Origin of the sequence: Pseudoxanthomonas sp. z9 (assembly GCF_006542425.1) — a bacterium.
In the GTDB taxonomy this organism is placed as follows: domain Bacteria; phylum Pseudomonadota; class Gammaproteobacteria; order Xanthomonadales; family Xanthomonadaceae; genus Pseudoxanthomonas_A.
In genome coordinates this window covers 790,113-846,795 of record NZ_VFID01000007.1, presented here as the reverse complement: position 1 = coordinate 846,795, position 56,683 = coordinate 790,113, and the positions used below count along the sequence as shown (strand labels likewise).

At 67.3% G+C, this 56,683-nt stretch carries 50 protein-coding genes and 1 pseudogene (2 of these 51 only partly in view); 28 read left to right on the top strand and 23 right to left on the bottom strand.

Translation table 11 applies throughout. From position 1 onward, the window contains the following. Positions 1-1,140, top strand: the 3' portion of a protein-coding gene (locus FG323_RS10955) for an acetyl-CoA C-acetyltransferase (RefSeq protein WP_141454565.1). 141 nt of this gene lie to the left of the window's left edge; only the last 1,140 of its 1,281 coding nucleotides appear in the window; its start codon lies off the left edge, out of view; it ends in the stop codon at positions 1,138-1,140. 176 nt (positions 1,141-1,316) lie between these two features. On the opposite strand, the gene FG323_RS10950 is transcribed toward FG323_RS10955, so the two are convergent. The 3 genes from FG323_RS10950 to FG323_RS10940 are packed head-to-tail and all read right to left on the bottom strand — an operon-like array spanning position 1,317 to position 4,432. Next, positions 1,317-2,579 (bottom strand): heme biosynthesis HemY N-terminal domain-containing protein, encoded by a 1,263-nt coding sequence (locus FG323_RS10950; RefSeq protein ID WP_141454564.1) that lies wholly within the window; start codon positions 2,577-2,579, stop codon positions 1,317-1,319. Further along, on the bottom strand, positions 2,576-3,616 hold the full coding sequence (locus FG323_RS10945; protein WP_255470137.1) for a uroporphyrinogen-III C-methyltransferase: 1,041 nt from the start codon (positions 3,614-3,616) through the stop codon (positions 2,576-2,578). Before FG323_RS10945 ends, FG323_RS10950 begins: the two co-directional genes overlap by 4 nt. A gap of 39 nt (positions 3,617-3,655) precedes the next feature. Further along, complete coding sequence (locus FG323_RS10940) at positions 3,656-4,432, bottom strand: uroporphyrinogen-III synthase (RefSeq protein WP_141454563.1); 777 nt, start codon at positions 4,430-4,432, stop codon at positions 3,656-3,658. A gap of 16 nt (positions 4,433-4,448) precedes the next feature. On the opposite strand from FG323_RS10940, the gene FG323_RS10935 reads away from it, so the two are divergent. From FG323_RS10935 to FG323_RS10915, 5 genes are all read left to right on the top strand, one after another. Further along, the gene (locus FG323_RS10935) at positions 4,449-4,907 is read left to right on the top strand and encodes a YiiD C-terminal domain-containing protein (RefSeq protein WP_141454562.1); all 459 of its coding nucleotides are present in this window, start codon (positions 4,449-4,451) and stop codon (positions 4,905-4,907) included. Positions 4,908-4,937: 30 nt separating this feature from the next. After that, positions 4,938-5,360, top strand: a complete 423-nt coding sequence (locus FG323_RS10930; protein ID WP_141454561.1) for a hypothetical protein — start codon at positions 4,938-4,940, stop codon at positions 5,358-5,360. A gap of 61 nt (positions 5,361-5,421) precedes the next feature. Beyond that, positions 5,422-5,856, top strand: coding sequence for a rhodanese-like domain-containing protein (locus FG323_RS10925; protein WP_141454560.1), 435 nt, complete (start codon positions 5,422-5,424; stop codon positions 5,854-5,856). A gap of 90 nt (positions 5,857-5,946) precedes the next feature. Next, positions 5,947-6,462, top strand: a complete 516-nt coding sequence (gene secB, locus FG323_RS10920; protein WP_141454559.1) for a protein-export chaperone SecB — start codon at positions 5,947-5,949, stop codon at positions 6,460-6,462. Between the two features lie 52 nt (positions 6,463-6,514). Beyond that, positions 6,515-7,537, top strand: coding sequence for an NAD(P)H-dependent glycerol-3-phosphate dehydrogenase (locus FG323_RS10915; RefSeq protein WP_141454558.1), 1,023 nt, complete (start codon positions 6,515-6,517; stop codon positions 7,535-7,537). 449 nt (positions 7,538-7,986) lie between these two features. Here FG323_RS10915 and FG323_RS10910 read toward each other — a convergent pair whose 3' ends face one another. Continuing rightward, positions 7,987-8,574, bottom strand: coding sequence for an Ax21 family protein (locus FG323_RS10910; RefSeq protein WP_141454557.1), 588 nt, complete (start codon positions 8,572-8,574; stop codon positions 7,987-7,989). 291 nt (positions 8,575-8,865) lie between these two features. Between FG323_RS10910 and FG323_RS10905 the strand changes: the two genes are divergently transcribed. Continuing rightward, entirely contained in the window at positions 8,866-9,348 is a 483-nt protein-coding gene (locus FG323_RS10905; RefSeq protein WP_220094152.1) for a DUF305 domain-containing protein, read from the top strand. A gap of 31 nt (positions 9,349-9,379) precedes the next feature. Here FG323_RS10905 and FG323_RS10900 read toward each other — a convergent pair whose 3' ends face one another. Genes FG323_RS10900 through FG323_RS10880 form a run of 5 tightly spaced genes read right to left on the bottom strand, consistent with a single transcriptional unit; the run spans position 9,380 to position 14,901 of the window. After that, a complete protein-coding gene (locus FG323_RS10900; RefSeq protein ID WP_141454556.1) occupies positions 9,380-10,678 on the bottom strand; it encodes an APC family permease in 1,299 nt (432 codons plus the stop codon). After that, positions 10,675-11,475: a hypothetical protein gene (locus FG323_RS10895; protein ID WP_141454555.1), complete on the bottom strand. Its 801-nt coding sequence runs from the start codon at positions 11,473-11,475 to the stop codon at positions 10,675-10,677. The genes FG323_RS10900 and FG323_RS10895 overlap by 4 nt, the downstream gene beginning before the upstream one ends. Positions 11,476-11,496: 21 nt before the next feature. Then, positions 11,497-12,360 (bottom strand): MurR/RpiR family transcriptional regulator, encoded by an 864-nt coding sequence (locus FG323_RS10890; RefSeq protein WP_141454554.1) that lies wholly within the window; start codon positions 12,358-12,360, stop codon positions 11,497-11,499. A 41-nt stretch (positions 12,361-12,401) separates the two neighbouring features. Further along, on the bottom strand, positions 12,402-13,499 hold the full coding sequence (locus FG323_RS10885; RefSeq protein ID WP_141454553.1) for a dipeptide epimerase: 1,098 nt from the start codon (positions 13,497-13,499) through the stop codon (positions 12,402-12,404). 7 nt (positions 13,500-13,506) lie between these two features. Next, the gene (locus FG323_RS10880) at positions 13,507-14,901 is read right to left on the bottom strand and encodes an SH3 domain-containing protein (RefSeq protein WP_255470136.1); all 1,395 of its coding nucleotides are present in this window, start codon (positions 14,899-14,901) and stop codon (positions 13,507-13,509) included. Positions 14,902-15,277: 376 nt separating this feature from the next. On the opposite strand from FG323_RS10880, the gene FG323_RS10875 reads away from it, so the two are divergent. From FG323_RS10875 to FG323_RS10855, 5 genes are all read left to right on the top strand, one after another. Further along, the gene (locus FG323_RS10875) at positions 15,278-16,708 is read left to right on the top strand and encodes a transglutaminase domain-containing protein (protein WP_141454551.1); all 1,431 of its coding nucleotides are present in this window, start codon (positions 15,278-15,280) and stop codon (positions 16,706-16,708) included. Positions 16,709-16,750: 42 nt separating this feature from the next. Continuing rightward, positions 16,751-19,747, top strand: coding sequence for a TonB-dependent receptor (locus FG323_RS10870; RefSeq protein ID WP_141454550.1), 2,997 nt, complete (start codon positions 16,751-16,753; stop codon positions 19,745-19,747). Between the two features lie 62 nt (positions 19,748-19,809). After that, on the top strand, positions 19,810-21,378 hold the full coding sequence (locus FG323_RS10865; RefSeq protein ID WP_141454549.1) for a serine hydrolase: 1,569 nt from the start codon (positions 19,810-19,812) through the stop codon (positions 21,376-21,378). A gap of 52 nt (positions 21,379-21,430) precedes the next feature. Further along, entirely contained in the window at positions 21,431-22,093 is a 663-nt protein-coding gene (locus FG323_RS10860) for a M15 family metallopeptidase (RefSeq protein ID WP_141454639.1), read from the top strand. Continuing rightward, complete coding sequence (locus FG323_RS10855; protein ID WP_181444170.1) at positions 22,090-23,370, top strand: FAD-dependent oxidoreductase; 1,281 nt, start codon at positions 22,090-22,092, stop codon at positions 23,368-23,370. The genes FG323_RS10860 and FG323_RS10855 overlap by 4 nt, the downstream gene beginning before the upstream one ends. A gap of 23 nt (positions 23,371-23,393) precedes the next feature. Here FG323_RS10855 and trmL read toward each other — a convergent pair whose 3' ends face one another. The 3 genes from trmL to FG323_RS10840 all read right to left on the bottom strand — a co-directional run bounded on the left by trmL (position 23,394) and on the right by FG323_RS10840 (position 25,717). Continuing rightward, positions 23,394-23,870, bottom strand: coding sequence for a tRNA (uridine(34)/cytosine(34)/5-carboxymethylaminomethyluridine(34)-2'-O)-methyltransferase TrmL (gene trmL / locus FG323_RS10850; RefSeq protein ID WP_141454547.1), 477 nt, complete (start codon positions 23,868-23,870; stop codon positions 23,394-23,396). A 329-nt stretch (positions 23,871-24,199) separates the two neighbouring features. Beyond that, positions 24,200-24,592, bottom strand: coding sequence for a hypothetical protein (locus FG323_RS10845; protein WP_141454546.1), 393 nt, complete (start codon positions 24,590-24,592; stop codon positions 24,200-24,202). 420 nt (positions 24,593-25,012) lie between these two features. Further along, positions 25,013-25,717, bottom strand: coding sequence for an SDR family oxidoreductase (locus tag FG323_RS10840; RefSeq protein WP_141454545.1), 705 nt, complete (start codon positions 25,715-25,717; stop codon positions 25,013-25,015). 114 nt (positions 25,718-25,831) lie between these two features. Between FG323_RS10840 and FG323_RS10835 the strand changes: the two genes are divergently transcribed. The 4 genes from FG323_RS10835 to FG323_RS10820 all read left to right on the top strand — a co-directional run bounded on the left by FG323_RS10835 (position 25,832) and on the right by FG323_RS10820 (position 31,456). Further along, complete coding sequence (locus tag FG323_RS10835; protein ID WP_141454544.1) at positions 25,832-28,711, top strand: pitrilysin family protein; 2,880 nt, start codon at positions 25,832-25,834, stop codon at positions 28,709-28,711. Between the two features lie 143 nt (positions 28,712-28,854). Beyond that, a complete protein-coding gene (locus FG323_RS10830) occupies positions 28,855-29,169 on the top strand; it encodes a DUF4156 domain-containing protein (RefSeq protein WP_141454543.1) in 315 nt (104 codons plus the stop codon). 308 nt (positions 29,170-29,477) lie between these two features. Beyond that, positions 29,478-30,494 (top strand): 3-oxoacyl-ACP synthase III, encoded by a 1,017-nt coding sequence (locus FG323_RS10825; protein WP_141454542.1) that lies wholly within the window; start codon positions 29,478-29,480, stop codon positions 30,492-30,494. A 65-nt stretch (positions 30,495-30,559) separates the two neighbouring features. Then, positions 30,560-31,456, top strand: coding sequence for an alpha/beta fold hydrolase (locus tag FG323_RS10820; RefSeq protein WP_141454541.1), 897 nt, complete (start codon positions 30,560-30,562; stop codon positions 31,454-31,456). A gap of 30 nt (positions 31,457-31,486) precedes the next feature. Here the strand turns inward: FG323_RS10820 and FG323_RS10815 are convergent, their stop codons facing one another. After that, positions 31,487-31,918 (bottom strand): YkgJ family cysteine cluster protein, encoded by a 432-nt coding sequence (locus FG323_RS10815; protein ID WP_141454540.1) that lies wholly within the window; start codon positions 31,916-31,918, stop codon positions 31,487-31,489. 100 nt (positions 31,919-32,018) lie between these two features. Between FG323_RS10815 and oleC the strand changes: the two genes are divergently transcribed. The 6 genes from oleC (at position 32,019) to FG323_RS10785 (ending at position 38,120) form a co-directional block, all read left to right on the top strand. Beyond that, positions 32,019-33,665, top strand: coding sequence for an olefin beta-lactone synthetase (gene oleC / locus FG323_RS10810; protein WP_141454539.1), 1,647 nt, complete (start codon positions 32,019-32,021; stop codon positions 33,663-33,665). After that, positions 33,662-34,675, top strand: coding sequence for a 2-alkyl-3-oxoalkanoate reductase (oleD, locus tag FG323_RS10805; RefSeq protein ID WP_141454538.1), 1,014 nt, complete (start codon positions 33,662-33,664; stop codon positions 34,673-34,675). Before oleC ends, oleD begins: the two co-directional genes overlap by 4 nt. Before the next feature lie 61 nt (positions 34,676-34,736). Further along, positions 34,737-34,895, top strand: coding sequence for a DUF1328 domain-containing protein (locus tag FG323_RS10800; protein WP_141454537.1), 159 nt, complete (start codon positions 34,737-34,739; stop codon positions 34,893-34,895). Positions 34,896-34,946: 51 nt separating this feature from the next. Then, positions 34,947-35,588, top strand: a complete 642-nt coding sequence (locus FG323_RS10795; RefSeq protein WP_141454536.1) for an SCP2 sterol-binding domain-containing protein — start codon at positions 34,947-34,949, stop codon at positions 35,586-35,588. Then, a complete protein-coding gene (ubiB, locus tag FG323_RS10790) occupies positions 35,585-37,243 on the top strand; it encodes a ubiquinone biosynthesis regulatory protein kinase UbiB (RefSeq protein ID WP_141454535.1) in 1,659 nt (552 codons plus the stop codon). The genes FG323_RS10795 and ubiB overlap by 4 nt, the downstream gene beginning before the upstream one ends. A gap of 124 nt (positions 37,244-37,367) precedes the next feature. Then, positions 37,368-38,120 carry an N-acetylmuramoyl-L-alanine amidase gene (locus FG323_RS10785; RefSeq protein WP_141454534.1) on the top strand — a complete coding sequence of 251 codons (753 nt, stop codon included), beginning with the start codon at positions 37,368-37,370 and terminating at the stop codon, positions 38,118-38,120. A 22-nt stretch (positions 38,121-38,142) separates the two neighbouring features. On the opposite strand, the gene FG323_RS10780 is transcribed toward FG323_RS10785, so the two are convergent. Then, positions 38,143-39,303: a lactonase family protein gene (locus FG323_RS10780; protein WP_141454533.1), complete on the bottom strand. Its 1,161-nt coding sequence runs from the start codon at positions 39,301-39,303 to the stop codon at positions 38,143-38,145. A gap of 186 nt (positions 39,304-39,489) precedes the next feature. On the opposite strand from FG323_RS10780, the gene FG323_RS10775 reads away from it, so the two are divergent. Both FG323_RS10775 and FG323_RS10770 read left to right on the top strand, forming a co-directional pair. Then, positions 39,490-40,020: a GNAT family N-acetyltransferase gene (locus FG323_RS10775; protein WP_181444169.1), complete on the top strand. Its 531-nt coding sequence runs from the start codon at positions 39,490-39,492 to the stop codon at positions 40,018-40,020. A gap of 89 nt (positions 40,021-40,109) precedes the next feature. Then, positions 40,110-41,129, top strand: coding sequence for an MBL fold metallo-hydrolase (locus FG323_RS10770; protein WP_141454531.1), 1,020 nt, complete (start codon positions 40,110-40,112; stop codon positions 41,127-41,129). Positions 41,130-41,138: 9 nt separating this feature from the next. Here the strand turns inward: FG323_RS10770 and FG323_RS10765 are convergent, their stop codons facing one another. The 3 genes from FG323_RS10765 to FG323_RS10755 all read right to left on the bottom strand — a co-directional run bounded on the left by FG323_RS10765 (position 41,139) and on the right by FG323_RS10755 (position 46,087). Continuing rightward, positions 41,139-42,518, bottom strand: a complete 1,380-nt coding sequence (locus FG323_RS10765) for an ATP-binding protein (protein ID WP_141454530.1) — start codon at positions 42,516-42,518, stop codon at positions 41,139-41,141. Between the two features lie 2 nt (positions 42,519-42,520). Further along, positions 42,521-43,186 (bottom strand): response regulator transcription factor, encoded by a 666-nt coding sequence (locus FG323_RS10760; protein WP_141454529.1) that lies wholly within the window; start codon positions 43,184-43,186, stop codon positions 42,521-42,523. A 126-nt stretch (positions 43,187-43,312) separates the two neighbouring features. Then, complete coding sequence (locus tag FG323_RS10755; RefSeq protein ID WP_141454528.1) at positions 43,313-46,087, bottom strand: pitrilysin family protein; 2,775 nt, start codon at positions 46,085-46,087, stop codon at positions 43,313-43,315. 60 nt (positions 46,088-46,147) lie between these two features. Between FG323_RS10755 and FG323_RS10750 the strand changes: the two genes are divergently transcribed. After that, positions 46,148-46,867 carry a pseudouridine synthase gene (locus FG323_RS10750; RefSeq protein ID WP_141454527.1) on the top strand — a complete coding sequence of 240 codons (720 nt, stop codon included), beginning with the start codon at positions 46,148-46,150 and terminating at the stop codon, positions 46,865-46,867. A 71-nt stretch (positions 46,868-46,938) separates the two neighbouring features. Here the strand turns inward: FG323_RS10750 and FG323_RS10745 are convergent, their stop codons facing one another. From FG323_RS10745 to FG323_RS10735, 3 genes are all read right to left on the bottom strand, one after another. Next, positions 46,939-47,328, bottom strand: coding sequence for an MAPEG family protein (locus FG323_RS10745; RefSeq protein ID WP_141454526.1), 390 nt, complete (start codon positions 47,326-47,328; stop codon positions 46,939-46,941). Between the two features lie 127 nt (positions 47,329-47,455). After that, a complete protein-coding gene (locus FG323_RS10740) occupies positions 47,456-49,162 on the bottom strand; it encodes a M28 family metallopeptidase (protein ID WP_141454525.1) in 1,707 nt (568 codons plus the stop codon). A gap of 63 nt (positions 49,163-49,225) precedes the next feature. Then, entirely contained in the window at positions 49,226-49,888 is a 663-nt protein-coding gene (locus FG323_RS10735; protein ID WP_141454524.1) for a hypothetical protein, read from the bottom strand. Positions 49,889-50,051: 163 nt separating this feature from the next. Here FG323_RS10735 and gpmI point away from each other — a divergent pair, with 163 nt between their 5' ends. From gpmI to FG323_RS10720, 3 genes and pseudogenes are all read left to right on the top strand, one after another. Continuing rightward, positions 50,052-51,605, top strand: coding sequence for a 2,3-bisphosphoglycerate-independent phosphoglycerate mutase (gene gpmI / locus FG323_RS10730; protein ID WP_141454523.1), 1,554 nt, complete (start codon positions 50,052-50,054; stop codon positions 51,603-51,605). Further along, positions 51,602-52,852, top strand: coding sequence for a peptidoglycan DD-metalloendopeptidase family protein (locus FG323_RS10725; RefSeq protein ID WP_141454522.1), 1,251 nt, complete (start codon positions 51,602-51,604; stop codon positions 52,850-52,852). Before gpmI ends, FG323_RS10725 begins: the two co-directional genes overlap by 4 nt. 95 nt (positions 52,853-52,947) lie before the next feature. Then, positions 52,948-54,267: pseudogene (locus FG323_RS10720) on the top strand (S41 family peptidase); the annotation flags it as partial. 16 nt (positions 54,268-54,283) lie between these two features. Here the strand turns inward: FG323_RS10720 and FG323_RS10715 are convergent. The 3 genes from FG323_RS10715 to FG323_RS10705 form a co-directional block, all read right to left on the bottom strand. Beyond that, entirely contained in the window at positions 54,284-55,141 is an 858-nt protein-coding gene (locus FG323_RS10715) for a class I SAM-dependent methyltransferase (protein ID WP_141454520.1), read from the bottom strand. 63 nt (positions 55,142-55,204) lie between these two features. Further along, positions 55,205-56,473: a cation:proton antiporter gene (locus tag FG323_RS10710; protein WP_141454519.1), complete on the bottom strand. Its 1,269-nt coding sequence runs from the start codon at positions 56,471-56,473 to the stop codon at positions 55,205-55,207. 84 nt (positions 56,474-56,557) lie between these two features. After that, a protein-coding gene (locus FG323_RS10705) for a DUF1820 family protein (protein ID WP_141454518.1) crosses the window boundary here: on the bottom strand, positions 56,558-56,683 show its 3' end. The gene runs 195 nt beyond the window's last position; the window shows 126 of its 321 coding nt (coding positions 196-321); its start codon lies off the right edge, out of view; its stop codon occupies positions 56,558-56,560.

Sequence of the window (56,683 nt, the reverse complement as noted above, 5' to 3'; positions counted from 1 at the left end):
GGCCAGCAGCTTGGCGAAGTCGCGATGGGCGCGGTGATCAAGCATTCCAGCGACTGGAACCTGGGCCGTGAAGCCACGCTGTCCTCCGGGCTTTCGCCGCTGACGCCGGGCATCACCCTGCAGCGCGCTTGCGGTACCAGCCTCGACAGCATCATCACCGTTGCCAACAAGATTTCGCTGGGCCAGATCGAATCGGGCATCGGCGGCGGTTCGGACACCACCTCCGACGTGCCGATTGTCTACGGCAGGAAGCTGCGCGCGCGCATCCTCGCCGCCAATCGCGCCAAGACCACGCAGGACAAGATCAAGACGCTGGTGAAGGGCTTCAAGTTCAGCGAGCTCAAGCCCGAGTTCCCCGGCGTGGCCGAGCCGCGCACCGGCAAGAGCATGGGCGATCACTGCGAGGACATGGCGAAGGAATGGAACATTTCCCGCGATTCGCAGGACGAGCTGGCGGTGGCCTCGCACAAGAAGCTGGCGGCGGCGTACGAGCGCGGTTTCTTCAGCGATCTGATCGCGCCGTTCCGCGGCCTGGAGCGCGACAACATCCTGCGGCCGGACACCTCGCTGGAAAAACTCGCCACGCTCAAGCCGGCGTTCGACAAGACGTCCGGACGCGGCACCCTGACCGCGGCCAATTCCACGCCGTTGACCGACGGCGCCGCCGCCGTGTTGCTGGCGAGCGAGGAATGGGCGCGCACGCACGGACACGAACCGCTGGCCTACCTGCGTGACGCGCAGGTGGCGGCGGTCGACTTCGTGCATGGCGAGGGCCTGCTAATGGCGCCGACCGTCGCGGTGCCGGAAATGCTCAAGCGCCACGGGCTGACGCTGCAGGATTTCGATTTCTATGAAATCCACGAAGCCTTCGCCGCGCAGGTGCTGTGCACGCTGCGCGCGTGGGAGAGCGAGGAGTACTGCCGCAACCGGTTGGGCCTGGACGCGCCGCTGGGCCGGATAGACCCGGAAAAGATGAATCCGAACGGCTCCTCGCTCGCCACCGGCCATCCGTTCGCCGCGACCGGTGCGCGCATCGTCGCCACCGCCGCCAAGGAACTGAAGCAGCGTGGTGGCGGCCGCTGCCTGGTATCGATCTGCACCGCCGGCGGCATGGGCGTGGTCGCGATCATCGAGCGCTGATTCGCGTACGCGCCTTCGGCATGAGCGCCGTCCCGGCGCGGGCTTTGCCGGTGGGCGTGTAGTTGATTTGCGACAGATTCCGCGAAGGATCTTGCGAGAAGAGCCCGTGAGAGGTTCGCGGAGAGGTTCGCGGCCGGAGGCCGCTTCTACCGTTTGTATGCGGGATGCGCGGTGTGTCAGCCGCGCAGGCGCGGCAGGCCGTGTTCGTCGCGTTCCTCGACCACCGCCGCATCGAAAATCTTCTGCTTCATGTCGCGCCCCGGCAATTCGATCGCTGGTTCGCCGCGCAGCGCACGCAACGCGTTCGCGAAACTGCGCCGCGCGCTGGCTTCGTCGCCCACGACGGTGAAACCTTCGCCCAGTTCCTCCCAGGCATCCGCGCCGGCTCCCTGCGCCAGCGCGCGGTGCAGGAACTCCTGCGCCTGCGGCCACTGTCCCTGCTGGCGGGCAAGCCGCGCCAGCGTGACCAGCAGCGCCGGGCTGGCCGGGTGTGCCTGCAGCCAGCGCTGCGCGCTGGCCCGGCGCGAATCGGCCTTGCCGACCGGCAGGCGTCCATACAGCGCGACCAGGGGCTCGTCCCAACGCGCGTCGATGGCCGACTCCAGGCTGCGGATGGCCGCATCTTCCCAGCGCATCGCGGCGGCGCGCTCGGCATAGGCGGCGACCACCGCGGGATCGTTGCGCAGCGGCTTGGGCAGGGTTTCCCAGCGTTCCGCCAGCACGTTGGCGTCGCCGGCCTCGCGCACCGCGCGGGCCGCCAGCTCCTTTTCCAGCGCATCGAGCCGGCCGCCCGACAGCGACTGCTGCTGCTTCATCGCGCCCAGCAGGCCATAGGCTTCACCGCTGCGGTTGAGCTGGGCGAGCGCCTGCGCACGCAGCGACAGTCCGCGCGGCGGCAGCGGCTGCGCGGCGGGGGATTCCAGCGCGGTCAGTGCTTCGATCGGGGATTGGCGCGCCAGTGCGCGATCGGCGGTGGTCAGCGCATGGGCCGCCGCGCTGCGCTGCGCGAGCGCTTCCAGATGACGGCGGGCGGCGGCCTCGTCCTCGCGGGCATCGGCCGCGCGCACCGCGGCGATCCGCGCGATCGCACCCACTTCGTCATCCTCGGCGGCGCGTTCCAGCATCTTTTCCGCGCGGCTCCAGTGGCCGCCATGCAGGTTGTCCAGGCCTTCGATCAGGCGCGCGCGCGCCTGCTTCCGGCGGTGTCGCGCCCAGGCGCGGAACGGCAGGGTCAGCAGTTTTAGCAGCAGCCAGACGACACCGGCCACCAGCAGCAGCGACAGCAGTGCGCGCGGCACGTCGGTTTCCCAGTCGTTGCCGCCGAACTCCACGAATACCCGGCCGAAATCGCGGGTGTGTTCCTGCGCCAGCCATTGCGCGGCGAACACGCCGATGGCCAGCAGGACCAGCAGGATGATGGTGGTACGGAACACCTTCATGGCGCGGTCTCCTCCTCCAGTCGGGTCGCCGCGGCAGCGGGAGATGGCGCGGTGAAACCCGCGGATCGCAGGCTGCGCAGCTGTTCCAGCGTGCTGCCCAGCAGCGGCGTGTCGCCGCGCAGCGGCAACCGGCGCATCGTCGCCAACTGCTGCCGACCCTGACGCAGCGCCGGTGAATCCGGCCACAACCGGGTGATCCATTGATCGATGCGGTTCAGCGAGGCCTGGAAGCCCGCCGCGTCGCCACGTTCCAGCGCGGCGTGCGCCAGGCTGATCTCGATGCGCAGCGCGGCTTCGCCGGCATTGCGATCGGAGGGTGCGACGAATGCCGCCTGGCGGCTCGGCCGCACGTCCACCAACGGCGCCAGCCAGCGCTGCCAGCGGCGTTGCCCGGTCGCCGCCGTCGAAGCCGTCGCGCGTTGCGGCAGGCCCGCCAGTCCCGCGGCGAAGGCGTCCAACTGCTGGCTCAGGCGCGCACGCGGTCCCGCGCCCTGCGCATCCAGCGCCTGGCGCTCCTGCGCGAGGGTCTGCTTCAGATTGAGCAGACGATGATCGTCGATGCCTTCCAGCGCGCCGGCGGCCAGCGCATAGGCGCGGCGGGCACCGTCGCGGTCATCGGCCACGCTCAGCCGCTGTCCGGCCAGCGACAGCAGCATTTCCACTTCATCCAGGCGCAGCGCCTGCGCGCCGTGGCGACTCGGGTCGGACAGCTTGGCGACGCTTTCCTCAAGCAGGGCGCCGCGCTGGCCCAGGCCCAGCACTTCGTCGCGCAACACGCGGTTGGTCGCGGCCGCGTCCTGGACACGTTGGGTCAGGGTCCGTTGATCGCGACGTACCGAGTCCAGCCGCTGTTCGATGGCGCCCAGGCGCTGCGCGGCATCGGCCGCCTGCGCCTGTGCCTGCGCGTCGCGCTCCTTCCAGCCGCGCCAGCCAAGCGCGGCGACGGCGGCCAATGCGATCAGCGCCAGCAGCCAGATGATGGCGCCGCGGCCGCCGCGACTGCGGGAAGGAGAAGGGGAGGGGTTTTCGTCGTTCACTCGACCGTCCTTGTTGTCGTTCTGGCGGGCGTCGTGGGCTCATGCTAGCGGATCGGGCCGCGACAGGGCGGTTTCCGCGGCATCGAGCATGTGCGCGTTGCGGGGGCCGGCGGCTTGCAGCACGCGCGCGAAACCGGTTTGCGATGCCTGCGCCGCGAGTCGTCCGCTGGCGGCGATCGCCGGCAGGCGCCGCAGCGTTTCAAGTACGGTCGACGGCAGTTGCGCCACCAGCCGTTCGAGCGCGCCGCCGCTGCTGATCAACACGCAGGCCGGCGCGCGCAGTTGTTCCAGCGCCCGCAGGCTGCGCGCCGACACGGCCACGTCCTTTCGTTCATAAACGTCGGCGCGTTCCAGGCGGGCACCGCGCGCCACCAGGCCGGGCGCCAGCAGGTTGCGGCCGGCCGGCGCGGTCACGAAACCGATCCGCTTGCCCGCGATCGCCTGCAGTTCGGGCAGGGCCAGCAGGCCTTCGCTGTCCATCCGCGTGGGCGCCGATACCCGGGCGATGCCCAGGCGATGCAGCGCGTGCGTGGTGCCACTGCCCACGGCGAGCCATGTCTGTCCCGGCGCGGCCTGCAGAGGCTGCAGGCGCGCTGCGGCGGCAACGGCCGCCGGGCTGGTGAACAGCACGAGGTCGCCTTGCAGGGCGCGCGCCAGCGCGGCGCGCGCGGCTTCGTCCCCGCGCACGACGATCCGCCACGGCGACAACGCCAGCAGCCCGGCACCACGCCGTGCCGCCGCACGGCGCAGCGCTTCATGCCCGCCCTGCGGCCGCAGCGAGATCACGTACCATCCTGCGTCTTTATCCGAAGCCATGGGCGGATTATCCGTGATGAATGCCGAAGCCGCGCTGGATCGCCTGCGTGCGTATTGTCGCGGGATGCCGCCGGTGGCCGCCATGCAGGTGGAAGTTGCCGGCTATGCGGATGGCGTATTGCGCCTGACGGCTCCGCTGGCGCGGAACGTCAACGACAAGGGCACCGCGTTCGGCGGCAGCCTGACTTCGCTGATGACGGTGGCCGGCTGGGGACGGGTCACGCTCGGCCTGGATCTGGCCGGCGAATCCGCCGAGGTGTACGTGGCGGACAGCAGCATCCGCTATCTGGCGCCGCTGCGTTCGGACCTGCAGGCCGAAGCACGGCTGGCGCCGGATGAGTCCTGGGAGACCTTCCTGGCCACCCTGCGCCAGCGCGGGCGGGCGCGGATCCAGGTCGAGGCGAGGGTGAGCCTGCCCGATGGCGGCGCGGCCACCACGCTGAGCGGCCGCTTCGTCGCCATCGCCAGGCGGTAGGATGGAAGCACCTGTGGGGGAGAAGAGCCAATGCCGATAAGCCTGCGCTGGGTACTGCTGGTGGTGCTGGCGATCGCCACGTTCGGCGTGCAGGCCGCGGGCGGGCGGCAGCGGGCCAAGCTGGAGCAGGCCCAGAATGCCTACGCGGCGGCGATTCGCTGGGGTGATTTCGAAGGCGCATGGACCTTCGTCGAGCCCGCCTACGCCACGGAGCATCCGATGGGCGAATTCGAGTTGCGGCGCTACGAGCAGATCCAGGTGTCCGGCTACCGCGACCTGTCCAGCCTGGTGGAGCCGGACGAGGTGGTCGTGCGGCTGATCGAGGTCCGGGTGATCAACCGCCACACCCAGGCCGAGCGGACCGTGCGCTATCGCGAGCGCTGGCGCTGGGACGCCGAGGGCAAGCGCTGGTGGCTGGTCGGCGGTCTGCCGGACTTCTGGGAAGGCGAGTAGCGTCCCCGCCGCAGCCCGCCGCTATGCGACAATCGCGGTTTGCCCAGACCCGCGTATTCCCGTGAGTTTCGAAAAACTGCAGGCGTTCGTCGCCCATAGCCCGGTCCTGTCGCTGCTGCTCGTCGGCCTGACCCTGGTGATCATCTACACCGAAATTGCCCGCCTGTTCCGCGGTTACAAGGCTCTGCGCCCGGCCGAACTCACTGGTCTCATCAACCGTGAGAACGCGTTGGTGGTGGATCTGTCGGCCACCGGCGATTTCGAGAAGGGGCATATCGCCGGCAGCCGCAATGTCGCGCCCAGCCAGTTCGATCCGGAAAGCAAACTGCTGGCTCCGGCCAAGGCCCTGCCGGTGGTGACGGTGTGCCGCAACGGGCAGGCGTCCGCGGATGCGGCCAAGCGCCTGAAGAAGGCCGGCTTCACCCAGGTGTACTGGCTGGATGGCGGCATCGCCGCGTGGCAGCAGGCCGACCTGCCGCTGGTCAAGGGCCGCTGAGCCGCCCTTGATTCCGGGCGGGCGCGTCGCCAAGACATGCCATAATCACCCTCTTTACTTTCCGTTCAACCGAATTCCCGGAGTTTCGAAATGTCCGAAGAAACCAACAACGGCGCCGTCGCGCCGGCCGAAGCTGGCGCCGCGTTCACCGTCGAGAAGATCTACGTCAAGGACGTTTCGTTCGAAGTCCCGGGTGCGCCCGCCATCTTCACCGAGAACGTGCAGCCGGACCTGCAGCTCAACCTCAACCAGCGCGTGCAGCGCCTGAACGAGAATGCGTTCGAAGTCGTGCTCGGCGTCACCCTGACCTGCAAGGCCGGCGACAAGACCGCGTACGTGGCCGAAGTCCAGCAGGCCGGCATCTTCGGCCTGGTCGGCCTGGAGCCGCAGGCGGTCGACGTGCTGCTCGGCACCCAGTGCCCGAACATCCTGTTCCCGTACGTGCGCCAGCTGGTCAGCGATCTGGTCCAGGCCGGTGGCTTCCCGCCGTTCTTCCTGCAGCCGATCAACTTCGACGCCCTGTACGCCGAAACCCTGCGCCAGCGCGCCGCGCAGCAGGGCGGCGAAGGCGAGCTGGCCAACACCGAACCGGCGGGCAACGCCTGATTCATGAGGCACAATCCCGTCGTGGCGCGGACCGCGCCGATGGGGGTGACGCATGGCTGATTCGTTGAGGATCGCCGTCCTCGGCGCGGGCTCCTGGGGCACCGCGCTGGCGACCCTGATGGCCCGCAACGGCCATCAGGTCGTGCTGTGGGGCCGCGACGAAAAGGTCGCGGCCGCGATCGACGCGCAGCACGAGAACCCGCGCTATCTGCCGGGCATCGCGCTGCCGGAAAGCCTGCGTGCCACCACCGATCTCGCCACCGCCATGCATGGCGCCGAACTGGTGCTGGTGGTGGTGCCGTCGCACGCGTTCACCGAAACGTTGAAGCTGGTCGCCCCGCTGCGGCCAGCCGGCGCCGGCGTCGCCTGGGCCACCAAGGGCTTCGAGCCCGGTTCGGGACGCTTCCTGCACGAGGTCGCCGAGGAAATCCTGGGCGCGGACGTGCCGCTGGCCGTGGTCACCGGGCCGTCGTTCGCCAAGGAGGTCGCGCTCGGTCTGCCGACCGCCGTCACCGTGCACGGCCATGACGCTGGCTTCGCCCAGCTGATGGCCGAATTGCTGCACGGTCCGGCATTCCGCGCCTACACCGGCGACGACATGGTTGGCGCGGAACTCGGCGGCGCGATGAAGAACGTGCTGGCCGTGGCCACCGGCGTCGCCGATGGCATGCAGTTGGGACTGAATGCGCGCGCCGGCCTGATTACCCGTGGTCTCAACGAAATGCTGCGACTGGCCGCGGCGATTGGCGGCAAACCGGAAACCCTGATGGGCCTGGCCGGACTGGGCGATCTGGTGCTCACCGCCACCGGCGATCTCTCGCGCAACCGGCGGTTGGGCCTGGCGCTGGGACGTGGCCAGCCGATCCAGGAAGCGATCCGTGAAATCGGCCAGGTGGTCGAGTCGATGCAGGCCGCCGATGAAGTGATGCGCCAAGCCGAGCGGCACGACATCGATTTGCCGATCTCCAGCGCGGTCCGCGCCGTGCTGCACGGCGAGATAACGCCCACGCTGGGCCTGCAGCAGTTGCTGGCACGCGAACAGAAACCGGAGTATCCGGAGACGCTGTTCAAGTAAGCCGTTGAGCGGATCGAGGATGCAGAAAGCCCGGTCATTGGCCGGGCTTTTTTATGGTTGCCGGGGAGTGGACCCGCCATTCGGTGGTTGAGGAGCATTCGCTCTTCTACCAGGAGCAAATCCCCCGTCACCTGCTGCGCAGGTGCCCGCCCCTTTTTTCGCTTTCAACAGCCGAATGGCTGGTCAAGGGGGCTATCAACGACTCGACCGCGTAGGAGAACCCGCTTTGCCTCCCCCCTCGAAGAAGGGGGACTGAGGGGGATTTGCTCTTGGCGCGAAATGTAGCCGCGCCTCAACCACCGAATGGCGGGCCATCTCCATCTTCGAGGCCGGAGAAACGGCATTCGCGCCGCGTGGACCAGAAAAAAGAAGCCCGGCTTGTGGCCGGGCTTCGGGTCGCGACGCGGGGAGAGAGAGACACGTCGCGGGAGGCGGTAGTGCTTCCTGTGTTACCAGCTGAAGCGCGGACCAACGAACCACTGCGTGTCACCACCGTCGACGATCTTCACGTCGGCCGCGGCGCTCCAGTTCGGGGTGAACTTCACCTGCGCGCCGAGGCGGCCGTAGAAGTCACCATCGTAGTCGTCACCGTCTTCGTAGCCAGCCAGGGCGTAGCCGTTCAAACGGTTGGTCAGCGCGCTGTTCACGCCGACTTCGACGCTGTAGCCGTCGGCGCTGAAACCCGGGACGCGGATGCCGGACGGGGTGGTGAAGCGATCGGTCTTGACCTTCTCGTAGGCCACGCGGGTCAGCAGATCCACGCGCTTGGACAGCTCGTGGTTGTAGCCCACGCCGACGCGCCACTGGTCGAAGTCGACCTTCACGTCGTCCACTTCCTGCTGGCTGTAGTCAGCGAACAGGTGGAAGTTCGGGTGGATGGCCACCGAACCCTTCAGCGCCCAGCCGTCGGAATCCGGACCATCGATGTTCGTCTTGGTGTAGCCGCCTTCCACGTAGTTGTAGGAGACACCATCGGCAGCGGAAGCGGCGAACGGCAGGGCGGCCAGCAGGGTCAGGGCAAGCAAGGACTTCTTCATACGCTCAAACCTCTATTTTTTTAGTTGGTATCCAGCGCTGAGGAGGTGATCCGTTCGCTGCTGGTGATGTGAATTATCCGTTAGCGCCCTCAATGTGCCCTGAATATCAAACTGAGTAGTACATAAATTGCAGGGTGATTTACGGAACTTTCGGCACATGAGGGATGGCTGGAAGAACGCCGGTGGACGCGCGAACCCGGCCTTTCATCACGTGCTGGTTTCCTGCACGCATCCAACACCGATGACGACCTAGCGTGGCGGACATCGAGGATAGGAAACGAGGAATACGCCATGACCGCATCCGCGCATGGAAAAGCACATGACGGCAAGCATGGGACATCGGGCCACTATGGGCGCCTGTTGGCGATGATCGCGCTGTCCTTCGTGATCATGTATCTGCTGATGTACGCGATGGTCGATCGGCCCGGCAACGTTTTCCACAACCTCAACCAGGTCTACATGGCCGGCTTGATGGCCGCTCCGATGTTGCTGATCGAAGTGTGGCTGATGCGGAGCATGTATCCGGATCGCCGGCTCAACCTCCTGCTCGGTGCGTCCGCACTTGCCGTCGCGCTATTGTGCTGGCTGGGTATCCGTGGCCAATGGGCGATCGGCGATCAGCAGTTCCTGCGCTCGATGATCCCCCACCATGCCGGCGCCGTCCTGATGTGCCGGAAGGCGGAACTGGACGCGCCGGATCTGCGCCGCCTGTGCGAAGGCATCATCCGGGGCCAGGAGGCCGAGATCGCGCAGATGAAATCCCGGTTGGAATGAGTGCGGCGGCCCGGCTTGTGCCGGCACCGCGTCAGGCGACCGCCGGCACCTTGCGTCGGAACAGATACAGCACCGCACCGAGCGCCAATGCGACCGCGGCGGCGAGCAGGTTGCCGATATTGGCGCTGGCGAGCAGGCCGAGCGACAGGATCAGTGCAGCGAGCGGAATAAGCGGGCCGCCGGGCAACTTCAATGCGCCCGGATGACTGGCGTAGCGGCGCTGCAGCACGAGCACCGACAGGGTGGTGCCGATATAGGCGCACAGGCGCGCGACCACCGACAGCAGCGCCAACTGGACGAATGAGCCCGTCAGTGCGAGCGCCAGTGCGAGCACGCCCTGGGTCACGATCGCCACGGCGGGGGTGTGGAAGCGCGGGTGGATGCTGGCGAGCGGGCGCGGGCCGAAGCCGTCTTCGGCCAATGAGTACAGTACGCGGGGGCCAAACAGCATGGTGTTGCTGTTCGTGCCGAGGATGGAAATGGTCGCGCCGACGGTCAGGATCAGGGCCAGCCCTTCGCCGCTGAAACTGGCGGCGGCGTCCGCCAGCGGAGTCTTGGACAGGGCCAATCCTGCCAGCGTGCCCTGCGCGACCAGTTGCACCGCCGCATAGATCAGGGTGACGGTGGCGATCATCGTGAGCAGCGCGAACGGTACATCGCGCCGAGGATTCTTGAACTCGCCGGCCGCCGCGGGGATGTTCTCGAAACCGGCATAGGCGAACAGCAACAGCAACGCCGCCTCGCCGAGATTGCGAATCGGCGGCAGTTCACCGCTGCGAAGCAGATCGATATCGACGTAGAACATGCCGATGACGATGAACAGCGCCAGCGGCAGCAGCTTGCCGATGACCAGCGCCACGCCGGTGCGCGCCGCCGACTTCACGCCGATGACGTTGATCAGCGTCAGCAGGCCCAGCGATCCCACCACGACCGCCAGGCGTCCGCCACCGGACGCGGCCGGCGCCCAGAAACGCGCGGTCGCATCCGCCAGGCCGTTGCTGAGCGCCGCGGCGGAAGCAATGCGGGTCAGCCAGACCATCCAGCCGATCTCGAAGCCGACGAACGGCCCGAATGCCTCGCGTGCATACAGGTAACTGCCGCCGGGCTGATCGAAATAGCTGGCCGCCTGCGCGTAGCACAGCACCAGCAGCGCGACCGCCAGGCCCGCCAGCAGTACCGCCCACACGCTGGCCGGGCCCAGCAGGACGGCTGTCGCCGCGGGCAACAGGTAGATGCCGCTGCCGATGACGTCATTGATGGACAGGCCGACGATCTGCCAGCGGCTGACCGCGCGCACGAAACCCGGATTGGAAGGAGGTACTTCGCTCATGGCGCGGCCTCCGTGAAGGACGGCAGTTGCCATTCGGTACGCAGACGCCGGTATTCCGCCTCAGGCAGCAGCACGAATACCGGGTGTCGTTTGTCGTCCAGCCAACCGAGCAGGCGATCCATCATCGGTTCGGCCATGGCGGTGCAGCCCGCGGTGGGTTCGCCGGGCGCCTTCCACAGGTGGGCGAAAATGCAACTGCCGGCGCCGCTGACGTTGTCGGGATTATGCTGGATCACGAAGCCTTCCTTGTAGCGGACATCGCCATCGGCGTGCAGGTCGCGGCGCATCGGTTCGGTCGAGCCTTCGACCGCGGCCGCGCCGACGCGCTCGCTGTCGACGATCCGGTTGTAGAGCGGGGAGGCGGGCACGTCGATGCAGTAATGCGATGCCCGCATCGGCGCGTAGGCCAGTCCGGTATCGCGCTGGGCGGCGTAGCCGAAGGCTTCGCCCAGGGCGAACACGCCGGCCGGCGCCCTGCCGTCTCCTTCCTGTTTCTGCGGGCCGTCCGCCTGCGCGGGATGCAGGCCGCGTCCCCAGGCGGCGCCGCTGCGGCCGACGGTGACCGCCACCGGCGATTCCATGGCCCGCCAGTCCTCGCCGAGGCGTTCGAAGGTCTGCATCCGGCCGCCGCTGGCATTCCAGTCCGGCGTCACGACCAGGATCAGTTGCCGCGCCTGCCGCCAGGCCGATGCCGTTTGCGGCTCCGCCGGGGAAGAAGCCGCATGGGCGGGAAAGCCGGCCGCCAGGGCGACGGCCAGCACGAGGTTCGACAGCGCGAAGCGGAACGCAGAGGCCATGGCGGCTCCCGGGGCGGGGAATCAGGAATCCAGCAGGTGCTGGATCCTTTCCAGATTGATGTTCAACTGCCGATGGCGGTCGTCGTGGTTGTGGCACAGCAGGACGAACAATACGTCCAGCAGGTACTGCAGCGAGGAGCGATAGAGCAGTGCTTCGACGTGCGGCGCGGAATCATGCGCCGACACCACCAGTGATGTGTCGGCATGTGCCCGCAGCGGGTTCGACGTATGCCGGGTGATGGACACCACCTTGCCTTCGGCGTCCTGGAACTGGCGGCTGATCTGCGAGAGCGTGGGCAGCTTGCCGAATTCGGAGAACACCAGCAGCACGTCGCCGGGACGGGCTGCCGACAGGTTGGCCATCATCAGGATGGGATCGGCATGGTGCACCGTCAGCACGCCCAGCAGCGACAGGCGCATCGCGAACTCGCGCGCGAACAGGCCGTCGTCGCCCAGGCCATAGACGAACACCTTGCCCGCGCCATGGATCAGGCCGGCGATGTGTTCGATGCTGGCCGGTGGATTGAGCAGCCGGGTTTCTTCCTCGGCGGCGGCCTTGCCACGCCGCAGGCCGGATTCCAGGCGCCGATAGGCACTGTTCTCGTCTTCCGCGTCGCCCGGCGCTTCGACCTGCCGCGGCTGCGGCGCGCCGCCGTTGCGGGCCACGGCCTCGCCGATGGAGAACTTGAGATCCGGATAGCCCTTGAAGCCGAACTTCTGCGCGAACTTCACCACGCTGGACTGGCTGATGCCCAGCGCGCTGGCCAGTTGCTGCGAGGAATAGTCGCGCAGCAGGTGGGCGTTCTCGAGAATGAAATCGGCGATGCGGCGCTCGATCGCCGACATGTGGTCGCGTTCGGATCGGATTTTGACCAGGGGCGGCATGTGCGCTCTTTATCCCATCCTGCGTCGGATCGGTCCAGGGGTCAGACCGAAATCAGTTCCAGGCCATGGATGGTCTGGATGCCCAGGCCCGGCGCGTCGGTGATGGAGATCTCCGACTCGTTGAAGATGACCCCGCCCTCGACCGGGTTGAACTGGCACAGCGACGGGCCATCCAAATCCACCTTGGTGATGGACTGCGATTTGGCCACCGCCAGGTGCACCGCCGCGGCGACGCTGATGCTGGTCTCCAGCATGCAGCCGATCATGCATTCCACGCCGTACAGCGAGGCGATGTCGGCGATGCGCACGGCGTTGGAGATGCCGCCGGTCTTCATCAGCTTGATGTTGATGATGTCGGCCGCGCGCATCTTGATCAGGTCGATGACCTCGGTGGGACCGAACACGCTCTCGTCGGCCATCACCGGGGTATGCACGCGATCCGTCACGTACTTCAGGCCGTCGATGTCCTGTGCCTTGACCGGCTGCTCCAGCAGTTCCAGCACCACCCCGGCGTCTTCCAGATTGTGCATGGCGAACACCGCCTGCTTGGCGGTCCAGCCCTGGTTGGCGTCCAGGCGCAGCAGCGCGCGTCCCTCCACCGCCGAATAGATCGCCTTGACCCGCTCGATGTCCAGGCCGATGTCCTTGCCCACCTTGATCTTCAGCGACTCGAAGCCGCGTTCCACCGCATTGATGGAGTCGGCCACCATCTTGTCGATGTAGTCGACGCTGATGGTGATGTCCGTGGTGATTACCGGATCGCCGCCGCCGAGGATCTTGTAGAGCGGCGCGCCATACAGCTGGCCGAACAGATCGTAGACCGCGATTTCGACCGCGGCCTTGGCGCTGGTGTTGCGCTCCAGCGCGGTCTGGATGAGGTGGGTGATGTGATTGAGGTTGGCGATTTCCTGGCCGATCAGGCGCGGTTTGATGAAACGCGCGATGGCTTCGATGATCGAACCATGGGTGTCGCCGGTGATGACCGCCGTGGCCGGCGCCTCGCCGTAACCGACCTGACCGGTGTCGGTGCGCACGATGACCACGATGTCCTCCACCGTGTCGACCGTGCGCAGGGCGGTCTTGAAGGCGGTTTTCAGCGGCACGCGCAGCATGCCGAACTGGATGTCGGTGATTTTCATGGGGGCCTTAGGGGCGGATTCTCTGGATGCTGTAGATGCGATCGATGAAGGTCTTGTCGCCACCGGCCAGCAGCGGCTCCAGCGGGGTCACCGACACGGCGTTGAGCGAGGCGCGGACCAGCTGGCCGCGGCCATCCTTGTAGGTGATGCCGGTGGTGTCGTGGATGAGGTAGGTCTGGCCGTTTTCCTTGCCAATCACCATCATCACGTGGCCGGGGATGTAGATCAGATCGCCCACCTGCAGATCGCGGATGACCTTCATGCGCGCTTCGCGGCCATCCTTGTCGGTGAAGGCGATGCGGTTGAGCGCCGGGCTGACGCCCTGGTCGCTGGTGTTGCGTGGCAGTTGCACCCCGAAGCTGCGATAGACCTCGGACACGAAGCCGCTGCAATCGCGGGTGTTGTAGGAATGGCCCCAGCCGTAGCGCTCGCCGAGGAACTTGAAGCCCTGCTGGAGCAGGTTGGCCTGGGTGAGCGGCAGGTACTCGGTGCCTACGTCGGCGTTCTTCGGCAGCAGCGCCGGCACCAGTTCCAGTTTGCCGTCCGTGCCGCGGACCGGCAGCTGGATGACCCAGGAGGTATACGGATGCTGGCCATTGACCGGCTGATCGGCCGGCCAATCGCTCAGCAGCGGGACGCGCACGCCCATGTCCAACTGCAACTCGGACACCCCGGGCTGCTCCGGCGTATGCACGGTATGCACGGTCGGACCGGTGACGATCAGCGTCGGTGTGCGATGGGCGTAGCCGAACACCTGTTCGCGTTCGCCTTCGGCCAGGTAGGCGCTTTCAATCCAGGCCGCATACAGCGGGCTGATCACGAACGACCACTGCCGGTCGCGGCTCTCGTGCAGAACGATCACCGGCGTACCGGGAAAGAGCGCGCTTTCCTGGAACCGGTCGATGTCGGTGTCGCCCGGCTCGCGGAAGACCCGCAGTCGGGTGGGGAAGGTGCGCAGATCGGCGCGTTTGACCACCAGCGCGTAGCGCGTCTCGGTCTGCGCCGGCAGCGCGTCCAATGCCGTGTTGCCGACAATGCCGTCGAGCGTGGCCTTGTCGATGGCCTGTCCCTTGACGTCGTACAACGCCCGGGTCGGCGCGCTGGACAGCTTGCCTACCCATTCGCGCACCTCGTCGGCACTGAAATGGGCCGGTAACCCCTCGATGTCATGGACCGAGCGATCCAGTTCGTGCAGGCGCTCGTTCTGGGCGGCGATCGCGCGCGGCTCCAGGACGACGCGCTCCGGCTGCGCGAGCTTGTCGATCCAGTACTGCGGATCCAGGTGCCGGTCCTCCACTCCAATGACGGCGTGCGCGGGAACCGGCAACGCGGGTGCCGGCTCGCGGGCCGCCACGCCGACCGCCGGCAGGACCAGCAGGGCGGAAAGGAGCAGGGCATGCATGCGACGGCGCCGCATTTCCAAGGCCGGGCGCGCAACCCGCGAGGTGAATGTTGGCGCGGCGTGTCGCCGGGCCGGACCACCGGTGTCTTGTTTCATTTGCCTCCCCTCGGAACGGATGCGACGGCCTGGTGTTGCACGGACGGCAAACGACCGGGTCGATTCCGGGGAATATTTACTTCTTTTTCTGAAAGATTCAAGAATAAATTATTGACCTGGTTCTCCGGTCGTGTTACACAACGGTGACCAGTCGGCTGAGGGGCAAGTGATCGACGTGGACGCCAGCGGGGGCCAGCGAAACCGTTCCATTCGAAGGGAGCACCGGAGTGCCGGGCGTTCCGTGCGCGTGCGTGCGACTGCATGGCCGATATTACTCCTGATGGCCCTCGCCGCGTCCAGCTTCGCCGGCGAACTGCCGCTGCCGGCGCCGCCGGCCATCGTCGCCCAGGTGGATGCGGGCCGTTTCGCCGAGGCGGAACAGGCCATCGCGCGGGCGCTGGCCCAGCCCGGCCTGGCGGATGAACAGCGTGATGCACTGCAATACGAACGCGAGCGGATGCGCCGGATCCGTCTGGATTTCCGGCTTGCCGAAGCGGACGTGCTGGCGCAACTGCGCAAGCAGATTCCGGATCTGAAGCCGGGGGAATTCGCCGCCTGGGATCAGGCCAACCGGATCGAGCGGCTCACCATCGACGGCGAGAAGCGCTACTTCAGCCGCTCGGTGTCGAACCTGTTCCGCCTGTATCCGGATGTTGCCGCGCGTCGCGCGCCGCCGGTCAAGCCGTTCCCGGAAGGTCCGTTCGAGCGCCTGCATCCGCATCATCGCGAGGCGCTGGAGCAGGCCCGCGCCACCGGCGCCAACAGCATCGCGCCGCGCCGCTTGCGGGTTACCCAATCACTGGTGGTGAAACCGGATGCCGTTCCAGCGGGCGAAACCGTGCGCGCCTGGATTCCCTATCCGCAGGCGATTGCGGGGCAGCAGGAACACATCCATTTCATCGGCAGCACGCCGGAGAAATCGCGAATCGCGCCGGAAGGAACGCCGCAGCGCACGGTCTACCTCGAGCAGGCCGCGCGTGCCGGCGAGCCGACCCGGTTCTCCATCAACTATGAACTGACCATCCACGCGCGCCATTTCGATCTCGAGCCGGACAAGGTCGTGCCGGCCGCCGCGACGCCGGAACTCGCGCCGTACCTGGCCGAGCGTGGCCCGCACATTGTATTTACGGACGACATCAAGCGCTTCTCCGCGCAGGTGGTCGGCGACGAGAAAAATCCGTACCGCATTGCCAGGAAGCTGTTCGACGCGGTGGACCGGATTCCCTGGGGTGGCGCGCGCGAATACTCGACCATTTCCAACATCAGCGACTATGCCCTGCATTCGGACCACGCCGACTGCGGCCAGCAGACCCTGCTGCTGATGACGCTGCTGCGCTACAACGGCATCCCCGCGCGCTGGCAGTCGGGCTGGACCTACTCGGACGAGGAGGTCGGCTACGACAACATGCATGACTGGGGCTGGATGTATCTGGCGCCCTATGGCTGGGTGCCGATGGACGTCACCACCGGCGCGCTGCAGAGCGACGACGCGAGTCTGCGCGACTTCTACTTCGGCGGCCTGGACGCTTACCGCATCAGCTTCAACAACGACTTCTCGCAGCCGCTGGTCCCGGCCAAGCAGCATTTCCGCTCGGAAACGGTGGATTCGCAGCGCGGCGAGGTCGAGTGGCGCGGAGGCAACCTCTATTTCGATCAATGGGACTACCAGTTCGAATGGACCATGCTGCCCATCGCGGGCAGTGACTACTAAACCGGGCGGGATCACTTCAACACCTAGCAGGAGAGAGCGGGGATGAATGGCAAGACCTTGAAGAAAGCAGCGCTGTGTATCGCGCTGGGCACGTGCATCGCGTCGATGGCACCGATGGTGATGGCGCAGAACGTCAATGGCGCGGTGGCCGGCCGTGCCAATGCAGGCGATCAGATCACGGTGACCAATGCCGCCACGGGCCTGACCCGCACGGTAACCGCGAACGCCGATGGCAGCTATCGCCTGAGCCAGTTGCCGGTCGGTGATTACAGTCTGCAGCTCAAGCGCGATGGTCAGAACGTCGGCAATCCCATCGCGGTCAACGTGTCCCTTGGCGGCACCACCAACGTCAATCTGGGGGGAGAAGGCGGACTGGTTAACCTCGACGCGCTACAGGTCGTGGGCTCGCGTGTCGTCAACCGGGTGGATGTGCGCTCGGTGGAATCGGCGACCAACATCCGGCGCGATGAAATTGCGCGCCTGCCGGTGGACCAGAGCCTGAGTTCGGTCGCGTTGCTGGCGCCAGGCGTGGTGAACTCGGGCGCGACCTTCGGCGGCCTCTCCTTCGGTGGCTCGTCGGTGGCGGAGAACGCCGTCTACATCAACGGTCTCAACGTGACCGACCCTTATCGCCGCCAGGGCTTCTCGTCGGTGCCCTTCAACTTCTACGAGGAATTCCAGGTCAAGACGGGCGGCTACTCGGCGGAGTTTGGTCGCAGCACCGGTGGTGTCATCAATGCCGTCACCCGATCCGGCAGCAACGAGTTCCACGCCGGCGTGGAGGTGACATTGGCTCCCGCGTCCTGGGAGTCCTCAAAGGAAGATCACTTCCATCGCGACGGTACGATCGACGAGCGCGAGCGTACCAGCCGCGACACGGACGCGTTCTTCAAGACGAACGTGTGGGCGTCAGGCCCGCTAGTGAAGGATCGGCTGTTCTTCTTCGCCATGTACGAGCTCCGCGACAGCAGGCCGAAGGATATCGATACGACCCAGGCCTGGTACACCAAGAGCGACAATGACTTCTGGGGTGCCAAGCTCGACTGGCAGATCAATGACAATCATCTGCTGGAGCTGCTGGCGTTCTCCGACAAATCCGATTCGGAGACCAACAAGTATGGTTACAACTGGGACAGTGGCCAGCGGGGCGCCTGGGCGGGCAGCAGCACCGCGGGGTCGGGCGGCGACAACTGGTCGCTGACCTACACGGGGCATTTCGGCAACAACTTCACGGCCAAGGCGATGTATGGCGTGAACAAGCGCAGTGCGCTCAGCGGTACGCCGCTGGATTCCTCCTGCAGCATTGTCACGCGTTCCGGCAGCTACACCGGCGCTTTTGGTCCCGTGACCACGCCAGAGGGATGCCATCCGAGCAACAGCAGCATCAGCAGCCGCTACGACAAGCGTGAAGCTTCGCGTCTGGATTTCGAGTGGGCACTGGGCGATCACCTGCTGCGCTTTGGTGTGGATCAGGAGATCATGGATTCCGAAAGCTCGGTGGTCTATCCGGGTGACGGAGTGAGTTATCAGGCGCAGGCCGCCACACCGGGCGGTCTGTTGCCCAATGGTGCCCTGGTTCCCGCCGGCGTCAATCGCATCATCGATGCGCGCCGTTACATCACCGGTTCCCCGGTCACCACCGAGGCGCAGGCGTTCTACATCGAGGACAACTGGAGCATCACGCCCAATCTGTTGCTGAATCTCGGCCTGCGGTTCGACAAGTTCCACAACAAGCTCGCATCGGGCGCAACCTTCGCCAAGGCTGATTTCTCCGACATGATGGCACCGCGCGTCGGCTTCAGCTGGGACGTGAAGGGCGATGGCACCACCAAGGTGTTTGGTAACGCGGGTCGCTATTACATCCCGCTGACCAACAAGCTCACCGACTACTTCGGTGGAGGCACCACCGATGAGCATACCTACTATGTGCTCAATGGCTGGACCCAGAGAGTGCATCCGGTGACTGGCGAACCTTACCTGGTTCCGGATCTCGGCGCGCAGATTGGCCCCGTCAATACCGAAGGCAATGCCCCGGCGCCCGATGACGTCCGCACCGCGGTCGCGCGCGACATCAAGCAGGTCTTCCAGGATGAATTCATTCTGGGCTTCCAGCAGGCCATCAACGAGGCATGGTCGTATGGCGTCAACGCGACGTACCGCAAGGTAACCCGTGCGGTGGAGGATGCACGCATCAACCATGTCGAGGGATGCCCGTGGTACTCCGGCGACTGGCCGATCATCAACCCGGGAGAGCGCACGACGTTGTGGTGCCCGGATACGAACGACTGGGTCTCATTCGACTCCTCGAAAGACGGTTACCGGGCGTCCGGCAGCGGCGCGATCATGGGCTACAAGAAGCCCCGTCGCACCTACAAGGCCGTCGAATTCCAGCTTGATCGCGCGTGGGACGACAAGTGGGCGTTCAATGCCAGCTATATATGGTCAAAGTCGGAAGGCAACATCGAAGGTCCGGTGAATTCGGATACCGGCTACGCGGACACCAACCTGGTCCAGTACTACGATCACCCGGCGGTCAATGAGCGCAACGGCGTCTTGTTCAACGACTTCCGTCATCAGATCAAGTTGCGCGGCAGCTACAAGCTCAACGAGATGTGGAGCTTCGGCACGACATTGTCGGCTCGCTCGGGCGGACCCATCACCGCATTCGGCGTGGTCTGGCCGAACGACAATCGCGCGGCTGGCGGCCCCGGCGAGTTCAGCGGCGGCGGTTCGGGCTGGTTGTGCGTGGCGAACTGTTCCGACTGGGCGACCCGGGAACTGGTCTACTCGAAGCGTGGCGCGTTCGGCCGGATGCCCTGGGTCTGGGACATGGGCGCCAACGTCACGTGGACGCTCCCCGTGGAAGGAGTTGACCTGAAGGCGCGCCTCTCCGTGTACAACCTGTTCAACAATCAGGCAGTGGTCAACGTGCATTCCCGTTACGAAGGCCAGCCCGGCGTGCGGCTGCCATATTTCGGGGAAGGTACGGTCTGGCAATCGCCGCGCTACATGCAACTGGTCGTGACCTACAACTTCTGAGCAACCATCAGGCACCCCGGAGTACCTCCGGGGTGCCCTGTTCCGTGGTACGGGACCACCCGATGCAAACGACCAGAAAGCGCCTGAATCCCCTGCTTCCCTGCTTGCTCCTGGCAGGGATTTCTTTTTCTGCGATCGCGATCGATCGCGATCCGGTCGACGCCGCGATTGCGGGAACCATCACCCGTTATCGATTGCCCGGCATCGCCGTCGGCATCATCGAAGACGGCAAGGTCGTCTACCAGCGTACCGAAGGCGAACTAGCCGTGGGCACTGGGCAGCCCATCAACCCCGACACCCTCTTCAAGATCGCCTCCAACACCAAGGCCATGACCGCTGCCGTGCTGGCCCGGCTGGTCGATCAGGGAAAGCTGAAATGGGACGATCCGGTCACCCGATATCTGCCTCAGTTCCGCATGCATGATCCGTGGGTGACGCGGAACATGCAGGTGCGGGATCTGCTGATCCACAACAGCGGCCTGGGTCTTGGCGCCGGGGATTTGATGCTCTGGCCGGAGCCCAATGACTTCACCCGCCAGGACATCATCGCCGGGCTGCAACATCTCAAGCCGACCCACAGCTTCCGTTCGCACTATGCCTACGACAACCTGCTGTACGTGGTCGCTGGCGAGGTGGCGGCGGCCGCGGGCGGCGCGCCTTATGACGTTCTGGTGCGGAAGGAGCTTTTCGAACCACTGGGAATGACCCGCTGCCAGGTCGGCGAGTGGAACCGCGAAAAGGTTGGCAACGTTGCCCAGCCGCATATGCGCAACGCGACAGGCAATGTGCCGATTCGCGAAGACGGCGCCATCGTTCCCGACATCACCTCGATGGCCGCCGGCGGCATCCGTTGCAGCCTCAACGACATGCTGACCTGGGTTGGCATGTGGCTGTCGCCGGAACGACAGCCCGCCTGGCTGAGCGCCGAACAGCGGCGCGCGGTATGGACGGCGCACATGCCGATGCCGGTTTCCACGCGGATGCGCGAGTGGGACAACAGCCGTTTCTCCGCCTACGGCTATGGCTGGCGGCTGTCCGATGTGGACGGCGTCTGGAAGGTAGCGCACACCGGCACGCTGGCCGGCATGTATTCCTCGGTCATCCTGCTGCCGGACAAGAAGGTCGGCATCGTCATCCTGATCAATGGCGAAGGCGAGGACGCACGCTCGGTGCTAGGCGAAGTGCTGACCAAGCACTACACCGCACCCGCGCAGAAAGTGTCGGTGGCCCACTACGCCGAAGACATCGCGCGCGAGGAAGCGGCGGTGCCGGTGCAGAAACGCAAGCCGGATACTTCCGCACGCCGACCCGCGACCCGGACGGAACTCGCGGAACGAACGGGGCGATACCGTGATCCGTGGTTCGGCGAGGTATCGCTGTGCGCCAAGGATGACGGCGTGAGATTCCAGTCGGCGCGTTCGCCGATGTTGGCGGGCCGGGTGATGAAGGTCGGCGATCGCTGGCTGGTGGACTGGGACGATGACAGCGTCGACGCCGAGCCCTGGCTGGCGTTTCATCCCGCCACGGCGGGGACGCTGCCGCGCATGACCCTGTCCCACGTCGACCCAGACGCCGATTTCAGCTATGACTATGCGGACCTGGATTTCCAGCGGACCGGCGGATGCGATTGACATGATGCGTGTCGGCAAGTCGTTGTGTGTGGGCCTGCTGGTGATCGCGGGCATGGCTTTCGCCCAGGCCGGCGAGGTGACGGTCTCGACGGCGACGCGCTTTGATCAGGTCGATCTGGTCGACGTGGGCGAGCGCGTCCCGCTGGCGACGCTCGAAATCCGCTACGCCGGCGACGACAACTTCGTGGGCAGGACCGTGGAAGGCTACCTGGCGCCGAAGTGCTATCTGCTGCGGCCTGCAGCCGAGGCGCTGCAACAGGTGGCGGCGGATCTGGCCACCGACGGCTATCGCCTGCGCCTGTTCGATTGCTATCGGCCGGTGCGCGCGGTGAAGGACTTCGTGCGCTGGGCGCGGGATCCGGCGGATCAGCGCACCAAGGCGCGCTTCTATCCGAACCTGGACAAGTCGACGCTGCTGGACGGCTACATCGCAGAGAGTTCGGGCCACAGTCGCGGTGCCACGGTGGATCTGGGACTGGAACGGTGCGACGGCGCGCGCTGCGAGTTGCTGGACATGGGGACCGGATTCGATCGCTTCGACACCCTGGCCAACACGGACGATCCGCGCATCGGCGGCGAGCAGAAAGCCAACCGCCAACGCCTGCTCGCGGCGATGGAGCGCCGCGGTTTCCGCAACTATCCGCTGGAATGGTGGCATTACACCTTCCAGCCGGAACCTACGCCCACGACCGCCTACGACATACCGGTGCAATGAGTTCCGATTCCTGGCGGCCCCCGCCGCGCGTCATCGACGTCGCGGTGATCGGGTGCGGCATCGTGGGCCTGTCGGTGGCGTTCCAGTTGCAGCGCCGTGGCCTGTCCTGCCTGCTCGTTGATCCGCGCGGACCCGCAGGCGACGCGTCCCATGGCAATGCGGGCGCGGTGTCGATCGGCAATCTGATGCCGCAGTCGATGCCCGGCATGCTTGGGCCAGCGCTGCGCGGGCTGTGCGATCCACTGGCGCCCTTCAAGCTCGACGCGGGTGCATGGCCGCACTATGCCGGCTGGTTGTGGCGGTTCCTGCGGGCCGGCGGCGCGCAGCGACTGCCGGCGATCATCGATGCGACCCAGGCACTCAACCAGGGCGCGCGCGCCGCGTGGCTGGAGCTGGCCGAAACCATCGGCGCGATGGATCTGGTCGCCCCTACCGGTTACCTGCATGTCTACAGCGAGGACGCGACGTTCGAGCGCGCTGCCGGCGCGCGTGCCCACATGCAGCGGCACGGTGTCGCGTTCGATGTGCTGGATGCCGCGCAACTGCGTGCGCTCGAACCGGGCCTGGCCGATTTCTTGCGCCATGGTGTCCTGCAACGCGATTCGCTGTTCGTGCGCGAGCCCGGCGAGTTCTGTCGCCGATTGTTCAACTGGTTGAGCGCTCGTGGCGCCGATATCCTGATCGCCAGCGCACGGGCCATCGAGCGGGAAGGCGCGGGCTACCGCGTGCGTACCTCGGGTGGCGACCTCCATGCCGATCAGGTCGTGGTCGCCGCCGGTGCCTGGAGCGGGGCCCTGCTGCTGCCGTTCGGCCTGAGCCTGCCGTTGGCGGCCGCGCGCGGTTACCACGCCACCTACCCGCGACAGGAAGGCGTCGTGCGCCGCCCCACCCTGTGGGCGGAACGCTACATGGTGGTTTCACCGATGCGTTCGGGGGTGCGGGTCACGGGATTCAAGGAGATGACCGCGCCGGGGCGCCCGCCCCGGCCGGGCCTGATCTGCGGCCTTGCGCCACAGGCGCGTCGGTTGTTTCCGGCATTGGCCGGAGAACCGACTTCGGATTGGTCCGGCCTGCGACCCTGCACGCCGGATTCGCTGCCCATCCTGGATCGCGTCGATGACGAGCGCATCTTCATCGCCACCGGCCACGGCCACCTGGGATTGACCCAGGGACCGGTCAGCGGCGAGCTGATGGCGCGGATGATGACGGGCGAGGCGAATTCGATTTCGCTGGCGCCCTACCGCCTCGCACGTTTCGGGACCTGCGCGCGCCGCTGACTGGGCGCCGTTGAAGCGCAAAATCAGGCGCCGCCCGGAAATTCCTGCTGGCGCCAGGCCTCGAACACCATCACCGCGACGGTGTTGGACAGGTTCAGGCTGCGGTTGTCCGGGCGCATCGGCAGGCGCAGCCGGTGTTCGGCCGGCAGGGCGTCCAGCACGTCCTGCGGCAGTCCGCGGGTCTCCGGGCCGAACAGGAACGCGTCGCCCGGCTGATAGCGAGGCTGGTCGAACCGGACCGTGCCGCGCGTGCTCAATACGAACAGTCGCGTCGGCGCGAGCGCGGCCAATGCGGCGTCGAGCGAATCGTGGACCTGCAGGTTGGCGTATTCGTGGTAGTCCAGGCCGGCGCGGCGCAGTTGCCGATCATCCAGATCGAAACCCAGCGGCCGGATCAGGTGCAGTCGCGCACCGGTGTTGGCGCACAGGCGGATGACATTGCCGGTGTTGGGAGGAATTTCCGGCTGGTAGAGCAGGACATCAAGGGAAAGCGCGGTCATGCGCGGATTCTACGGGCCGGACCGGAAGGTTCCCATGGATGCGGCGAGCGGAAGGGAGCCGGCCGCGATCCGGTGGGTGCCTGTCATGCTCTGGAGGGAAGCCGCATCGCGGGATGCGGCTTCCTTGTCCTGGCGACCGGGGGATCGCGGAAATCTTCGTGGCCGGATTCAACGGGAATCGACGGCTTCGGTGGTGCGGCCTGCGCGCGCGTCGCGGGACGGTGCGCGGCGGAAGTGCGGGTACTGCAGCGGCTGGAACGCGCTTTACCGGAGGATGGAGCGATGAAGCAGGTGGAAGCTTGAAGCGGTTGCGTGAATCAATCCGGTAATCAGCGCGCGGCCAGCTGCTGGGCCAGCACACCCGCCTGCACGGCGAACTGCTGCAGATCTTCCGCCGACGGACGCACGGTGATGGTCGGCATGTCGACGATGCTGGCGGTCTGGGTGGCCAGGTAGTACGCCAGGTCGCGCGCATCGGGCGTCACGGTCACGGCCGGCAGGTTCACGACCTTCGCGTCCTTGTAGGTCAGGTAGTGCGCCAGGTCGGCGGCTTCGGGCTTGACGGTGACGGCCGGCAGGTCGACCACATGGCTGGTCGCCGGAGCGACGGCCTGTGCCTGCGCGTTGTTGTCGGCGTAGCTGTTGGCCGACAGGACCATGGAACCGGCACACAGCGCGAACACGGCGGCGGCGGTCAGCGGGAGCAGGGTCTTGGTGTTCATTGTTTTGCCTCTGTAGTGATGTTGTGGGGTGGTGTGGTAGTAAGGTAGTACACCTAATCAGACAGATCAAGCGGAACTTGTGTTTGCAGTTCCTTTGTTCAGCGTTTAGTCAGGGTTGCTTGGGTTGCTTCTGTTCGCAGTTGAAGTAAAGCAGGACTCGTGCCAACTGCAATTTATTGATTCAAAAGGAAATCCGTTTCTTTCTTCGTGTCCGTGTCCGGCCAGTGTCCGGGTGCCGCCGTCCGTTTCTTGGTTATCGGGACGTGGCTGGCGGCGGGATGTGACCTCCAACACGCCCTTCCCACCGTCATCCGGTCATTTCCGGGGCTTGCTGGTTTGGATGCCGTTTAGGCGGAAACGGTTGCGCCGGGGCCGGTTCCGTTGGCACAGGTTCACCCGGGCACGTTCACCAGGACACGTTCACCAGGGCAGCGGCTGGCCCTGCCAGTCGAAGAAGCCGCCGGATTGCCCGGGCGACAGTTGATGGATCACATGCAGCAGGCCCGCGACCGATTCCTGCGTGGAAAGCGCGGCCTGCGCACCGCCCATGTCGGTGCGGACCCAGCCCGGATGCAGCGCGACCACCTTGATGCCCCGCGCCGCCAGCGCCTGGGCCAGCAACGAGGTCGCCATGTTCTGCGCGGCCTTGCCCATCGCGTAGCTGGGTGTGCGGAACTCCTGCCGCAGCGCGATGGAACCGACTTCCGAGGAAATGTTGGCCACGGTTGCACCGTCGGCCAGTTGCGGGGCCAGCGCCTGGGTCAGCAGGAACGGGCCGGCGGCATTGGTGCGGAAACTGGCTTCCAGATCCGCGGCCTGGACCTGGCCGAAACGCTCCCCGCCACGCAGCACACCGGCGTTGTTGATCAGCAGATCCAACGGCTGCTCATCGGTCACCAGGGCAATTTCGTTGGCGAGTGCGCCATGCGTGCGCGGCTCGGCCAGATCCAGCGGCAGGACCTGCAGGCGGCCGGGATGTTCACCGGCCAGCAGGTTGAGCGCATTGGCCTTGCCGGGCTGGCGGCAGGCGGCGATGACATGGTCGCCGCGGGCCAGCAATTGGCGGACGAACTCCAGTCCCAGCCCGCGATTGGCACCGGTGACCAGGCAGTGGCGACGATCCATGAGACACCTCGCTTTGAGGGGCACGTGCCATGAGGCCTAGTGTATGGCTCCCGCGACCGGGTTAGCATCCGGGGTTCTTGGGGAATCCCGCACCTGTATACAAGGAGTCACACGATGATCGCATCCCGTCGGCCGCGTGCCGCGCTGCTTGCCGTCGCCCTCGGCACCGCCCTCGGCGGCCTGGCCTATGCGCCCGTACCCGCCCAGGCCCAGGCCAAGGCGGCCGGCACCGACATCGTCATCCCCTACGAGGAGTTCACCCTGCCCAACGGCCTGCGGGTGATCGTGCATACCGACCGCAAGGCGCCGATCGTCGCGGTCAACGTCTGGTACCACGTCGGCAGCAAGAACGAGCAACCCGGCCGCACCGGCTTCGCCCACCTGTTCGAACACCTGATGTTCCAGGGCAGCGAGAACCACAAGGGCGAGTTCTTCGAGCCCTTCGAGCTGGTCGGCGCCACCGACCAGAACGGCACCACCAACCAGGACCGCACCAACTACTTCCAGAACGTGCCGACCACCGCACTCGACATGGCGCTGTGGATGGAATCGGACCGCATGGGGCACCTGCTCGGCGCGATCGACCAGAAGGCGCTGGACGAACAGCGCGGCGTGGTCCAGAACGAAAAGCGCCAGGGCGAGAACCAGCCCTACGGCCGGCGCATCTACACCAAGATCTTCGAGGCCCTGTATCCGCCGGGCCATCCGTACAGCTGGCAGACCATTGGCTCGATGGCCGATCTGGACGCCGCCACCCTGGACGACGTGAAGACCTGGTTCCGCAGCTGGTACGGCCCGAACAACGCGGTGCTGGTGCTGGCCGGCGACATCGACCTGAAGACCGCCAAGGAAAAGGTCACCCGCTATTTCGGCGACATCCCGGCCAGCGCGACGCTGGCGGACATGAAGCCCAACATCCCCAAGCGCGCGCAGGACACCCGCGAGACGGTGCCCGATCGCGTGCCGCAGGTACGCATCTACCGCGCCTGGCCGGTGGCCGAGATGGGCACGCCGGACGCGACGCAGCTGGAACTGTTTTCGCAGATCCTCGGCGGCAGCGCGTCCTCGCGGCTGGATGCCCGCCTGGTGCATGGCGACAAGATCGCCGACCAGGTCAGCACCATGCCCTGGCTGAGCGAAATCGCCGGCACCTTCATCGTCAGCGCCACCGTCAAGGACGGCGTGGATCCGGCCAAGGTGGAGAAAGTGCTGGACGAGGAAATCCAGCGCCTGATCAACGAAGGTCCGACCGCCGCTGAAGTCGAGCAGGCGCGCACCTACAGCCGCGCCGGTTTCGTGCGCGGTATCGAGCGCATCGGCGGGTTCGGCGGCAAGTCCGACGTGCTGGCGTCCTGCACGGTCTACCAGGGCAAGCCGGACTGCTACCGCGACGAACTCAATGAACTGATGAAGGCCACCCCGGCCAGCATCCAGGCCGTTGCACGCCAGTGGCTGGGCACGGGTTCGCATACGCTGGTGGTGCAGCCCAGCGACAAGCCGCTGTCCTCGCTGCCGGAAACCGTGCTGGCCGCCCCGGCGACCCGGCCGGCGGAAATCCCGGCGGTGGATCCGAAGTTCAAGACGGTCAAGACCGACGTCGACCGCAGCCAGGGCGTGCCCAAGACCGCCTCGTTCCCGGATCTGAAGTTCCCGGCCCTGCACCGCGCCAGGCTGTCCAACGGCATGGAAGTCGTGCTGGCCGAGCGCCATGAAACGCCGGTGGTGCAGCTCTCGGTGCAGTTCCCCGGTGGCTACACCGCCGACGTGGGCAAGAAACTCGGCACCGCCAGCTTCACCATGCAGATGCTGGACGAGGGCGCGGGCGACTACAGCGCACTGCAGTTCGCCGCACGCAAGGAAGCGCTGGGCGCCGAACTGACCACCGGCGCCGGTCTGGACAGCGCCTCGGTCGGCTTGTCGGCGCTGAGCGACAAGCTGCCCGAATCGCTGGACCTGCTGGCCGACGTGCTGCGTCGTCCGACCTTCGACGCAGGCGAACTCGAGCGCGTGCGCGCGACCTGGATCGCCGGCATCAAGCAGGAGAAGGCGCGTCCGCAGACCGCCGCGCTGCGGGTGATGCCGCCGCTGCTGTATGGTCAGGGCCATCCGTACGCGATTCCGTTCACCGGCAGCGGCACCGAGGCATCGATTGCCTCGCTGAGCCGGGATGACCTGACCGCATTCCACCGTGACTGGCTGCAACCGGACAAGGCCCGCGTGATCGTGGTGGGCGACACCACCCTGGCCCAGATCGTCCCGCTGCTCGAAGCCCGCCTGGGCGACTGGAAGACCGCGCCCAACGCTCCGGCCCTGCCGGCGGTGCCGACCGTGGCCAAGCCGGGCGCGCCGCGCGTGTTCCTGATCGACCAGCCCGGCGCGATCCAGTCCAACATCTATGTCGGCCAGTTGATTCCGCCGACCGGCGACAAGGGCACGATCGATTTCGATTTCGCCAACGGGGTGCTCGGCGGCCAGTTCAGTTCGCGCCTCAACATGAACCTGCGCGAGGACAAGCACTGGGCCTATGGTTCGTACAGCGGTGCGTCGAACACGCTGGGCCAGCGTCCGTGGTTCGCGCAGGCGGCCGTGCAGAGCGACAAGACCGTGGACTCGGTGAAGGAACTGAAGGCGGAGATCACCCGCTTCGCCACCGGCGAGGCGCCGGCTTCCGACGCCGAAGTCACCAAGATCCGCGCCAGCAACACGCTGGAGCTGCCGGGTGCCTACGAAACCGCGGCCGCGGTGATGGGCCAGGTGACCAGCAACCTGCGCTATGGACGTCCGGACGATTACATCCTGACCTACAAGGCGCGCAACGAGGCGATCACCTCCAAGGACGTGACCGCGGCGGCGAAGACCCTGGAACCGAACGCGCTGACCTACGTGGTGGTCGGCGACCTGGCCAAGATCCAGCAGCCGATCCGGGATCTGAAGATTGGCGAGGTCACGGTGCTCGATGCCGATGGCAAGCCGGTGACGGCCGCCAAGAAGTGAGGCCCTCCGCGCCCCTTTCCCGGTGGAAAGGGGCGCGTGGGTTTCCGGATGTCCACGCGCTTTCGCCGCCGTGCGGCGGAAGCCACCCATGATTCATCCCGGCTGGGCGAGAATGCCCGCCGTTCCCGCACAGAGGCGAATCCATGCGCACTTTCATTCTCCTCGCCGCCGTCACCACGCTGGCGGCCTGCACCTGGGTGCCGCTGGCACCGAACGCCAAGGCGGTCCGGGTCGTCGCGGCCGGCGTCGCGCCCGCCAACTGCCAGAAGCAGGGTGAGGTCGCGGTCTCGGTCAAGGACAAGGTGGCCTTCTACGAGCGCAACGACCTGCGCGTGCGCGATGAGCTGGAAACCCTGGCCCGCAACGAGGCCCCGGGCATCCAGGCCGACACCATCCAGCCGCTGGGCGCCCCCGCCAATGGCGAACAGCGTTTCGCGGCGTATCGCTGCGGGCGCTGAAGTCCCGGCAAGGACCAACCGGTTGCCGAGCCGCCGGCGACGCGCGGCATCCGGATGATGTTGTCGGAGGCCATCGCGGCTGCCCGCTCCGGCAAGGGTCACGCCATGCGATGCCCGTCGGGGCACCCGGAATGGGGTCGCCCCCGCCTTCGGCAGCGCTCGCCCACACGGCAGCGTACGGAAAATGTGATAATCGTCACGTAAATTGCCCGCCCGGCCCTTTGTCAGAACCTGCATAAAGATGCGGTGAAGTCCGGAAGCCGGTAACCTTGTCGCCCCCTTCGGCCTGAGCCTTGGCGCTACTTTCGATGCTCTTCAAGAACGTCTCCATCGCGGGACTGGCGCACGTTGATGCGCCGCACACGCTGACTTCCAAGGAAATCAACGAGCAGCTCAAGCCCACGCTTGAGCGCCTGGGCATCCGCACGGACGTGCTCGGCGACATCGCCGGCATCCACGCGCGCCGCCTGTGGGACGACGAGCAGCAGGCGTCCGACGTGGCGACGCTGGCGGCGAGGAAGGCGCTGGACGACGCCGGCGTGTCGGCCGATCGCATCGGCCTGCTGGTCAACACCTCGGTAAGCCGCGACTACCTGGAACCGTCCACCGCCAGCATCGTCTCGGGCAACCTCGGGCTGAGCGAGAACTGCCAGAACTTCGATGTCGCCAACGCCTGCCTGGCCTTCATCAACGGCATGGACATCGCCGCCCGCATGCTCGAGCGCGGCGAGATCGACTACGCCCTGGTCGTGGACGGCGAGACCGCCAACCTGGCCTACAAGAAGACCCTCGAGCGGATGACCGCGCCGGACATCACCGAGGAACAGTTCCGCAACGAGCTGGCCACCCTGACCCTGGGCTGCGGCGCCGCCGCGATGGTCATGGCGCGCGCCGAGCTGGTGCCGGAAGCGCCGCGCTACAAGGGCGGCGTGACCCGTTCGGCGACCGAGTGGAACAAGCTCTGCCGCGGCAACCTGGACCGCATGGTCACCGACACCCGCATGCTGCTGATCGAAGGCATCAAGCTGGCGCAGAAGACCTTCATCGCCGCCAAGCAGGCGCTGGGCTGGGCGGTGGACGAGCTGGATCAGTTCGTCATCCACCAGGTCAGCCAGGTGCACACCGCTGCCTTCATCAAGGCGTTCGGCATCGACCCGAAGAAGGTGCTGACCATCTTCGGCGAGCACGGCAATATCGGCCCGGCCAGCGTGCCGATCGTGCTGAGCAAGCTGAAGGAACTGGGCCGGCTGAAGAAGGGCGACCGCATCGCCCTGCTGGGCATCGGTTCCGGCCTGAACTGCTCGATGGCCGAAGTGGTCTGGTAACCCCGGCCCACTGACCTTTCCGAGGGCCGGTTCGCCGGCCCTTTTGTTTACCGCGGCACCGTGCGATGAACCTTCCCGGCTACCCCTTCACTCCCCAGCGCTTCGAAGTCCGCCCCGGCCTGTCCATGAGCTATCTGGACGAGGGCCCGCGCGATGGCGAGGTCGTGGTGATGCTGCACGGCAATCCGTCATGGAGCTACTACTGGCGGAACCTGGTCACGGGCCTGGGCGATCGCTACCGCTGCATCGTACCGGACCACATCGGCATGGGCCTGTCGGACAAGCCGTCCGATGACCGCTACGACTACACCCTGCAATCGCGCGTGGACGACGTGGCGTCGCTGTTGCGCCACCTGGGCATCACCGGCCCGGTGACGCTGGCCGTGCACGACTGGGGTGGCATGATCGGGTTCGGCTGGGCGCTCTCGCACGCGGATCAGGTCAAGCGGCTGGTGATCACCAACACCGCGGCCTTCCCGCTGCCGCAGGCCAAGCCGATGCCCTGGCAGATCGCGCTGGGCCGCGACTGGAAGTTCGGCGCCTTCATCATCCGCGCGTTCAACGCGTTCTCCTGCGGCGCGTCCTACCTGGGCGTGGAGAAGAAGATGCCGGCCGACGTGCGCCGCGCCTATGTCTCGCCCTACGACAGCTGGGCCAACCGCATTTCCACGGTCCGCTTCATGCAGGACATCCCGCTCGGCCATGGCGACAAAGCGTGGGCCTTGCTGGAAGAAGCCGGACGGCGCCTGCCGGAATTCGCCGATCGGCCCGCGCTGCTGGGCTGGGGGCTGAAGGATTTCGTGTTCGACCAGCACTTCCTCGCCGGTTTCCGCGCGGCGCTGCCGCAGGCGGAGGTGCATGCCTGGGACGATGCCGGCCATTACGTGCTGGAAGACAAGGCGGCCGAACTGGTGCCGTTGATCCGCGACTTCCTGGAACGGCATCCGCTGACGGCGGACTGATCGCAGGGGACGCGTCCTTCCGGCGCGGGATCAGGCCGCCCGCATCGGCGGCAGCGGGGTAGACGGATCGTTGTCGTGGTCGTCCGGATTGCTGTCTTCGTCGTTGGCCGCGCCGTCGCGCCAGCGCCAGTCCGCCGCGGTCAGCGCCGGCAGGCCCCAGGCGATGCGGGCCTTGTCGCACTGCGGGCTCGCTTCGCCGAATTCCCATGACGCCGGCACGTCGCGGCAGACGGTCGGGCGCTGCGGATGGATGCTGCAGCGCGAACGCACGCCGATTTCCGCGTCCAGCGCCACGCAGCGCGGTTTCTGTTCCCAGGTCCCCCGCATGACCACGCGGTGCGGGTCGAACGGCTCGGTCAGTTCGGACGGCACCGGACCGCCGAGGGCCGGGTCGGTTTCGCTCCAGTGGAAACTGACGCGGAAGTAGGCGCAGCAGGCGCCGCAGGTCAGGCAGGGATGCATGGGAAAGGCTCGGGCGGTGCGCGAGGAGGGGTGAAGGGGTGCGGAATTGTGAGGCCTCTCTCGGCTGACGCAAGTACCGTCCAGCGGCGACAATGGGCGGATGACCGAATCCTGCAACATCGCCGCTTCCCTGCCGCGGCTGGCGCGCGAGCAGCCCGACCGCGTCGCGATGCGCTGCCCGGGCCGTGATGGCCGCTATGCCACCGAACTCACCTATGCCCAACTGGATGCCCGCAGCGACGCCATCGCCGCCGGCCTGGGCCGCCACGGTATCGGCCGCGGCACCCGCACCGTGGTCATGGTCCGGCCCACGCCGGAGTTCTTCCTGCTGATGTTCGCCCTGTTCAAGGCCGGCGCGGTGCCGGTATTGGTGGATCCAGGCATCGACAAGCGCGCGCTGAAGCAATGCCTGGACGAGGCGGCGCCGGAAGCCTTCATCGGCATCCCGCTCGCCCAGCTCGCGCGCCTGCTGCTGGGCTGGGCGCGAAGCGCGCGCCGGATCGTCACCGTCGGCGCGCGCTGGGGCTGGGGCGGCACCACCCTGGCGCGGCTGGAACGCGCGGGGCAGGGCGCCGGTCCGCAATTGGCGGCGACCGCGCCCGACGACGTGGCCGGCATCCTGTTCACCAGCGGCTCGACCGGCGTGCCCAAGGGCGTGGTGTACCGCCATCGCCATTTCGTCGCCCAGATCGAACTGTTGCGCGAGGCCTTCGCGATGCAGCCCGGCGGCGTGGACCTGCCGACCTTCCCGCCGTTCGCGCTGTTCGACCCGGCGCTGGGCCTGACCTCGATCATCCCGGACATGGATCCGACCCGGCCGGCCAATGCCGATCCGGAAAAACTGCACGCGGCGATCGCGCGGTTCGGCGTGACCCAGCTGTTCGGTTCGCCGGCGTTGATGAAGGTGCTCACCGACCATGGCCAGCCCTTGCCGACGGTGCGCCGGGTGACCTCCGCGGGCGCGCCGGTGCCGCCGGACACGGTCGCCCGGATGCGCGCGCTGCTGCCGGACGACGCGCAGTTCTGGACACCCTACGGCGCGACCGAGTGCCTGCCGGTGGCGGTCATCGAAGGCCGCGAACTGGAAGCCACGCGCGAGGCCACCGAGGCCGGCGCCGGCACCTGCGTGGGCCGGCCGGTGCCGCCCAACCAGGTGCGCATCATCGGCATCGACGATGGCGCCATCGCCGACTGGGGCGTGGTGCGGGTGTTGCCGGCCGGCGAAGTCGGCGAGATTACCGTCGCCGGGCCGACCGCCACCGACACCTATTTCAACCGCGAAGCCGCCACCCGGATCGCCAAGATCCGCGAGCGCCTGGACGGAGGCGGCGAACGCATCGTCCATCGCATGGGCGATGTCGGCTACTTCGATGGCGAGGGCCGGCTGTGGTTCTGCGGCCGCAAGACCCAACGCGTGGAAACCGCGCGGGGACCGCTCTATACCGAACAGGCCGAACCGATTTTCAACACCCTCCCGGACGTGCGCCGCACCGCGCTGGTCGGCGTGGGCGAACCGGGATGCCAGCGACCGGTGCTGTGTTTCGAACTGCTGCCGGAAGTCGCGGCGATGCGCCGCGACGCCGTGGCCGCCGATCTGCGCACGCTCGCGCAGCGCCATCCGCACACGGCGGGCATCGAGACCTTCCTCTGCCATCCGGGCTTCCCGGTGGACATCCGCCACAACGCCAAGATCGGCCGCGAGAAACTTGCGGTCTGGGCGACCCAGCAGCTGGAGCAGCGCGCATGAAGATCCTGGTCACCGGCGGCGGTGGATTCCTCGGCCAGGCCCTGTGCCGGGGGCTGGTCGAACGCGGCCACCACGTCATCAGCTTCAACCGCGGCCACTATCCCGCACTGGCCGCGCTGGGCGTGGGCCAGGTGCAGGGCGATCTGGCCGATGCGCACGCGGTGATGCACGCGGCCGCGGGCGTCGACGCGATCTTCCACAACGCCGCCAAGGCCGGTGCCTGGGGCGCCTATCGGCTCTATCACCAGGCCAACGTGGTCGGCACCGAGAACGTGCTGGCCGCCTGCCGCCAGCATGGCATCGGCCGGCTGGTCTACACCTCCACACCCAGCGTGACCCATCGCGCCACCCATCCGGTCGAAGGCGGCACCGCCGACAGCGTGCCGTATGGCGAGGGCTTCAAGGCGCCCTACGCCACCACCAAGCTGATCGCCGAGAAAGCGGTGCTGGCCGCGAACGGTCCGGCCTTGGCGACGGTGGCGCTGCGCCCGCGGCTGATCTGGGGACCGGGCGATCAGCAGATCCTGCCGCGATTGGTGGAACGCGCGAAATCCGGCCGCCTGCGCATCGTCGGCGACGGCAGCAACCGGGTGGACACCACCTACATCGACAACGCCGCGCAGGCGCACTTCGACGCCTTCGAACATCTGGCGCCCGGCGCGCGCTGTGCCGGCAAGGCCTACTTCATTTCCAACGGCGAGCCCAAGCCGATGGGGGAGCTGCTCAACACCCTCCTGGCCGCGGCCGGTGCGCCGGGCGTGGACAGGCACCTGTCGTTCAAGGCCGCCTACCGCATCGGCGCGGTCTGCGAGGCGCTGTGGACGATGCTGCCGCTGAAAGGCGAACCGCCGATGACCCGTTTCCTGGCCGAGCAGCTCAGCACCACCCACTGGTACGACATGACGCCCGCGCGCGAGGACTTCGGCTATGTGCCGAGGGTGTCCTTTAACGAGGGCATCACCCGGCTGAAGTCATCACTCCGCGACAACACCGTCGTCACTTCTCCGTGACTCTCGGGATTCCAGCATGGACGTGCGCCGAATGGAGCGCGCCCGTGTTTCAGGAGATCCCATGCTGCGCTATGCCGTCATCTTTTTCGTTATCGCCCTGATTGCGGCGGTGCTGGGTTTCAGCGGTATCGCCGGCGCTGCCAGCAATATCGCCTGGATCCTGTTCGTCGTCTTCCTGATCCTGGCCATCATTTCCCTGTTCCGCGGTCGCAGCGTGTAGCACGCCGGCCAAGCGCGCGGCCGGGCGCGGGCGTATGGGTAGAATGGCGGCATGTCCGCCTCGCCCTTCGACCTGCTCAAGCCCTTCGCCGGCCGCGCGCTGGAAGCCGCGCTCAATCGCGCGCTGGCCCTGGATCCCGACACCCGCGCCGGCCTGGCGCCACTGGAGGGCCGGCGCGTGGCGCTGGCACTGGAGTCGCCCGCGGTTGCGATGGAAATCCGGGTGGGCGGCGGCGAGTTGCAGGTCGGCCCGGTCCATGAGGTACACGAGCCCGATCTGGCCGTGCGCGCCACCCTCGGCGGCATCCTGTCGCAGCTGCCGTTCCTGCGCCGCGACAACGCCGCGCCGGTGGGGCGCATGCGCATTTCCGGCGATGCCGACCTGGCGCGCCGCCTGCAGACGCTGGCCGAACGTTTCGACCCGGACTGGCAGCAGCCCTTCACCGCCGCGTTCGGCGACATCCTGGGCGTGCAGATCGCCGACGCCCTTCGCGCCGGGTTGCGCCAGACGCGCACCGCCGCGCGTGGCTTCGCCGAGAACACCGCCGAGTACCTTACCGAGGAATCGCGCGATGTGGTCGCGCGCGCGGAACTGAATGCCTTCCACGACGATGTCGATGCGCTGCGCGACGACGTCGAGCGGCTGGCCGCGCGCGTGCAGCGGCTGGCGGCCCGGCGCGGGGGCGCCGCATGAAGCCGGTGCTGCGCGCCAGCAAGATTGGCCGGGTACTGCTGCGCTATCGACTCGATGACCTGCTCGACGACACCCCGGCCGAGCGCTGGCTGAAACTGGCGCGACCGTTCGTGCCGCGCGCCTCGGCCGAGATCGCCGCGCAGCCGCGCGGCGCGCGCCTGCGGTTGGCGCTGCAGGAACTGGGGCCAATTTTCGTCAAGTTCGGCCAGATCCTGTCCACCCGCCGCGATCTGGTGCCACCGGACGTGGCCGAGGAGCTGTCGCTGCTGCAGGACCGGGTCAAGCCCTTCGATGGGGACGCCGCACGCGCCATCGTCGAACAGGCGCTGGGCCGGCCGATCGGCGAGGCCTTCGCCCAGTTCGACACCTCGCCGCTGGCGTCGGCCTCGATCGCCCAGGTGCACGCCGCGACCTTGCCGGAGGGGCGCGAAGTCGTGGTCAAGGTGCTGCGTCCGGACATCGAGAAGCAGATCGCCGCCGATATCTCCCTGCTGAAATCGGTCGCCGCGCTGGTCGAGCGCGCCCACCCGAGCGCCGACAAGATCCGCCCGCGCGAGATCGTCGCCGAGATCGAATCCACCCTGGCCGCCGAGCTGGATCTGCAGCGCGAGGGCGCCAACGCCAGCGTGATGCGGCGTTTCTGGAAGGACTCCGACGATCTGTACGTGCCGGAAATCCTCTGGACGCACACCAGCGAACGTGTGCTGACCATGGAGCGCGTGCACGGCATCCCGTCCGACGACGTGGCCGCACTCGACGCGGCCGGCGTGGATCGGCGCGCGCTGGCGGCCAAGGGCGTGCGGGTGTTCTACACCCAGGTGTTCCGCGACAACTTCTTCCACGCCGACGCGCATGCCGGCAACATCTGGGTCGACAGCGATCCGGCGCGCCGCGCCAATCCGCGCTTCATCGCCCTGGACTTCGGCATCACCGGGCAGCTCTCGCCGGAAGACCAGTACTACCTGGCCGAGAACTTCATGGCCATCTTCAACAAGGATTACCGGCGCATCGCCGAGCTGCACGTCGAGGCCGGCTGGATGCCGGCGACCGTGCGCATCGACGAGCTGGAAGCGGCCGCGCGCGCGGTGTGCGAGCCCTACTTCACCCGTCCGCTGTCGGAGATCTCGCTGGCGGAAGTGCTACTCAAGTTGTTCCGCACCGCGCAGAAATACGAGCTGACCCTGCAGCCGCAGCTGATCCTGCTGCAGAAGACCCTGCTCAACATCGAGGGGGTCGGCCGCCAGCTGGATCCGCGCCTGGACATCTGGGCGGTCGCGCGGCCGGTGCTGGAGAAGATCCTGCTGGAGCGCTACAGCCCGCAGCGCGCGGTGCAGGAGTTCCGCAAGCGCCTGCCGGAAATCATGACCCACGCGCCGGACATGCCTCGACTGGTGCACGCCTGGTTGACCCAGCAGGTCGAGGGCAAGCACGAACTGGCGATGCGCTCGCGCGATCTGGCCGATCTGGCGACGACGCTGCGTGGCATGCAGCGCCGGATCGTCGCCGCGATCCTGGGCGTGGGCCTGCTGCTGGTGGCGGCGGTGCTGTACGGGCTGGAAGCGGGCGGCCCGCGTATCTTCTCGGTGCCGGCCTCGGCCTGGATCGCCGGCATCGGCGGCCTGTGGGCGCTGCTGGCGGCCTGGCCGCGCCGGTGACCGGAAACCGGCTCCCCTGTAGGAGCGACGTAAGTCGCGACCGGATGCCCGCCGCGCTTTCGCGACTCACGTCGCACCTACAACTGCTCCATGACGATCTTGGCAATCAGCGAGTGATGACCCGATGCGGAAACCGGTATTCCTGAAAGTATTGCTGGCGATGACGGTCCTGGCGCTTGGCGCCTGCACGCACGTACCGAAACAGGAACACAACCCGCTCGCGCATTGGGCGCCCTCGCCGAATCATGAAGCGCGCAGGCCGATCCTGATCGTCATCCACGCCACCGAGCAGAATTCGGTGGCCGAAAGCCTGGAGACCCTGCGGACGGAAAATTCCGGCGGGCCGGTGAGCGCGCACTACCTGATCGGCCGCGACGGCCGACGCTACCAACTGGTCGCCGACGAACTGCGCGCCTGGCACGCGGGGGGCGGCCGCTGGGGCACGATCACCGACGTCAACAACGTTTCCATCGGCATCGAGCTGGACAACGACGGGCACTCCGAGTTTCCCGCCGGGCAGATCGACAGTCTGATCGTGTTGCTGGAGGATCTGTGCAAGCGGCTGTACATCCCGCGCACCCAGATCGTCGCGCATGCCGATTTCGCGCCCACCCGCAAGCAGGATCCGGGCACGCGCTTCCCGTGGAAGCGGCTGGCCGAAGCCGGCTTCGGTCTCTGGCCGGCCGCCGATGCGCCACCGGCGCCGGCGGGATTCGATCCCTGGAACGCGCTGCGCCTGATCGGCTATCCACTGGACGATCGCGCCGCCACCGTGCGCGCTTTCCACCGCCGCTTCCGCGGCACCGAGACCGATCTGCTGGACGAGGAGGATCTGCGCATCCTGGCGTCGCTGGTGCGACAGTCCGCGGGCGAGTAGCCCATCGCGCGGAAGACGCCCGCTACCGCCCGGACAACCCGTAGGCGGCGGGCGAGCCGGCCTTGAAGGAAAGTCCCGGCTGCGCCACCAGCGCTTCATCGTCCAGTCGGAACACATGCACGCGCCGATCGATCATGCTCTCGGCGAACACCGTGCGCGAGTCGTCAAGGAATCCGACCCCTTGCGCCCAGCCGCCGAAGCCGGTTTCGGCCACGCGTCGCAGCCGGCCCGATTCGATGGCCAGCACCACCAGCCGGCTGTCCGGCGAATACAGCGGATGCGAGCGCGGAAGCGTGCTCATGTTCTGCAGGGCCGCGGCCGCATGACGACCATCGGGCGCGCAGGCCACGCCTTCCGGCGACATGCCGACGGAGGCCGTATCGATGACCCGCGGCAGCGCGCCGCGGGTGTCTATCAGGCTGACGGTATCGACGTCGCCGGTCACCTTGCCGTAATTCGCGACCACCGCCAGTCCGGTGTCGCCGCAGAACGACAGCGCGGTGGGGCCGACGCCGGCGCTCATCTCGTGGCGGAAGGGCAGGACCGGTCGGCCCTGCTCCACCACGAGCCAGGCGATTCGCTGACTGCCCGGCAAGCTCACCAGTGCATGCGTACCATCGGCGCTGAACGCTGTTGCGATCGGCGCGCTGCCTGCTTCGAAGCGGGCCACCTCGACGACTTCCCAGCGCTCGGCGCGTTTTTCCAGCACGCTGACACTGTCGGCGCCGGTATGCGGTACCCAGGCGTGGCGGCCATCCGGATGCAGGCTCACCGACGAGGGCGCCGCCGCCAGGGTAAGTGTCTGCGTGACGCGCATCGGCGTTGAAGCCAGATCGATTACCGCCATCTCGTGATTGGCGGTGAACGCGCCGGCGCGCCCGGGATCGGCGCGGGTGAAAGCGGTGACCAGCGCCTGCCGGCGATCCGCGCTGATCGCGATGCTGGACGGCGGCCCTTGGAAACTGATCGGCACCTCGACTTCGCCGAGCAGCCGCAGTTGTCCGTTGGCGGTGTCGTAGAACGCCGCGCGATCCGGTGCGGGCGTCCCGAGTATTTCCACCTCGCCATTGTTCATCCGCGCCTTGCCGTCCAGGGCGATGCCGAGCACCTGGGCATGCGCAGGCGCGACGGCGAGCAGGCAGGCCAGCAGGCACCCTGCGGCAGGTGCGACACGACCAGGCATGGAGGCGTTCCGGAAAAGGGGAGGCCGGAATCCTAAGCGCATTCGCCCCGGATGCGTGTTCAGCTGGCGGGTTTCATGAACACCGGCATGCCGGCACCAACGGGGTGGCGGCGACTTAAAGCCCTTTTAATGCCGCCGGCGCAGGATGCGCCGCGACGCAATGCAGCCCCCACCCGGAGGAATCCCGTGAACCTGTTCCCCGCTCTCGTGCCACGCAGTCGCGTATCGCCACCCACCTTTCCCGCCATGGCCGGGTACGCCGTCACCCGGGTTTCCCGCCGCGATATCGAGGTCCTGATGGCGTTGTGCGATCTACAGCACGACCAGGGCCGGTATCCGGCGACGGAAGGCCGGGAGGCATCGGCGGGCCTGCTCGAATTGATGGAAGCCCTGTTCGATCCACCGCTGCGTGCCTGGGCCTGGGTCGCGCGCGACGGTGAGGCCGCGGTCGGCTATGCCGCCGCCACCGTCGGTTTCTCGCTGCTGGAACGCGGCTATTACCTGCGACTGGAATCGCTGTACGTGGATCCGGCGCATCGCGGCCGCGACGTGGAAACGCGCCTGCTCGCGTCGGCAAGCGAGACGGCGTCGCAACTGGGATGTTTCGCGGTGCAGTGGCAGCAGGGCACGTACCTGCCGCCGCTGCAGATCAGCGGTGCCAGCATTGGCGATGGCCGCAGCGGCACGCTCCGCCTGTCCATCCCGACCGCATCATGAGCCGCGGGCGCCGCCGTTCCTCCCCCCGGCGGCGCCCCGGCCGGCGCGTCGCCGCCTTCTTCCTGTTCCTGATCGCCGGAATGCTCTACATGTCCCTGTCCGCTTGCAGCACCGTTCCCTATCCGCAGTCGCCGCAGTATGGCGAGCGCGCATTCCGCAATCCGGTCGAACCCCGCCAGCCGGCCACGCGGGAAATTCCCGGCTTGTGGTGGCGTTTCATGTTCGGAAAATCCGAGCGTACCGTGCCGCCCGCCGCGCTGCCGGTCCGGAAAATCACCCGCGCGGAACTGGACGCGGCCGCGGACGGCACGCTCTATCGCATTGGCCATTCGACCATCCTGCTGAAGCTTGAAGGCGGCTACTGGATCACCGACCCGGTGTTCTCCGAGCGTGCCTCGCCGGTGCAATGGGCCGGTCCCAAGCGTTTCCACGCGCCGGCGATCGCGCTGTCCGAGCTTCCGCCCATCGCCGGCGTCATCCTGTCGCATGATCACTACGATCACCTGGACAAGGCGACGATCCGGGCCCTTGCCGGGCGCGCCGAACGCTTCATCACCCCGCTGGGCGTAGGCGATCTTCTGGCGCGCTGGGGCGTGCCGAAGGATCGGATCACCCAACTGGACTGGTGGCAGTCGGTGCGGGTGGGTGGCCTGCACCTGACCGCCACCCCCGCACAGCATTTCTCCGGACGCGCGCCGTTCCAGCGCAATCCCACCCTGTGGTCATCCTGGGTCATCGAGACCCCGCACCAGAAAATCTTCTTCAGCGGCGACACGGGCTACTTCCCCGGCTTTCGCGAAATCGGTGAGCGGCTGGGGCCGTTCGATCTGACCCTGCTCGAATGCGGCGCCTATGACCCGCTGTGGGAAGGCGTGCACATGCTGCCGGAGCAGAGCGTGCAGGCCCACCTGGATCTGCGTGGGCGCTGGATGATGCCAATCCACAACGGCACCTTCGATCTGGCCTTCCACGACTGGAACGCGCCCATGGAAGCGGTCAGCGCGATCGCCGCCGAGCGCGGCGTGGCCCTGAGCACGCCGATGATCGGGCAGGCGGTTGCGCTGGACGCGCCGCAGGCGTTCACGCCGTGGTGGCGCCTGCCGCGTTGAGTGCGGGCGTCAGCGTTCCGGATCCGGGAACCGCACGCGAATCGACAGGCCGCGTCCATCCAGCCCGTCATCCAGGGTGACTTCCGCGCCATAAGACTGGGCGATGCGCCGGACCAGAGACAGGCCGATGCCGCTGCCGCGTTCGCCATTGCCGTTGCTGCCGCGGAAGAACCGATCGAAGATCTGCGCGCGTTCTTCCCGCGGGACGCCGGGGCCGTTGTCGGTGACGGTCAACTCCACGCCCGCGCCATCCGCGCCGCGGCCACAGGCCACCACCACCCGGCCGCCTTCGCCGCTGTAGCGGATGGCGTTGTCGATCAGGTTGCGCACCAGCACGCCCAGATCGTCGAGATCGCCGGACACCGGCGCGACCGCGGTGTTGAGCACGATGGTCTGCTGCCGGCGCGAAGCCATGATCTCGAACTCGCGCACCACCATCGTCACCACGTCGGCGAGTTCGACCGTCGCGTGGTCATGGCGACGCTGCGAGGCGTCGAGGCGGGCCGAGTCGAGCAGCTGCTGCGCCAGCCGCGACGTGCGTTCGATGCCGTGGGCGAGCTGGCCCAGCGCCTGCCGGGCGTCGGCCTCGCTGCCGGCGCGCAGCGCGACCTGGGTCTGGGTCTGCAACGCCGCCAGCGGCGTGCGCAGTTCATGCGCGGCGTCGGCCAGGAATTGGCGCTCGCCGTGCATCGCGTCGGCCAGCCGGGACAGCAGGCCATTGAAGGATTGCACCAGCGGCTGGATCTCGCGCGGGATGCCGGCGGTGGGCAGCGGAGCCAAATCCAGCGCATCACGCTGCGACATCAGATTGCGCAGGCGATTCACCGGGCGCAGGCTCCAGCCGATCGCCGCCCAGATTGCCAGCGCCAGCCCCACCATCAGCGCCACCGCCGACAGCAGGGTGATCTTCACCCACCAGGCCACCTCGGCCCGCAATTGCTTGCGCGACATGCCGACCTGCACCTGCACGCGACCGCTGGCGTCGGTGACCGCGTAGACGCGCCAGTCGTCGCCGGCGGTGCGGGTGTTGGCCAGTCCGGTCCGGAAACTGGGCTGCAGCGGGGTCTTCGGCGCGCCGTTGGACGACACGATGCTCTCGCGACGCTGCAGGCTCCAGACCTGGAAGCGGATCTTGTCGAACTTGTAGTTGGGCTGGGCGGGCAGATCCGCCGGCAGTTGCAGGCGCGAACGGCCACCGACGGTATCGACGTCGCTCGGCATCGACATCAGGATCTGCTGGCCGACCTCGCGCAGCGACTGGTCCCAGTGCCCGTTCTGCTGCCGCGAGACCTGCACGTACTGGCAACCCAGCCAGATCAGCCAGCCGATCAGGCTGACGCCCATCAGCGTGGCCAGCAGCTTGCCCTTGAGCGAATGGTGGCGCCTCATCCTCACTCCACCTCGCCGACGCGGTAGCCGAATCCGTGCACCGTGGTGATGAAGTCGTCGCCGAGCTTGCGTCGCAACTGGTGGATGTAGACGGCGATGGTGTTGCTCTCGATGGTGCCGTCGCCGCCATAGACCAGCGACTCCAGCGCGTCGCGCGCGACCACCCGGCCCTGGCGTTCCATCAGCGCCATCAGCGTGCGGTACTCGTGCACGCCCAGTTTCACCGCCTGGCCGCCGCGGGTGACCGCGCGGGCCGCCGGATCCAGGACCACGTCGCGGTAGGACAGCACCGGCGCCACCCGGCCCTGGCTGCGCCGCACCACCGCGCGCAGGCGCGCGCACAGCTCGTCGGTCTGGAATGGCTTGACGATGTAGTCGTCGGCGCCGGCGTCCAGGCCGCGCACGCGATCGCTGAGCTGGTCGCGGGCGGTGACGATGAGCACCGGGGTGGTGTCGTAGCGCTGGCGCAACGCGTTCAGGACATCCAGGCCGGATCCGCGCGGCAGGCCCAGGTCCAGCAGGACCGCGGCGAAGGCGTGGTCGATCAGCGCGGTCTTGGCGGCGCCGGCATCCTCGGCGCGGGCCACCTCCCAGCCGTCCTGGCGCAGGGCCGCGGCCACGGCATCGCCGAGCATGCGGTCGTCTTCCACCAGCAGGATCGGGGTCACGGCGAGGTTCCGGAAAAACAGGGGAACCGATGGTAAACCGCGCGCTTTAAAGCCGTCTTAATCCGCCCACGGCAGAACGGGTGGGGAGGGACCCCGGCGGGGTCCCGTCCGTCCCGCCTTCCGGTCCTACTGGACGGATTGTGTCGCGGTCGCCTTTGCGAAGTCGCCGGCTAGGTACACGCTCAGCGTCTCCGGCTTGAAGTGCTTGCGGATGGCGGCATTGACCTGTTCCCGGGTCAGCGCGCCGTAGGCGGCGTCCAGGTCGGCGGTGAACTGCATGGTGCGGCCGTAGTACGCCTGATCGGACAGCATGCCGGCGACGGCACCGTCTTCGGCACGACCCTGGCGCCGCTCGGTCAGCGTGCCGGAGACGGCATCGCGCAGTTCCTCTTCGGTGATGCCGTCGTGGACCAGCCGCGCCAGTTCCTCGCGGATGGCGGCTTCCACCCTGGCCATGTTTTCCGGCGCGGCGATGGCTTGGATGTTGAAGCTGCCGTTGTCGTCGGTGCCTTCGCGGCTGTCATCGGCGCGTACCGCACTGGATACGCCGTAGCTCAGGCCTTCCTTCTGGCGGATGCGGTCCCCGAGGCGCGATTTGAGCGCGCCGCCGCCGAAGATGCGGTTGGCGATCAGCATCGCCGGATAGTCGGGATCGGTGACCTTGAGCGACAGGTTGCTGCGTGCGAGCAAGACCGCGTTGGGTTTGTCCGGCGTGGACAGGCGTTGGTGGGTCGCGGCGACCGGGGTGTAGCGGGTGTTGATCGGCGCGTACGGATGCGGTGAGTTCCAGCTCGCGAACAGGGATTCCAGTTGCGCGCGCACCGCCACCGGATCGAAGTCGCCGACCACGGCGATTTCACCCTCGGCGGTGCCGTAGAAGTCGCGATGGAACGCCGCCAGATCCTCGCGCTTGAGCGCCTTCACCGCGGCGATCGCCTCGTCCAGGGTATCGATGTGCAGCGGATGGCCTTTCGGCCAGGGATCGAAATGATGCGCCAGCGCCTGGCCGGCGACCGCGCCGGGTTCCTTGCGCGAGGCCTCCATACCGGTGAGGGCCTGCAGGCGCAGTTGTTCGAATTCGCTTTCCGGGAAAGCCGGATGGCGCAGGATGTCCGCCGCCAGTGCCAGCGCGTCGGCCAATTGCGCGCGCCGGCTCAGCAGGGAAATCCCGGCGCCCTGCAGGCCGCCACTGACGCTGGCCTGGGTCTTCAGGGCTTCGAAGCGCTGGTCGATCTGTTCCCGGCTCAGCGTGGTGCTGCCGCGCATGAGCATGGCGCCGGCCAAGCCGGAGGCGTCCTGCCGGCCGGTCAGCGAAGCGACGTCGCCGAACCGGAAGTTGGCGTCCACCACCACCGTCTCGCCGCGGGTCTTGCGCGGCAGCAGCGCCACCCGCAGGCCGTTGCCGAGGGTGAAGCGCTGGGTGCGCGCTTCCAGGTTCCGTGGCGTGGGATCGAACTGTTCGCCGGCCGATACGGCGGCGCGTCCGACGTAGCCGTCCACCAGCTTGGCGATCTCCGGACGCGGGGTGATGGTGACGCGATCCGGCGGGTCGGTGGGAATGAAGCGGCCGAGCGTGCGGTTGCTGGTCTTCAGGTACTCGGCGGCCACCCGGTTGACGTCGGCGGCGGTGACCTTGGCAATCGCGTCGCGGGTGATGAACAGCAGCCGCCAGTCGCCGGCGGCCAGGAATTCCGACAGCCCCATGCCGACCGCGTTGACGTCGGTGAAATAAAGTTCATAGGCGTTGGCGATGCGCTGCTTGGCTTCCTCGACTTCCGCCTCGGTCACCGGCTTGCGGGCCACGCCCTCGACCTGGGCCAGCAGTTCCTGCTCGGCCTTGGCCGCGTCACCGTCCTTCGGCAGCACCGCCAGCGCGGTGAACAGGCCCGGATCGCGCAGCGATTCGCTGCCGGCGCCGCTGCCGGCGGCGATGTGCGGCTGCACCAGTGTCTTGTGCAGGCGGCCGCCCGGTGTATGTCCCAGCACGTTGCCCAGCACGCTCAACGCCGGGCTGTCCGGGTGGCCTGCGGCGGGAATGTGATAAGCCGCGGCGACGATGCGCACGTCGCCGGCCCGGCGCACGTCGACCTGGCGTTCACCGTCCTGCGCGGGCTCGGCGGTATGGAAGGCGGGTAGCGCGCGGGCGGGTTTCTTGAGCGGACCGAAATGGGTGGCGACCCGGGCCAGCGTCGCCGCCGGATCGATGCGGCCGGCGATGATCAGGGTGGCGTTGTCCGGCTGGTACCAGGTGCGATAGAAGCCCTGCAGGCGTTCAATCGGCACGCCTTCGACGTCCGAACGCGCGCCGATCGTGCTGTTGCCGTAGTTGTGCCACAGGAACGCGGTCGAGCGGATGCGCTGGAACAGCACGCCGCCGGGATTGTTCTCGCCGGCTTCCAGTTCGTTGCGGACCACGGTCATCTCACTGTCCAGATCCTTGCGCGCAACGTTGGAATGCACCATGCGATCGGCTTCCAGCGCCAGCACCCAGTCGAGGGTGGCGTCATCGGCGGGAAAGGATGCGAAGTAGTTGGTGCGATCCAGTCCGGTGGTCGCGTTGAACTGGATGCCGCGCTTCTTCATCTCGCCGCTGATGTCGGCGTGAGTCGGCGTGCCCTTGAACAGCAGGTGTTCCAGCAGGTGCGCCATGCCGGTTTCGCCATAGTTCTCGTGGACCGAACCGACGCCGTAGACCAGGTTCACCGTCACCGTGGGCTTGCTCGCATCCGGGAACAGCAGGATCCGCAGGCCGTTGCCCAGCCGGTACTCGCTGATGCCTTCGACGCTGGGGCCGGCGACCACGCCGCGGGGCAACGCGGTATCCGCGAAGGAAGCCGGCGCCATGCCGAGGCTTAGCGTCAATGCCAGGCCCAATGCGAGAATAAGGCGGCGTGGTTGCATGCAGGACTCCCTGTAAACGGCAACCCGCAGTGTCGCAGATTTGCGGGAACTGGACGTTACATGAGCGATAGTGAGAGCGGTAACGACATTGGCGTGCTGTACCAGGACGTGGATCTGGCGGTCATCGACAAGCCGGCCGGCCTGATGGTCCACGACAGCAAGCTGGCGCGCGGGGAAACCGAATTCCTCGCCGATCGCCTGCGCGAGCGCTTCGGCAAGCCGATCTTCCTGATCCACCGGCTGGACCGTGGCACCAGCGGCTGCCTGCTGGTGGCGTTCGATCGCGATATCGCCTCGGCGCTGGGACGGACGTTCATGTCACGCGAAGTGGAAAAGGACTATCTGGCGATCTGCCGGGGCTGGCCGGAGCCGCATATCGATCTCGACTATCCATTGGATGGCGGACCCGGCAAGCCGGAAAAGAAACCGGCACTGACCCGCTTCACCTGCCTGGCGACAGGGGAACTGGCGATGCCATCGGCGGGATTCGACACATCCCGCTACGCGCTGCTGCGCTGTCGCCCGGAAACCGGGCGCTTCCGCCAGATTCGCCGTCACCTCAAGCATTTGTCCCATCATCTGATCGGTGACAGCAGCCACGGCGACGGCCGCCACAACCGCAACTTCCGCATGCATGGCGTGCATCGCATGCTGCTGCACGCGGTGCGGCTGTCGTTCCTGCATCCGGTCAGTGGCGCGCGGATCGACGCCATCGCGCCGCTGGACGCCGAATTGCGTCGCGCCTTCGCGCTGTTCGGCTGGGACGAATCACTGCGCTGACCGGTCCCTTCAGCCGAGCAAGCTCGGCTCTAACCGGGATGTAGAGCCGAGCTTGCTCCGCTGCTGTTCCGTCAGGCGATCTTCAGCGCCGCCATCGCGATCAGCGCCAGCGCGCTGGCGAATCCGACCACCCATACCAGGCTGCGCAGGGCGGCCTGGTTGGCGATGTAGAACACGCCATGCAGTACACGCGCTACGGTGAATACGATCGCCAGCAAGTTGATGGTGGTGGGATCAATGCCGGCCAGTTGCGCCATCAGCACGCCGGCGACGAAGGCCGGGAAGGATTCGAAGCCATTGAGGTGCGCGGCATGGGCGCGATGCGAACGCGGATTGTCCTGCCTGGCCTGCCATTCCCGCGGCGCACGGTTGTTGTAGCGCTCGCCCGAACGCTTGGCGATGGTGACCCACAGGTAGGGCAGCAGGGCGGCGATCAGGATGCACCAGTAAGCGATGGACATGGATTCCTCCTTGGATTGCCGCATAGCCTAGCCGAAGCCCGCCGCGAAGCCGGCGTCCGGCCCGGGTCCGTCCGGCCACAAACAGCAACGGCGCCCGCAGGCGCCGTTGCCGTCATGCCACCGCGGTTTACTTCGCCGCCGGCTGCATCATCTTGTCGCGAGCCGCCTTGAACGGATTGCCCGGATACCAGTTCGGCCACTTGTCGCCGCCGGCGATGTCCTTGCCGACGCCGTACAGCGCTTCCAGATCCTGCACCGTGCCGTCCAGCTTCCAGGTTTCCGGATAGTACTGATCGCTCGGCGAATGGTAGTGCTTCGCGTAGTCCTCGGCCGCCTTCTTGCCGGCCTCGATACCGCCCTCGACCAGATCCTCGCCGCCGTCGGCATACAGCGCCGGCACGCCGGCCTTGGCGAAGTTGAAGTGATCCGATCGGAAGTAGAAACCGCTCTGCACCGAGGTCTCGCCGTGCAGGGTGCGGCCCTGCGCGGTGGCGATCGGCTTGAGCACGTCCTCCAATTCGGAACTGCCGAAGCCGACCACGGTGATGTCCTTGGCCTTGCCGGCCACCGACATTGCATCGATGTTGATCACCGCCGCGATCTTGTCCAGCGGGAAGGTCGGATGGGCGACGTAGTACTTGGAGCCGAGCAGGCCGGATTCCTCCAGGGTCACCGCCAGGAACACCAGCGAGCGCTTCGGCTTGGGATCCTGGTGGGCGAAGGCGTCGGCGATTTCCAGGATGCCGGCCACGCCGGTGGCGTTGTCGATCGCGCCGTTGTAGATGTTGTCGCCGGTCTCGCCTTCATGCTTGCCCAGGTGATCCCAGTGCGCCATGTACAGCACCGCCTCATCCTTGCGATCGGTGCCCGGCAGCACGCCGATCACGTTGCGCGAATTCTTTTCGCTGATGCTGCTCTTCAGATCGACGGAGGCCTTGGTTTTCAGCGAGACCGGCTTGAAGCCGCGCTGGTTGGCGGCCTTGTACGAGGCATCCAGATCCAGGCCGGCGTCGGCGAACAGCTGGCGGGCGGCGTCGGCGGTCAGCCAGCCCTGCACCGGGATGCGGCGCTCGGGATCGTCCTTGGCAGGCAGGTCGTACTGCGCACCGGACCATGAATTCTTCACCACGTCCCAGCCGTAGCTGGCGCCGGGGGTGTCGTGGACGATGAACGCAGCGGCAGCACCCTTGCGCGCGGCTTCCTCGAATTTGTAGGTCCAGCGCCCGTAGTAGGTCATGCGCTTGCCTTCGAACAGCTTCTCGTCGCCGGTGTGGAAGCCGGGATCGTTGACGAACATGACGACCGTCTTGCCCTTCCAGTCCTGGCCGGCGTAGTCGTTCCACTGCTGTTCCGGCGCGTCCACGCCGTAGCCGACGAACACCATCTCGCTGGCGTCGACCTTCACCTCCTTCTCGCCGGTACGGGTGCCGGCGACGAAATCCACGCCGAACTTCAGCTCGCGCGTCTTGCCGTTGCTTTCCAGCTTCAGCACGGTGCCCTCGTCGGCGGTGGTCTCCACCATCGGCACGTCCTGGAAGAAGCTGCCGTTGTTGCCCGGCTGCAGGCCGATGCGCTTCATCTGCGCTTCCAGGTAGGCGACGGTTTTTTCTTCGCCGGTGGAACCGGGGCCACGTCCCTCGAACTCGTCGGAGGACAGGGTTTTCACCAGTTGGGCGAAGTCGGCCTCGTTGATGGCCGGGGCAAAGGCGTGATCCGCGGGTGCAGGCGCGGCGGGCACGGTGGCGGCCGGTGCTTCGGCGTCAGGCTTCTTGCACGCGGCGAGCAGGGTGGTGGCGGCCAGCACGGCCGCCGCCAGAGGGAGCTTGCGGGACATCGGGATTCCTCAAATCCAGGAATCCCGAGTGTATGCGATCGTCCCGCGCGATGTGCCCGGCGCTCAGTCGGCCGGCGCGGTCGGCGTGTCGAACGGGCGGGCGGTGGCGCCGGTGACCGGGCCAACCTTGGCCGTACGGTGGACGTACAGGACCACTTCGCGCTCGAACACCAGCGGACCGTCGACGGTGGCATTGGGGCCGATCACGATGCGGGGCGGACGCTTGCGCTCGATGTTGAAGTTGCCCTTGGGCTTTTCGACCTTCAGCCCGCCGCGCACGTGCGAATCCACACCCACGGTGACGTCGCCATTGACCGTCTCGACGCTGCCGCCGACTTCGGTGGCGACCAGGCCGATCGCGCCGTTGACGGTGGACACGCCCTCGCGCACGCGGCTGCCGCGATCCAGGAAGATCGGACCGTTGACGGTTTCCACGTCGCCATCGACCTGCACCTTGCTGCCGGCTCGGATACCGCCGTTGACCGTTTCCATGCCGGCGGTGCGGGCGCCGTCGCCGATCTTGAGCGAGCCGTTGACGGCTTCGACCGAGCCCGTCGTGGCATTGTCCTCGACGGTGATGGAGCCGTTGACGGTGCTCAGGTCGCCGACGGTCTGGCCGGCCTGGGCGGTGATGGAGCCGTTGACCTTGGAGACGTCATTGCCGGCGAAGGCGGGCGTGGCGGCCAATGCCAGGGTCAGCAGCAGGGCAGGGGAAGTACGGGTCATGGTGAAGTCCTGTTCGTCGAAAGTACGGGTTTGGATGCCGGGGCCGCCAAAAAGGTTTAACCGGGCCTGGCGACGGGACCGCCCGCCGCCTTCAGGGTAACGCCGCCATCGCAGCACGCTTCGCTACAATCTTCACCTGCCTGAAGTCACCGGAACCCCCACCGTGTCCCCAACGCCGTCCGCCTCCCCGCGTCCCAAGCCCGTCGTCCTGCTGATTCTCGATGGCTGGGGCCACCGTGAAGATCCCACCGACAACGCGCTGGCGCAGGCGGAGCTGCCGAACTGGCGGCGCCTGCTGGCGACCGCGCCGCATACCCTCATCCACACCGAGGGGCGCCATGTCGGCCTGCCGGACGGCCAGATGGGCAATTCCGAGGTGGGCCACATGAACCTGGGCGCCGGCCGCATCGTCTACCAGGACCTGACCCGCATCGACGCCGCCATCGAGGACGGCAGCTTCTTCGACACCACCGAGCTGGTGGCGGCCTGCGAGGCGGCCAAGGCGGGCGGGCATGTCCTGCACGTGTTCGGCCTGCTTTCGCCGGGCGGGGTGCACAGCCACGAGAACCACATCTTCGCCATGCTGGAACTGGCCCATCGCCGTGGCGTGCCGAAAGTGGCCGTGCATGCCTTCCTGGACGGCCGCGACACGCCGCCGCAATCGGCCGAATCCAGTCTGCGCGCGCTGCAGGATGTCTGCGCACGCCTGGGCAATGCCAGCCTGGCCACGGTCAGCGGCCGCTACTACGCCATGGATCGCGACAAGCGCTGGGATCGCCTGCGCAAGGCGTGGGATGCCATCGTCGAGGCGCAGGGCGAATACCGTGCCGTCGACGGCGTGGCCGCATTGCAGGCGGCGTACGCACGCGGCGAGAACGATGAGTTCGTGCTGCCCACGGTGATCGACGGCGCGCAGCCGATGGCCGATGGCGACGCCGTGGTGTTCATGAACTTCCGCGCCGATCGCGCGCGCCAGCTGACGGCCGCGTTCGTCTCGCCGGACTTCGAAGGTTTCCAGGCCCGCCGCCCCCGGCTGTCGCGCTTTGTCTGCCTGACCGAGTACGACGCGAAGCTGCCGGCGCCGGTGGCGTTCCCGCCGGATGACCTGCGGCACACGCTGGGAGAACTTCTGGCCGAGCAGGGCCTGACCCAGTTGCGCATCGCCGAGACCGAGAAATACGCCCACGTGACGTTCTTCTTCAGCGGCGGGCGCGAGGACCCCTTCGCCGGCGAGGAACGCATCCTGGTGCCCAGCCCCAAGGTCGCGACCTACGATCTGCAGCCGGAAATGAGCTGCCCCGAGCTGACCGCCAAGCTGGTCGACGCGATCGGTTCCGGCCGCTTCGACGTGATCATCTGCAATATCGCGAATCCGGACATGGTCGGTCACAGCGGCGATCTGCAGGCCGCCATCCTCGCCGCGCAGGCGGTGGACCAGGCCATTGGTGCGGTGGACGCCGCGGTGCGCGCCGCGCACGGCGCGCTGATCATCACCGCCGATCACGGCAACCTGGAGATGATGCGGGATCCGGAAACGGGACAGCCGCACACCGCGCATACGGTCGGGCCGGTGCCGCTGGTCTACGTGGGCGAGCGCGCGACGACGCTGCGCGCGGGCGGCGCGTTGCGCGACGTCGCCCCGACCCTGCTGGATCTGCTGGGCCTGCCGCAACCGGCCGAGATGTCCGGCCAATCGCTGATCGCCGCTGCGCGATGACGCGTCGCCTGCTCCGTACCGGCCTCGGCCTGCTGATCGCGCTGGGCGTGATCAGCGGCGGCGTGTCGGCGCAGAGCCAGCGCGACGCGCAGAAGAAACTGGAAAAGGCGCGCGGCGAACTGAAATCGATCGCCCAGGAGCGGCGCAAGCTGGAAGGCGAGCGCGGCGACGCCTCGCGCAAGCTGCGCGAGGCCGACGAGCAGGTCGGCCGCAGCAGCCGCACGCTGTCCGAAACCGAATCCTCGCTGCGGCGCGAGGAAGCGGCACTGGCCGAACTGCAGCAACGCCGCGAGGACATGTTGAAGCGGTTGGGCGGACAGCGTGAACAACTGGCCGCACTGGTGCGCTCGGCCTACATGACCGGTGGCGACGCGCCGCTGAAGGTGCTGCTGTCGCAGGACAGCGCCGCCGACGCCAGCCGTACCCTGGCCTATCACCGCTACCTGCAGCGGGATCGCGCCGCCCGCATCGACGGTCTGACCACCGAGCTGCGGGCGCTGGCGCAGGTCGAACAGGACATCACCAGCCGGCGCGCGCAACTGGATACCGATCGCCAGCGCCTGCGCGGACAGATGAACCAGTTGCAGAAGGATCGACAGAGCCGGGCCCGCCTGGTGGCCGATCTCGATCAGCGCTACCAAGATCGTGCCGACCGCGAAAAGGTGCTCGGTCAGGATGTACGGTCGCTGGAGCGCCTGCTTGCCAACCTGCGGGCGGCAGCGGCGCGCGCCGAAGCCGAGCGCCGTGCGGCCGCGCGCAAGGCGGCCGAGGAACGCGCCCGCGCGCAGGCCCGCCAGGGCGCCTCGCGAGCTGCGGAAACCCCTTCACGCCCGCGCCCGGAAGTGGCGAACGCGCCCGCATTGAAGGTTGGCGGGCTGGGCTGGCCGCTGTCCGGCAACCTGCTGGCCCGTTACGGCGGACGGATGCCGGACGGGCGTACCAGCTCGGGCGTGCTCATCGGGGCGCCGGCCGGCAGCACGGTGACCGCGGTGGCCGACGGCACGGTGGTGTTCTCCGAATGGATGACCGGCTACGGACTGATCCTCATCATCGACCACGGCAACGGCTACATGAGCCTGTACGCGCACAACGAAAGCCTGTTGCGCGACGCTGGTGTCCAGGTCAAGCGGGGCGATCCGGTGGCCAAGGTCGGCACGTCCGGTGGCCAGGGCACGCCGGCGCTGTACTTCGAACTGCGCCGCAACGGCCAGCCGGTGGACCCGGGCAGTTGGCTGCAGCGGCGCTGAACCGGAACGCCATTCACCGCCGGTTCGCGCATAATCGGGCGAACTCCGTGGACCGCGCGGGGTCCATGGTTCCGCCGCTTTCCCACGGAGTTTCGATGCGTTCTTCCCTGCCCCTGGCCCTGCTGCTCGCCCTCGCCGGCGCGCCCGCGTTCGCGCAAGAGACCGCCAAGGAACCGGAGGTGGGCGCCAGCGACGATCCCTCCGCCGCCGAGACCGCGCCCTCGAAGGTGCCGCTGGAGGAAATCCGCCGGTACGTGGCCGTGTTCAACGCGGTCAAGGAGGCCTATGTCGAGCCGGTCGAGGATCGCAAGCTGATGCAGTCGGCCATCCGCGGGCTGCTGCTGGATCTGGATCCACACAGCATCTATTTCGACAAGGAAGACGCGCAGGCCTACGACGAACAGACTTCCGGCGCCTATGAAGGCATCGGCGTGGACCTGCTGCAGCAGCCGGACAACACCCTGCTGGTGGTCTCGCCGATCGACGACACGCCGGCGGCCAAGGCCGGGATCAAGGCCGGCGACGTGATCGTGGCCATCGACGGCAAGCCGATCGAGAAGACCGATGGCATGGAACCACTACGCGGCAAGCCCGGCAGCAAGGTCACCCTCACCCTCGTGCGCGAAGGCACCGCCAAACCATTCGACGTGAGCCTGGTGCGCGACGTCATCCGCATCGCCAGCGTGCGCAGCCGGATGCTGGAACCGGGTTACGGCTACGTGCGCATCAGCGCGTTCCAGACCGAGACCGCGGCGGACTTCCAGAAGCACGTGGCCGACCTGAAGGCGAAGGGCAAGCTGCGCGGACTGGTGCTGGATCTGCGCAGCAATCCGGGCGGCCTGCTGCTGGCGGCGGTCCAGATCGCCGACGATCTGCTGGACAAGGGCAACATCGTTTCCACCCGCGGGCGCATCGTGGTCAGCGATTCGCGCTTCGACGCCACGCCAGGCGATCTGCTCGAAGGCGTGCCGGTGGTGGTGCTGGTGGATGCCGGTTCGGCCAGCGCTTCGGAAGTGCTGGCGGGCGCGCTGCGCGACAACCAGCGCGCGCGCGTGGTCGGCAGCCGTACCTTCGGCAAGGGGTCGGTGCAGACCGTGCTGCCGCTGGACAACGGTGATTCGGTAAAGCTCACCACCGCACGCTACTACACGCCCAGCGGCAAGTCGATCCAGGCGCGCGGAATCGTCCCGGACGTGGAACTGCATCCGGAAACGAAAGACGGCGAACCCGAGATCATCGACTACAGCGAGGCCACCCTGCCCGGTCACCTGCGTGGCGATGACGAGGGCCAGGAAGGCTATACCGCGGGCGAAGTGCTGGAAGGCGAAAAGCCAATCGCCGCCGCGCTGGCCGAATTGAAGAAGCAGGTCGCCAACGCGCCGGCGACGCCGGCGAAGGCACCGGCGGCGCGCCGCTGAGCCGACGGCGGCATCAGGTGGAGCGTTCCGCCACCAGGCCGTACATCAATGGCAGGCTGGGCATCGTCGCTGGCGGATACATCCGCCGGCCCTGCGCTTCGCGCATGCCTTCGAATCCGCGCCAGCCGTTGGCGTAGGGATACTCCTGCAACCGGCGCAACCGCAGCCCCGCGCGCAGCAGCGCGTCCACCACTTCGCCCAAGCTCCACTGGAATTCGTAACTCGGATGCGGATTGCGGAAATCCTGCATGCCGGACTGGTTGCCGGAAGGCGCCAGCGCCGCGCCGGACAATGCCACGTAGTCGCTGACGCCATCCTCCCAGACCAGCGGTTCGCCATGGGCGAAGTAGGGGTACTTCGGTTGCCATTGCGGGTCGAAAATCATCGCCATCGGATGGAACTCGACGCAGACGAAGCGTCCGCCAGGCTCCAGCACCTCCGCCAACCCGCGTGCCCATGTGTCCAGATCGGACAGCCAGCACAGCGCGCCGTAGGAACTGAAGGCGATATCGAACCGCCGGCCGTCCGCCCGGGCCTGTTCGAACCAGTCGTATACATCGGCGCGCTCGAACCCTGCACGGATGCCCGCGTCGCCAGCCAGTTGGCGGGCGAACTCGATCGCGGTATCGCTGATGTCCACGCCGGTGACCTGCGCGCCAAGTCCGGCCAGGCTCAGGCTGTCCTGGCCCGCGTTGCACTGCAGGTGGACCAGCCTCCTGCCGACGATGTCACCCAGCAGCGTGATTTCTTCCGGGAACAGCGTACTGCCGCCGGTGCGGAAGAACGACGCCTGGTCGCGCTTGTGGCTGTTGTGCGCGACGGTGGCGGCATTCCATGAATGGCGATTGCCTTCGTGCAGATCCTTGCGCATGGCCGATCGGAGAACGGGAACGGAATGGCGATTCTAGGCCATCCATCCGCGCGAACCGCGCGGTCAGGGTAGCGAGGGATCCCCGGCCATCGGCGGACGGGCGGTATGGCGATCGCGCATGATCCGGTTGAACAGCGGTGTCGCCATCAGGGTGGTAAGGATGGCCATGATCACCAGGATCGAGAACAGGCCCGGCTCGATGACACCCGCCTGCAGGCCGATGTTGATGATGATCAGTTCCATCAGGCCGCGGGCGTTCATCAGTGCGCCGATCGCCATCGCGTCGCGCGGCGGCTCGCCCGACAGCCGCGCCGCCGCCCAGCAGGCGATCGCCTTGCCACCGAACGAGGCCAGCAGGATCGCGATGGCTGGCAGCAGCATCGCCGGATCCATGAATACCGACAACTGGGTCTTCAGGCCGGAATAGGTGAAGAACAGCGGCAGCAGGACCACCACCACCATCGGCTGCAGCAGTTCGCGCAGGCGTTCGGTGAGCACCCCGCGCGGCAGGCAGGCGCCGAGGATGAAGCCGCCGAACACCGCATGGATGCCGATGGCGTCCATCGCCCATGCGCACAGGAAGAACAGGGCCATCACCCAGGCCAGCACCGAGGACGGCAGCGGGCCCTGCTCGGGCACGCGCGCGGCAAGCGGTGCCAGCAGGCGCCGGCCGGCCAGCAGCATGAAGGTCAGGTAGGCGATGCCGCCGCCGATCGCCAGCCACGCCTGCGCCCAACTGCCGCCGAAGCTCGCCAGCACGATCGCCAGGATGCACCAGGCCGCGGCGTCGTCCATCGCGCCTGCGGTCAGCGCCAGCGTGCCCAGCGGCGTGCCGGTCAGGCCGCGCTCGTGGATGATGCGCGCCAGCATCGGGAACGCGGTGATCGCGATCGCCGCGCCGAGGAACAACGCGACTTCCATGAAGCGGGTCTTGTCCGAGAACAGCCCTGGCACGTGCTGCAGCCAGGGCGCCAGCGCGAACGCGAGCAGGAACGGCACCGCGATGCCGGCCCAGGACACCGCCATCGCGCTGCGGTAGCGCGCGCGGAAGTGGTCGGCGCGGAACTCGGTGCCGACCAGGAACATGTACATGCCCACGCCGACCTGTCCGCCGACATACAGCATGTCCAGCGTCTGCTTGGGGAACAGCGCCAGCTGGGTCTCGGGCATCAGCGCGCCGAACAGCGAAGGGCCCAGGGTGACACCGGCGATCATCTCGCCGACCACCTGCGGTTGCCCGAAACGTTGCGCCAGCCGGCCGACCAGGCGGCAGACCAGGATGATGATGCCCGCCTGCAGGAAGAAGTAGACGGACAACTGCGGTGTGGACATCAAGACAACCCCGGGACTCGACGCGCCATCATAGGCGGTCGGCGGGGACGGCGGAGCGTACTGGCAGTTACCGGCGGAGGGCGATCAGCGCGGCTTGGCCGGCAGCGGGAAGGGGGTGACCACCTTCTCGCCGGTGGCGGCGTCGCGGATGGCCGACTGGCCTTTGCGTTCGACTTCCTCGACCCGGATGATGCTCTGCATCGGCAGGTG

Excerpts from the sequence above, each read along its gene's own strand:
- FG323_RS10885 (WP_141454553.1), bottom strand. The coding sequence starts at position 13,499 with ATGAAAATCACCGACATCCAGTTCGGCATGCTGCGCGTGCCGCTGAAA.
- FG323_RS10825 (WP_141454542.1), top strand. The coding sequence starts at position 29,478 with ATGCTCTTCAAGAACGTCTCCATCGCGGGACTGGCGCACGTTGATGCG.
- FG323_RS10785 (WP_141454534.1), top strand. The coding sequence starts at position 37,368 with ATGCGGAAACCGGTATTCCTGAAAGTATTGCTGGCGATGACGGTCCTG.
- FG323_RS10940 (WP_141454563.1), bottom strand. The coding sequence starts at position 4,432 with ATGGCTTCGGATAAAGACGCAGGATGGTACGTGATCTCGCTGCGGCCG.
- FG323_RS10845 (WP_141454546.1), bottom strand. The coding sequence starts at position 24,592 with ATGAACACCAAGACCCTGCTCCCGCTGACCGCCGCCGCCGTGTTCGCG.
- FG323_RS10895 (WP_141454555.1), bottom strand. The coding sequence starts at position 11,475 with ATGGCCTCTGCGTTCCGCTTCGCGCTGTCGAACCTCGTGCTGGCCGTC.
- FG323_RS10815 (WP_141454540.1), bottom strand. The coding sequence starts at position 31,918 with ATGCATCCCTGCCTGACCTGCGGCGCCTGCTGCGCCTACTTCCGCGTC.
- FG323_RS10930 (WP_141454561.1), top strand. The coding sequence starts at position 4,938 with ATGCCGATAAGCCTGCGCTGGGTACTGCTGGTGGTGCTGGCGATCGCC.
- FG323_RS10900 (WP_141454556.1), bottom strand. The coding sequence starts at position 10,678 with ATGAGCGAAGTACCTCCTTCCAATCCGGGTTTCGTGCGCGCGGTCAGC.
- FG323_RS10710 (WP_141454519.1), bottom strand. The coding sequence starts at position 56,473 with ATGTCCACACCGCAGTTGTCCGTCTACTTCTTCCTGCAGGCGGGCATC.
- oleD (WP_141454538.1), top strand. The coding sequence starts at position 33,662 with ATGAAGATCCTGGTCACCGGCGGCGGTGGATTCCTCGGCCAGGCCCTG.
- FG323_RS10875 (WP_141454551.1), top strand. The coding sequence starts at position 15,278 with ATGGCCCTCGCCGCGTCCAGCTTCGCCGGCGAACTGCCGCTGCCGGCG.
- FG323_RS10740 (WP_141454525.1), bottom strand. The coding sequence starts at position 49,162 with ATGTCCCGCAAGCTCCCTCTGGCGGCGGCCGTGCTGGCCGCCACCACC.
- FG323_RS10715 (WP_141454520.1), bottom strand. The coding sequence starts at position 55,141 with ATGCGCAAGGATCTGCACGAAGGCAATCGCCATTCATGGAATGCCGCC.
- FG323_RS10750 (WP_141454527.1), top strand. The coding sequence starts at position 46,148 with ATGAGCGATAGTGAGAGCGGTAACGACATTGGCGTGCTGTACCAGGAC.
- ubiB (WP_141454535.1), top strand. The coding sequence starts at position 35,585 with ATGAAGCCGGTGCTGCGCGCCAGCAAGATTGGCCGGGTACTGCTGCGC.
- trmL (WP_141454547.1), bottom strand. The coding sequence starts at position 23,870 with ATGACCGCGCTTTCCCTTGATGTCCTGCTCTACCAGCCGGAAATTCCT.
- FG323_RS10855 (WP_181444170.1), top strand. The coding sequence starts at position 22,090 with ATGAGTTCCGATTCCTGGCGGCCCCCGCCGCGCGTCATCGACGTCGCG.
- FG323_RS10870 (WP_141454550.1), top strand. The coding sequence starts at position 16,751 with ATGAATGGCAAGACCTTGAAGAAAGCAGCGCTGTGTATCGCGCTGGGC.
- FG323_RS10800 (WP_141454537.1), top strand. The coding sequence starts at position 34,737 with ATGCTGCGCTATGCCGTCATCTTTTTCGTTATCGCCCTGATTGCGGCG.
- FG323_RS10725 (WP_141454522.1), top strand. The coding sequence starts at position 51,602 with ATGACGCGTCGCCTGCTCCGTACCGGCCTCGGCCTGCTGATCGCGCTG.
- FG323_RS10735 (WP_141454524.1), bottom strand. The coding sequence starts at position 49,888 with ATGACCCGTACTTCCCCTGCCCTGCTGCTGACCCTGGCATTGGCCGCC.
- FG323_RS10865 (WP_141454549.1), top strand. The coding sequence starts at position 19,810 with ATGCAAACGACCAGAAAGCGCCTGAATCCCCTGCTTCCCTGCTTGCTC.
- FG323_RS10860 (WP_141454639.1), top strand. The coding sequence starts at position 21,431 with ATGGCTTTCGCCCAGGCCGGCGAGGTGACGGTCTCGACGGCGACGCGC.
- FG323_RS10910 (WP_141454557.1), bottom strand. The coding sequence starts at position 8,574 with ATGAAGAAGTCCTTGCTTGCCCTGACCCTGCTGGCCGCCCTGCCGTTC.
- FG323_RS10915 (WP_141454558.1), top strand. The coding sequence starts at position 6,515 with ATGGCTGATTCGTTGAGGATCGCCGTCCTCGGCGCGGGCTCCTGGGGC.
- FG323_RS10795 (WP_141454536.1), top strand. The coding sequence starts at position 34,947 with ATGTCCGCCTCGCCCTTCGACCTGCTCAAGCCCTTCGCCGGCCGCGCG.
- FG323_RS10840 (WP_141454545.1), bottom strand. The coding sequence starts at position 25,717 with ATGGATCGTCGCCACTGCCTGGTCACCGGTGCCAATCGCGGGCTGGGA.
- FG323_RS10765 (WP_141454530.1), bottom strand. The coding sequence starts at position 42,518 with ATGAGGCGCCACCATTCGCTCAAGGGCAAGCTGCTGGCCACGCTGATG.
- FG323_RS10835 (WP_141454544.1), top strand. The coding sequence starts at position 25,832 with ATGATCGCATCCCGTCGGCCGCGTGCCGCGCTGCTTGCCGTCGCCCTC.
- FG323_RS10905 (WP_220094152.1), top strand. The coding sequence starts at position 8,866 with ATGACCGCATCCGCGCATGGAAAAGCACATGACGGCAAGCATGGGACA.
- secB (WP_141454559.1), top strand. The coding sequence starts at position 5,947 with ATGTCCGAAGAAACCAACAACGGCGCCGTCGCGCCGGCCGAAGCTGGC.
- FG323_RS10780 (WP_141454533.1), bottom strand. The coding sequence starts at position 39,303 with ATGCCTGGTCGTGTCGCACCTGCCGCAGGGTGCCTGCTGGCCTGCCTG.
- FG323_RS10770 (WP_141454531.1), top strand. The coding sequence starts at position 40,110 with ATGTCCCTGTCCGCTTGCAGCACCGTTCCCTATCCGCAGTCGCCGCAG.
- FG323_RS10820 (WP_141454541.1), top strand. The coding sequence starts at position 30,560 with ATGAACCTTCCCGGCTACCCCTTCACTCCCCAGCGCTTCGAAGTCCGC.
- oleC (WP_141454539.1), top strand. The coding sequence starts at position 32,019 with ATGACCGAATCCTGCAACATCGCCGCTTCCCTGCCGCGGCTGGCGCGC.
- FG323_RS10890 (WP_141454554.1), bottom strand. The coding sequence starts at position 12,360 with ATGCCGCCCCTGGTCAAAATCCGATCCGAACGCGACCACATGTCGGCG.
- FG323_RS10950 (WP_141454564.1), bottom strand. The coding sequence starts at position 2,579 with ATGAAGGTGTTCCGTACCACCATCATCCTGCTGGTCCTGCTGGCCATC.
- FG323_RS10935 (WP_141454562.1), top strand. The coding sequence starts at position 4,449 with ATGAATGCCGAAGCCGCGCTGGATCGCCTGCGTGCGTATTGTCGCGGG.
- FG323_RS10880 (WP_255470136.1), bottom strand. The coding sequence starts at position 14,901 with ATGCATGCCCTGCTCCTTTCCGCCCTGCTGGTCCTGCCGGCGGTCGGC.
- FG323_RS10745 (WP_141454526.1), bottom strand. The coding sequence starts at position 47,328 with ATGTCCATCGCTTACTGGTGCATCCTGATCGCCGCCCTGCTGCCCTAC.
- FG323_RS10830 (WP_141454543.1), top strand. The coding sequence starts at position 28,855 with ATGCGCACTTTCATTCTCCTCGCCGCCGTCACCACGCTGGCGGCCTGC.
- FG323_RS10755 (WP_141454528.1), bottom strand. The coding sequence starts at position 46,087 with ATGCAACCACGCCGCCTTATTCTCGCATTGGGCCTGGCATTGACGCTA.